Consider the following 55,305-nt stretch of genomic DNA (forward strand, 5'->3'; position numbering starts at 1 on the left):
CCGTCGAAGCGCACGCGCCGAAGGCGCAAGTCTCGACGGCTCGGAAGCGAGACCAAGGGGGCCGCGAACACGCAGCGCCGCAGGCGCTGCCAAAAAACACAGCAGATCAAGCACCATAAAACGGTTCGGCGTAATGGAATTCGCCGACTATCTGCGAGTCGTATGCGGTCAGTGGGCGGACCTGGAAGTGGGAGACCCAGGTGGGTTCGTCAGGGGTGATGCCGAGCCGGGCGGCGGGGACGAAGCCGAACTGGGGGGAGTAGTCGGCACTGCCGAGCAGGGCGACGAGGGGTTCGTCTAGGGCGTCCGCCGCGCCGAGGGCGGCGTGCACGAGGGCCGTGCCGACGCCGCTGCCCTGGTGTTCGGTGTCGACGCCGAGCGGGCCGAGGGCGAGGACCGGAAACGGGCCGACAGCCGCGCGGGTGAGGCACACATGCCCGATGACGATGCCGTGCTCGATGGCGACGAAGGACAGCGTGGGGATCCAGCCTTCGTCGCTGCGGAGGCGGGCGACGAGATCGACCTCGGGCGGGTCGGCGGCGCCGTCGCCGGTCATCTCCACGATGTCGGCGTCGGCGAGGGTGTATTGCGCATCGCCGTCGGCGTACTGCGGTCCGAAGGCGCTGCGATGCACCGCCGCGATGGCAGTGACATCGTCGGCGCGTTCGCGACGGATCAGCACGGTGTCGTCTCCTCCTGAACGAGTAGGGCCATCCGTACATGCTCCCTGCGCGTGCGGCGGCGTCGTGCACGCGCTCGTGTCCGATGCATTACCTGTCCTCCACCGACAATAACGAGTGTGCGGGAAGCACCAGAGGCACGCAATGGAATTCGCCGCCGGTATGCCAGACTCTCACCCCATGGCAAATTCCACGTCGCTGACCCGGGCCGAAGTGGCCGCCATGATCGATCACACCTTGCTCGCACCCGAGGCGAGGACCGCCGATGTCGACGCGCTCATCGCCGAAGCGCGTGCGCTCGGCGTGTACGCGATCTGCGTATCGCCGTCCATGCTGCCGTTGCGGGCCCCGGGCGTGGCGATCGCGACGGTCGCCGGATTCCCTTCCGGTAAACATCATTCGCTGGTGAAAGGCGCGGAGGCCCGCCTCGCCGTCGAGCAAGGCGCGGCCGAGGTGGACATGGTCATCGATGTCGGCGCTGCGCTTGCCGGTGACTACAACGCCGTCCTGGCCGACATCGTCACGGTCCGTGAGGCGATGGGCGAGCGGGCGGTGCTCAAAGTGATCATCGAATCTGCCGCGTTGCCCGACGCCGCGATCGTGGAGGTCTGCCGCGTCGCCGAACGCGCGGGTGCGAACTTTGTGAAGACCTCCACCGGATTTCATCCAGCGGGCGGTGCGAGCGTGCACGCGGTCGCGCTGATGGCCGATACGGTCGGCGGGCGGCTCGGAGTGAAAGCGAGTGGTGGGATCCGGACCGCCGAAGCCGCAGCGGAACTGATCGCCGCCGGCGCGACACGCCTCGGGCTGTCCAAATCCCGTGCGGTGCTTGACGGTTTCCCCGCCTGATTCGTTCAGGGTGCGAATTCTACCGGCGAGGACACGCTTTCGGCGGTGATCAGCAGCGAGCCCCGTTCGTGGCGGCCTCGAGCTCGGTGCGGCCGCCCTCCAGCTTCACCGCGATACCGTCGTCGGTCACCTTGATGTCGGTCGCCTTCAGGCCCATCGGATAGCTCTGCAGGCTCTGGGTGAAGACATCGACAATGCCCTGCACCAGATCAGTGGGCAGGCCCATGCCGAGCAGCTCCGCCGACATGGTGTCCACCTGCACTACGCCGTTCACCACCCGCGGCTGCACCTGCAGCTGGGCGAGCCCACCGAGCACGTCCAGGGTCAGCATGCCGCTGCTCGAAGAGGAGTGCACGTCGCTGACCAGGCCGCCGAGCGTCTGCCGGATACCGTCGTTGCTCCAGGTGACATCGGCCGACGAACTATCGATGGTGCCGCCGCCCTGTTCGGCGTTCTGGACATCGAGGCCCTTGAACCTGGCGTGCACCACCATGCCGACGGCCGGACCGAACTTGGAGTCGGCGCTGTCCACCGTCACCTGGGACACCTTGCCGTCGATCAGAGTGAGCAGCATCGGTCGCCTGCCGAAGCCGACGTCGATCTTCGAGCCCATGTCCTTCTCGAATTGCGTGCTGATGCACCGCGAGAACTTGTGCCTGGCGTACGCCTCGCCGGCGACCAGCGCACCGATGAGCAGCGTCACGACCACGACCAGGGCGATCACCAGGGTGCGCCGAGTGGAGGTCGCGGTGGCAGGAGGCTTCTGACTCATGAGCCCGATTCTTCCCGACATTTCTGTGTTCGCTCTGAGGGCGCGGTGAGGGGATCGATTGTGACATGTGACACAAGTTTCGAGCGTAGCCTGGTGGCCATGGCTGGCGATGCTGCGGCCCGCGCACTCTCCGCGGAGCAGGGATGGCGGGTGCTGCGGCGCCTGGCCGGGCGGCATGCCGGATTCTTCACCACCAGGCAGGTGCTGCGCACCGGTTGTGAGGTGCGGGTGCGGGTGGCGCTCGGAGACGGGTCGGTGACGCGGGCGGGAGTGGGTTTACTTCGGCTGGCCGGTTGGCCTGATGGACCGCTCGACGAGTACGCCATGTGGGCGGCCTGGTTCGACGGCGCCGCCGCGGTGTCGCATCAGAGCGCGGCCGAGCTGCACGGGCTGGGGCGACTACGGCCGCGATTCCTGCATCTGTCGGTCGGTGCCGGGCGTCCGCCGGTGACGCCGCGCCTGGTGGTGTTGCGCCGTCCCCTGATCCCCACCGATGTCGAGTCGGCGGGCTCGTTCCTGGTGACGACGCCGGTGCGGACGGTGCTCGATCTCGCGGAGGCGGACATCGGACAGACCGCCTTGGACGAGGTGGTCGGCGATGCGGTCGCCATCCACCGATGTGCGCGCGACGAAATCCGTTCGGCCAGTGTCCGGCTGCCCCCGCGTGCGGCCGCCCGGGTGTATCGGGCCCTCACCGGCGTATGAGCCGCTCGGTGCGCGGGTGCGAGGTGATTCGGTCCGGCTATGAAGTGCCTCGGCGTCCGGTTTTGCCGGGCGCGCGATCGTGGCAGGGTGACTGAACATGGGGACCGAAGGTCAGAGCAGGTGGGATCTCGTCTTCCCCTCCGGTGCGCCCGAGCGGATCGGCGATATGTTCGCCACCGCCGTGGTCGCCGACGCGGTCCGCGGATATGACGCGGATCTCGCCCAGACGGTAGAGACCTGCCGGGACTGGCGATGCTCCTATCGCACAGTGTTCCGTGGGCTGACCGCGTTGGCTGCCAGCTCGCCCGCCGCGTCGGTCGGCATCGCGACCGAAGGGCTGCGCTCCGCGCGCAATTTGCTTCGGCTGGTCACCGGAGCGACCGTCGCGCCGCTGCGCAGCGTCGACGTCGAAAAGGTCGCCGCACCGGGCACACTCGATACCGTCCGGGTCGAGGGCAGCGCGAAACCACTCGGGCGGCTGGAGGTTCCCTACCGCGACACGGTGTTGGCGGAGGAGTCGTTGCAGCGCAGGCTGACCGATTGGCGTCGCGCCGGCATCGTGGAACCGGGTTTCGCCGCCGCGGTGGAGCGGGTGATCGACCATCCGGAATGGTTGGCACTGCCTGGTTTCCGCGTCATCGTCACTGGGGCGGCGGCCGAGCTCGGCCCGCTTCGCCCGCTGTTGCGGTGGGGTGCGGACGTGCTCGGCATCGATCTGCCGGGGACACAACGCTGGCAGGAACTTTCGCGGCTCGCCGAGAGCGGCGCCGGGGTGCTGCGCTATCCGGTCACGGCCGATCCCGGCGTCGATATCACCAAGCAGTTCCCGGCGCTGGTGCATTGGATCCGCGCGCACCTCGATGCGGAGGTCCGGCCGGTGTTCGGCCTGTACGCGAATGATCAGGGTCCCGAGGGAGTTCGGCTCGCCACCGCGCAGGACGTCCTTGTCGAGGATCTGCTCGAGCACCGCCCGGACGCCGCGCTGGCGTTTCTCGGGTCGCCGATCGACTGTTATGCCGTGCCGGAAGAGGTTGTCGCGGAGGCACATGCGCGACTGCACGGGCGTGGACTGCGCGGCGCGGACCAGAATCTGCTGCGGCTGCTGTCGGTGTCGACGCTGTGTATGCCGAACTATCGCACCACGGTCGCCGATCACCTCGGGGCGATCTGGGGTGTCGCGGATGCGCTTGTTCCATCCATCGGCCCGAATCATGCTCTGGCGCATCGCATCCCGCGCTGGCGCGCGGTGCTCGCGCACACCGCGGATCGCACGGTGTCCTACACCGTCGCGCCACCGACCTCGACGCGAGCGGTGCGGGCCGAGCGTTCGCTTGCGGCGGCCTACCGTGGCGTGCACCGATTCGGCGTCGAGGTGTTCGAGCCCGCCACGGCGCGAGCACTTCTCGCCGCGAAACTGGTCGCCGACCTGATGGCGCCGCCTGCCGTGCCGGACGATGCGAATCCAGAGAGCCTGTTCGCGGTGGGCGCGGCGCACGGCGGGCTGTGGCGTCAGCCCTTCGAGCCGCATTCGATTCTGCCGGTCGCGGCGGCGACAGGCTCGGTCGCGGCGGCGCTGGGCTCGGTCGGGGCCGCGACGGACTACGTGCGATCGTTGTTCGGCGCGACGGCCGACCACGGCACCGAGAGCACACAGTCGCGCATGCGGCGGCGGTAGGTCCGCACCGGAAAACCTTCCTGCCGCAACGACTGCGCGGCGGCCCGCCAGCGGACCCGTGGCCCGAACGGCGCGTGCGGCGCGGCGCGGGCCCAGGCGCGGTCGGCGGCGGTGAGCAGGGCATGGATCGGTTCGCCGGGAATGTTGCGATGGATCAACGCCTTCGGAAGTCGCTCGGCGATGTCGGAGGGGCGTTCGACGGTGAACGGATCCCACGCCAGGGTGAGCGACAGCGGCCCGGAGCGATCCAGCAGCACCCAGGCGCAGCGGCGGCCGAGTTCATCGCAGGTTCCGTCGACCAGCAGGCCGTCGGGGGCGACGCCGGACAGGATGGTCGCCCACGCGTCGGGGACCGCCGACTCCGGATATTGCCGCAGCACATTGAACGCGCGTACCAAGACCGGCCGCAGCCCGGCCAATTCGAAGCCGCCGCGGGTGAACTCGACACCGTCGCGGCCGGGCACCACCCGTTCCGGATCGATCTCCAGACCTATCACACGCACGTCGGCGCGGACGGTCCGCAGCCGGGTCGCCAGCTCCAGCGTGGTCCACGGGCTCGCACCGTAACCGAGGTCGACGACCAGCGGATCCGGCGCGGCCCGCAAGCGCGCACAGACCAGCTCGTCGTTGATCAGCCAGCGGTCGCTGCGCCGCAGCCGGTTGACGCCGGTGGTGCCGCGGGTGATGGTGCCGACCGGTCTGGTCAGCTGGTCGGGTTTTGGTCTTCCAGCCACCGCACGGTCTCTTCGGCCTCGGCACGGAACAGGTCGACGAGGTTCACCAGCATCAGCTGCTCGAGCCGTGGACCAACCATGGGAATGAACACCTTCGCCTCCGAGGAGAAGCGCGCGGTGCAGCCGGTGTCGGTGGGGAACAGGCGGATGGTGCCGCCGAGGCTGCCGGGGCCCGCGGGGATGGACGCGGAGTATTTGCCGAGGACTTCGTCCTCGTTGAACGGGCCGTAGCTCTCCTTGCGGGTGATCACCAAGTCCTTCCGCATCACCGCCTGCGCGATCTCCGGAAGCATCTCTCGCGGCAGGATGTGGTGCAGCACGATCTCGATCCCCGAGTCACTCACCTCGTGGCTCACGACTTCGTTCTCCGAGTACTTCCGCATCTCCGTGACCCGCGCCTCCCAATAGTCGCGGTTCGACAGCGCTGCATACAGCTCTTTGGTGGTGTGCAACGGGTAGCGGGCTGAATAGTCGAGTCGGCGAGCCATGAGCGATTACGTTACCGGGACGGATTGCCGCGCCATCCCTCGGCGGTGACTGTGCATACCGTCCGCACGCCGCCGGACCAGGACATTGCCCAGTTCGCGCTGGTGGCCGCCCGCGCCAGGCCGAGACCGAAATCTTTCGGTCAGACTTGCGAAGTGAACGGGACGCCCCGGAACGAACGCACACCTCCTGACATGTCAGAAGGTGTGCGGCGTCGGGCACGGACTCAGCGCTGAGCGAGCCAGTTGTTGGTGAACTCCTCTTCGGAGGCGAACAGTTCGGTGAGGCGCTCGGCGATCGCGGCTTCGATCTTCCCGCCGAACAGCGGGATCTTCACCTCGATGCTGCCGGTGACCGTGGCGACCGAGCCGGAGCCGTCGGCGGCGAGGGCGATGGCGCCGCGGACCTCGGCGGGTGCGCCGTCGACGCGGGCCTCGAAGGTCGCGGTATCGCCGGACCAGTTCTCGACGCGCGGGATGATCAGATCGCCGGGGCGGACCGCGGTGATGGCGGCGGGCAGCAGTTCGGCGGCGATGGCCTGGACCATCTCGACGCGGACCTCATCGCCGTTGACGGCGACCGAATCGAGTCGGGCGTTGGGTCCACCCACCTCGGCGATGCGGTCCTTCCAATACTGCTCATCAGCGATCGCCGCGCGCACGGCCGCGACCGGATGCGAATAGCGGGCCGTGTACGCCAGGGGTGTAGCCATGTTCGAACACGCTACCGTCTGGCTGTGCGAACTTCACGGGTGGTGTCGTCGGATCAGCTGCGCGAACTGCTGGCCGGCACCGGTGCGCTGGTGCGCGAATCGGTGCGGCTTGCGGAACTGACCACGTTGCGGGTCGGCGGGCCCGCGACGGTGGCCGAGTGCGTGACGACCGAGTCGCTGGTCGCGACCGTGCGCGCGCTGGACGCGGCCGCGATCCCGGTGTTGCTGCTCGCCGGCGGCTCCAATCTGCTGATCGGTGACGAGGGCTTCGACGGTGTCGTCGTCCTGGTGCGGACCGAGGGCGTCGAGATCGGCGCGGACGGTGTGATCGCCGAGGCGGGCGCGAACTGGGACACGGTGGTCGAGGCGACCGTAGCGGCCGGTTTGGGCGGGCTGGAGTGCCTTTCCGGCATTCCGGGATCGGCGGGCGCGACCCCGGTGCAGAACGTCGGCGCGTACGGCGTCGAGGTGGAGCGCCTGCTGCGCCGGGCGCGATTGCTCGATCGCGCCACCGGCGAGATCCGCTGGGTCGAGCCGGGCGAGCTCGGTTTCGGATACCGGACCAGCGTGCTCAAACATCGTGACGACGCCGTGGTGCTCGCCGTCGACTACGCGCTCGATCCCAGCGGGTCCAGCGCGCCGCTGCGCTACGGCGAACTGGCGAGCGCGCTCGGCGCGACCAACGGCGAATCCAGACCGGCGGCGCAGGTACGGGCGGCGGTGCTCGGCTTGCGGGCGGGCAAGGGCATGGTGCTCGACCCGGCCGATCACGACACCTGGAGCGCGGGGTCCTTCTTCACCAACCCGGTCGTTGCGGAGGCCGGGGTGGGCGAGGTGCGGGCCGCGATCATCGCGCAGGTGGGCGATGTCACGATCCCGACCTATCCCGCGCCGGACGGGGTCAAATTCTCCGCGGGCTGGCTCATCGAGCGTGCCGGTTTCGCCAAGGGCTTTCCCGGGCAGGCGGCCCCGGCTCGGCTGTCCACGAAGCACACGCTGGCGCTGACCAACCGCGGCGACGCGACGGCCGCGGACCTGGTGGCGCTGGCCAGGACGGTCCGCGACGGTGTCGCCGAGCGATTCGGGATCCGGCTCGAGCCGGAGCCGGTCACGGTGGGGGTCACGCTCTAGCCGGATGAAACGGACGCCACATTCTTCGCTAGCCGATCTAACGATTTCTCGGGCGTAAATTCGAAGAAGTGAGCAAACGTCCAGTCATCCGAAGACCGGCCGCTGCCGTGTCGGCCGTGCTACTCGTCGTGGTCGCCCTGGCGGCAAGCTGCACGATCGACCGCGGCGGCGAGAGCGACTCCGGTCCGGTCGCGAAAGTGAGCATGGCCCCGGCCGCCGACGCCGAGAACGTCAACCCGACGGCGCCGATCTCGGTCACCGTCGCCGACGGCACCATCGACCAGATCGCGCTGACCAATGCCAGCGGCAAGCGGGTCACCGGGGAACTCGCACCCGACAAGCACAGCTACAAGATCACCGAGGCGCTCGGCTACGACGCCACCTACACCTGGTCGGGCACGGCGACCGGCATCGATCACAAACCGGTTCCCATCGACGGCGCCTTCCGCACGCTCGCGCCGAAGAACGCCGTCCCCGCGACCGTCAATATCGCCGACAACCAGGAAGTCGGCATCGCCGCGCCGATCATCCTGCAGTTCAAGGCTTCTGTGCAGAACAAGGCCGCGGTGGAGAAGGCGCTGACCGTCACGACCAACCCGCCCACCGAGGGCGCGTGGGCCTGGTTCCCCGACGAGAACGGTGGCTCGCGCCTGCATTGGCGGCCGAAGGATTACTGGGCGCCCGGCACCACTGTGCAGGTCACGGCCAAGCTCTACGGACTCGACCTCGGCGGCGGCAACTACGGATACACCGATCTCACTTCGGATTTCCGCATCGGCCGCAGTCAGATCGTGCAGGCCAACGCGCCGAGCCACCGCATGCAGGTGGTGCGCGACGGCCAGGTGGTCTTCGACTTCCCGGTCAGTTACGGCGAGGGCAATGAGCCACGCAATGTGACCCGCTCCGGTGTGCACGTGGTCACCGAGAAATACGAAGACTTCATGATGTCGAATCCGCCTTTCTACACCAACGTTCGTGAACGCTGGGCGGTACGCATTTCCAATAACGGCGAATTCATCCACGCGAATCCGGAATCGCTGTCGGCGCAGGGGGCGTCGAATGTCACCAATGGCTGCATCAATCTTTCGCCGAGTGACGCGCAGGCGTACTTCCCGACGGCGCTCTACGGCGATCCGGTCGAAGTGACCGGCACGTCGATCCAGATGTCGGCCGCCGACGGCGATCTCTACGACTGGACCATCGACTGGAGTACCTGGAAGGGCTTGTCCGTGTTGGACGACTCGCACGCTCCCGGCATCTCCGCGACACCGGTCGCGCCGGGGCCGCCGCGCTGATCCGCGACCAGTGCGCAGATCCGCCCCCGTTCGATGATCCGAACGGGGGGCGGATTGTCTTGTGCGCCAGGTGACTACCGGGTCGATGCGGCCTTCTCGGGCGCCACGTTCGCCTTCTCCAGCGCGATGGCCTCCTCGACGGTGCCCAGGTTGCGTCCGGCGAGCAGGTCGCGGATTTCGATGAGCAGTTCGGTCTCGGTCGGCTCGGCGGCCTTGGTGGTGCCGAAGCGGTTCTTGAGGGTCTTCATCGGCACCATCAGCACGAAGTACAGCACCGCGGCGACCATGACGAAATCGATGAGCCCGGTGATGATCGGGCCGACCGCGATGAAGGTGGCCGGCTTGTCCGCTACCAATTGGACGCCGAGTCCCAGCTCGTTGGTCTTGCCGAAAACGGCGAGCAAGGGATTGATGATGCCCTTGGTCACCGCCGTCACCACCGCGGTGAACGCGGTGCCCATGACCACCGCGACAGCGAGGTCGATAACGTTCCCGCGCATCAGGAAATCTTTGAAACCCTTGAGCATGAGCCGAGCAACTCCAATCTGGTGTATTCGAATTTCAAATCCCAGATGCTAACCGCTCGTGCACGCTGGAGCGAATCTTCAGCAACCGCTACGGGGCACTCGGCCAGCCCTGGCTCCGGGCCACGATAGACGGCGCGGCGCGGTGCTGCGACCCGAGCGCGGACCCGATGTCAGCCGCGGCGCGCGAAGCGACCCGGCACCGCCTGGTCACGCGGCGCGACGATGATCTGGTCCAGGTTGACGTGTGACGGTCGAGACGCGACAAAGCCGACAATCTCCGCGATGTCCTGCGCGACCAGCGGATCGATGCCTTCGTACACCTTGGCGGCGCGTTCGGCGTCACCGTCGAAGCGGACCAGGGAGAACTCGGTTTCGACGGCGCCGGGCGCGATCTCGGTAAGCCGGACCGGTTGGCCGAGCAGCTCGCCGCGCAGCGTGCGGTGCAGGACGGCCTGGGCGTGCTTGGCGGAGGTGTAGCCGGAGCCGTTGTCGTAGGCGTGGAAGGCGGCCACCGACGTGATGGTGACGATGAGGCCGTCGCCCGAGGCGATCAGCTTCGGCAGCAGCGACTTGGTGATGCGCAGCGTGCCGAGCACATTGGTCTCCCACATCCAGCGCCACTCGTCGAGATCCGCCTCAGCTACCGGGGCGAGGCCCTTCGCGCCGCCCGCATTGTTGACGAGCACATGCGCGCTGTCGATCGCGTCGGTGAAGGCCTGCACCGATTCGTCGGAGGTCACATCGAGTTCGAGCGCGGTGCCGCCGATTTCGTCGGCGAGGGTCTGCAGCCGATCGAGCCTGCGGGCGCCGACGTAGACGTGGTAACCCTGTTTGGCGAGCTCCCTGGCGGTGGCTTCCCCGATTCCCGAGCTGGCTCCGGTGACGACGGCGGTGCGGATACTCATGATCTCGATCCTAAGTGCAGGGAGTTTGCCGGCGGCCGGGGTTGTTGCCCGGATCACGGTCGGCACGCGCCGCACCGTTAGCCTCGCAGACATGGCTATTCGGGATGCGGTCAGTGCGGACGGAACCTCCATCGTCTATCGGGTCAGTGGGCCCGTCGACGGGCGACCGCTGCTGCTGCTGCACGGTTGGTCGGCGAATCTGCGGTGCTGGGGTGCGGCCGCCGACGAGTTGGCCGAGCGCTTCCGTGTCATCGCTGTCGATCTGCGCGGGCATGGCTACTCCGATGCGCCGGAGGCCGGATACGACGATCCCGAGAACTGGGCCGCCGATATCGCGGCGGTGCTTGCGAGGGAGGGCATCGAGTCCGGCGCGGTGCTGCTTGGCTGGTCCTACGGCGGCATTGTGCTCAGCGACTACCTGACCGCCTATGGCACCGGCGCGATCGCCGGCGTCGTCTACACCGGTTCGATGGCCAATATCGGCCGTGCACCGGGTGCGGAGACCGGTTCGGCCATGCAGGAAGCCATTCCCGGCGTCTTCGAGGAGAGCGCCGGGCGCGCGGTGCGCGCATTCGGCGTCTTCGGCAATGCCAACACCGGCCCGGGCCAGGACAAGGGCGTCGATGCCCAGCGACTGTTCGGCGCGAGCCTGGCGACACCGCCGCGAGTGCGCAAGGCGCTGTTCTATCGGACCGTCGACAACACCGAGACGCTGCGCGCCCTCGATGTCCCGGTGCTGGTGCTGCACGGCACCAGTGATCCGGTCGTCCCGATCGAGAACGGCCGCTACATCCTCGATTCGGTGCCGGGTGCGCGCGCCTCGTTCTGGGAGGGCGCGCAGCACGGTCTGTTCATCGAGGACCCCGCGCGGTTCGTGGCCGAGGTCGGCGCGTTCGTCGACAGCCTGGAGGTCGCGCCGAAGTAGCCGTCCGAAACCCGCCGGTACGGTCTGCGCTCCGCGTGCAGACTGGGCCTTGGTCGAGGAGCGTCCTCGGACGGCGCGAGATTCGTGAGTGTGCTCACGAACGACCTGTGATGGCCGTCACTTGCCCCGGTAGCGGCGTCTGAGTTCGTTGATCCAACGTGCACTATGGATGGTGTGAGTCAACGCCCGGACCTACGGCCCAATCGGATTGCCGTGCTATCGGTGCACACCTCACCACTTGCTCAACCGGGCACTGGCGACGCGGGCGGCATGAACGTGTACGTGCTGCAAACCGCCATTCAGCTGGCCCGTCGCGGTACCGAGGTGGAGATCTTCACCAGGGCCACCTCCTCGAATGTCCCGCCCGTGCAGGAGGCGGCGCCCGGGGTGCTTGTGCGCAATGTGGTGGCGGGTCCGTTCGAGGGGCTGGACAAACACGACCTGCCGACCCAGTTGTGCCCGTTCACCGCCGAGGTGCTGCGGCAGGAAGCCAGGCATCAGCCCGGCTATTACGACCTCGTGCACTCGCACTACTGGCTGTCCGGTCAGGTCGGGTGGCTGGCCAGAGACCGCTGGCGGGTGCCGCTCGTGCACACCGCGCACACCCTGGCCGCGGTGAAGAACGCCGCACTCGCCGACGGCGACTGTCCCGAACCCGTCACCCGTGAGATCGGTGAGAAGCAGGTGATCGCCGAAGCGGATCGGATGGTCGCCAACACCGCCGATGAGGCGCGCCAGCTCATCGAGCTCTACGGCGCCCAGCCCGAACGCATCGACGTGGTGCCGCCCGGCGCCGATCTGACCCGCTACCGCCCCGGCGACAAGGCCGCGGCCCGCGCGGAATTGGGGCTGGCCGCCGACGAGCAGATCGTCGCGTTCGTCGGCCGGATCCAGCCACTGAAGGCGCCCGACGTGCTGGTGCGCGCCGCGGCCGAGGTGCTGCGGGCCCAGCCCGCGCGCAAGCTGCGGGTGCTCATCGTCGGCGGCCCTTCCGGAACGGGACTCGAGCGCCCCGACGTGCTGATCGAGCTGGCGGCCGCCCTCGGCATCGCCGACCGCGTGACCTTCCTGCCGCCGCAGCCGCCCGACCGCCTCGTCCAGGTGTACCGCGCCGCCGATCTGGTCGCGGTGCCCAGCTACAACGAATCGTTCGGCCTGGTCGCCATCGAAGCGCAGGCCAGCGGCACGCCGGTGCTGGCAGCGGACGTGGGCGGGCTCGGCACCGCGGTCCGCCACGACGAGACCGGTCTGCTGCTTCCCGGCCATGCCACCACCGATTGGGCGAGCGCGCTCGGCGACCTGCTGGACGACCCGCAACGGCTGGCGCGCATGAGCGCCCGCGCCGTCGGACACGCCGCCAACTTCTCCTGGGAACACACCGCCGAAGGACTGCTCGTCAGCTACTCCGCGGCGCTGGCCGATTTCCGTGCGGTGCGCACCCGGCTCGGTGGCGGGCGCGACATGGTGTCCGACCACCCACAGCTGCTCAGCGGCGACGCCGAGTTCGCGGTACCCGGTGAGCGCGCTAGCCTCGCCATGGAACGCACTGCCGCTCTCCTCGGCGAGAGCAGCCAGGCCAGATCACGGGCGCTGTGGCGGCGCCGGACGGGAGCACACCGGTGAGTAGCGGGGCGCACGCGACCGCACAGCTGATCGATGCGACGCTACGTGACAGGGAGATCGAATACACCCGGCCGAGCGCGGATGTCTTCGTCGTCATCCTGCCCGGTGAGCGCAAGCTGAAGACCACCGTCATGCTCACCGTCGGCAAGCACGGCGTGCGGATCGAATCGTTCGTCTGCCGCAAGCCCGACGAAAACTTCGAGGGCGTCTATAAATTCCTGCTGCGGCGCAACCGCAGGCTCTACGGCGTGGCATACACCCTCGACCGCGTCGGCGATATCTACCTGGTCGGCCGCATCGCGACCCACGCCGTCACCGCCGATGAACTGGACCGGGTGTTCGGCCAGATCCTCGAGGCCGCCGACGCCGACTTCAACACCCTGCTCGAGCTCGGCTTCGCCGAATCCATTCGGAGAGAGTGGAAGTGGCGTGTCTCGCGCGGCGAATCGCTGAAGAATCTGCGCGCCTTCGAGCATTTGGTGGACGCGGCCGATAAGCCATGAGCGAGTCCGGCTGCCTTGCCGAATCCGCTCAGGAGGGCGGGTATCGAACGCTGATCGCGGGCGGGACCAGTGGCGCCGAATTCGCGGACGCGGTGCCGGCGTCGGTGCTCGGAAAGCCGCCTTCGACGCCGTAGGGTGCGGGATCTCTCCCGGGCGGGCCCGCGGTGCGCGACAATCGCGCGGGGACTCGGTGAGCGTGGAGGCGGCCCGGCTATGACAGTTCTTGCTCTTGATATCGGCGCGACAAAGTTCGCGGCCGGACGGGTGCACGGGGGCCGTGAGGTGCGTGACGTGCGGCAGGTCGACGTGCCGCACGAGGCGGTGTGGGAAGCGTGCCGCACGCTGTTGGCGGAGGTCGCGGGTGTGGACGTCATCACCGCCATCGGGATCGGCTCGGCCGGTCCTGTCGATACCCGATCCGGTGTCGCGAGCCCGCTGAACATCCCCGAGTGGAAGTCCGGATTCCCGATCGTCGCCGAGGTGCAGAAGCTCTTTCCCGACGCCACAATACGATTCGCCATCGACGGCGCCTGCTTGGCGCTGGCCGAACATCATGTCGGCGCATTGCGCGGCGTCGCGAACGGGCTGGCGATGACGGTGTCGTCGGGGATCGGCGGCGGGATCATCGCGGATGGCCGGGTGCTGCTCGGCCGCACCGGCAATGCGGGGCATATCGGTCACATTGTGGTGCCGGGCTGGGATGTGCCGTGTGAATGCGGCGGGGTCGGGTGCGTCGAGGCGATCGCCAGTGGCATGTCGTCGGTGCGCTGGGCCCGTGCGCAGGGGTGGTCCGGTGCGACCGGCGCCGCGCTGGCGAAAGCGGCGCACTCCGGCGACGACATCGCGCTCGCGGCGCTGCATCGATCCGGGACCGCGCTCGGGCAGGCCATCGCCTCGGCGGCCGCGCTGCAGGATATCGACCTGGTGGTGATCGGCGGTGGTTTCGCGCAGTCGGGTGCACCGCTCTGGGAGCCGTTGCGCGCGGCGGTCGCCCGGCACGCGCGATTGGACTTCCTCGGTGGACTCCACGTCGTGCAGTCACGAATCACCAACGGCGCCACCCTGGTCGGCGCAGGCGTGCTCGCCGCGGGTCACACGGCGGCCGACACTGTGGTCTGAAGGGCCGGGCTTGCTCTGCTCGGCCATCGGGAACGGATGCGAGGCAGGTTTGCGCACATGCCAGAATGGCCTGCATGACGTACACCCTCGTGCTGCTGCGCCACGGCGAGAGCGAATGGAATGCCCTGAATCTGTTCACCGGCTGGGTGGATGTGCACCTGACCGACAAGGGCATCGCCGAGGGCAAGCGGGCCGGCGAGCTGCTGGCCGAGCACGGCATCCTGCCGGACATCGTCTACACCTCGCTGCTGCGTCGCGCGATCAGCACCGCGAACATCGCGCTGGACGCGGCCGACCGGCACTGGATCCCGGTGGTCCGCGACTGGCGGCTCAACGAGCGGCACTACGGCGAGCTGCAGGGCAAGAACAAGGCGCAGATCCGTGACATGTACGGCGACGAGCAGTTCATGCTGTGGCGTCGCAGCTACGACACCCCGCCGCCGCCGATCGACCCGGCCAACGACTACAGCCAGGAGGGCGACCCGCGCTACGCGGGCATCGAGGTGCCGAAGACGGAGTGCCTGCTCGACGTGGTGAACCGGATGGTCCCCTACTGGGAGTCGACCATCTCCAAGGAGCTCGTCGCGGGCAAGACCGTGCTGGTCGCCGCGCACGGCAACTCGCTGCGCGCCCTGGTGAAGCACCTCGATCAGATCTCCGACGACGACATCTCGGAGCTGAACATCCCCACCGGCATCCCGCTGCGCTACGAGCTCGACGAAAACCTGCGCCCGGTCCGCCCGCGCGAGTACCTCGATCCGGAGGCTGCCGCCGCGGGCGCCGCCGCGGTGGCAAGCCAGGGCGGCAAGTAGCCCTGAGGCGGCAATCCCCGCACGCAGATGCGCTGCGGTCGAGCAATCGGCCGCAGCGCGTCGCTGTTTTGGTGAGTGGCAATTCTGATCTTCGAGCGCGGCTACAGCCGTGATATGCAGCCGATATGGCATGCTGTTCGCTGTATGTGAATCGATATTCGGCTCAAATTCGGTCGACCGGAAGTTCGAACTTACTCGTCGGTATGTAAACTTCCGCTCGTTCGATCAGTCCGAGAGGTGGATCACGTCCGATGAAGCACGCGTTGCGGGTCACGGTGGCGGCAGTTGCCACCGCGGTGCTCGTTCCATTCCTCACTTCCGGCGCGAGCGCGGCACCGGTCGCAGCTGGTCCTGACGGCGGCGCGGCCGGCGCGTCCTGGGCGGCGGCCCAGGACGGCCCCCAGCAGTTCCCGAACGTGAACATCCAATGGGATGTGCCGATCACCATGAGCGACGGCACTGTTCTCAAGGGCAACGTGTACCGCCCCGCGGACGCGGCGGGCAGGCCGATCGACACCCCGACGCCGACCGTCGTCAACATGACGCCCTATACCAAGCTGGTGTCGAACCTCGCCGACAGCGCGATGTCCATTCCCGGCCTCTCCGACGCACTGATCGAGCTGTTCCGTCAGATCGATATGAGCGGCACGCCGCTCTCCGGACTCACCGACCTCACCAAGGCATTCGGCGGCGGCGAGCTGCGCAACTTCGCTGTCGACCGCCAGCTCATCAAGAGCGGTTACACCCAGGTCGTCGTCGACGTGCGCGGCACCGGTTTCTCGCAGGGCGTGTGGGACATGCTGCGCCAGCGCGAGCAACAGGACACCGTCGAGGTGATCGACTGGGCCTCCCGTCAGCCCTGGTCGAACGGCAGTATCGGCATGAACGGCATCTCGTATTCCGGTATCAATCAGGTGCAGGTCGCCGCGAAGAATCCGCCCGCGCTGAAGGCGATCTTCCCGGTGGTGCCCGGCAGCGACCTCGTCAACGATGTGCTCGCGCCCGGCGGCGGCTTCGGCTTCAACTTCATTCCGCTGTGGCTCACCGCCATCAACGGCCTCAAGCTGCTTCCGGACCTGGCATCGGTGGTCAACGGCCAGTTCGACACGCAATGGCTCGCGGATCGGGCTAAGGACCCGTTGACCTTCATGGACGTGCTGCTCAACGTCTACACCACCACCCGCGTCGAGGATCTCGATCCGCGCGCGAAGGAACTGCTGACCGGCACCTCGACCTCGAGGGAAGCCTGGTTGAGCGATCCCGGCAAGATCCAGGTGCCGACCTTCGTGACCGGCGGCTGGCATGACCTGTTCACTTACTCGGAATCCAAGATCTACAACGAGATTCCGCTGCCCGCAGGCCAGAAGCAGCTGCTGATGGGCAACACCTATCACATCAATTCCGGCAATGAATACGGCAAGCCCGGCCTGCCGCCGCGGCTGGATGTGCTGCAGCGGGCCTGGTTCGACAAGTGGCTCAAGGGCATCGACAACGGTATCGATACCTATGGTCCGGTCACGCTGCGTCAGCAGGGCGGCGGCTGGATCACCACCGATTCGTTCGCCGATCCGGATGCCGCCGCGGCGTCGCAGGCGGCGGTGCACCGCAGGATGTATCTGTCCGCCGACCACAGCGGCACCGCGAACAGCCTGTACGACGGATCGCTGCTGCCGCAGGCAAGCCCCGACTCGGCGCGGCTGACGGTCGCGCCCGGCCTGACTACCCTGTGCTCCAACGACGCAGCGCAGGGTAGCGCGGGCGCGCTCTCGATCATCGACGGCTGCGCCAAGGACTCGCGGGTCGCCGAGACGAACGGGCTGACGTTCACCAGCGCCCCCGTCGCCGACACCACCACGATATCCGGCCGGATCGCGGTGCGGCTCAACACCGTTCAGGATGGCGCGGACGGCTACTGGGTGGCCACCGTGAACGATGTCGCGCCGGACGGGCAGTCGACCGTGCTCTCCTCCGGGCAGATCATGGCGTCGCTGCGCGAGGTCGATGCGGCCAACAGCAGCAGGTCCGCCAACGGCGACTACACCGACCCGCGCGCCTACACCTCGCTGGACCGCAGGCAGCCGACGGTGCCCGGCCAGGAGACCACCCTCGATATCGCGCTGCCCGCTACCGAGGCGATCCTGAAGCCGGGCCACCGCCTGCGCGTCGATGTCTTCGCGGGCAACTTCCCGAAGGGTCTGCCGGTGCTGCCGATGCTGCTCGACACGGGTTTGAAGCCGCAGCATGTGCAACTGGATCCGAACCGTCCGAGCTTCGTCAATATCCCGGTGCGCGGTAATTCCGGTTGGTGATAGGCGGGGCGGGCCGGTCGGCTCGTTTGTTGATGTCTCCCGATCTCACTGATCAGGAGACATGCTTCAGTCCTCGACGGCGAAGGCGGCACCCAGCGGCGGGAAGATCGCCCTGGCATCCTGCCCGCTGAACCAGAGGCCGACGGTGAATACCGATGTCGCCTCCAGGTATTTCGCACGGTGCAGGCCACCGGACGAAACCGGTTGCAGCTTCAGGTCTTCGGCCAGGGCGCAGACCTGCCGCACGGCGGCCGGGTCGTCACCACAGATCGGGACACCCAGCCTGCGGCCCTCGAATTCTCGCGCGTCCGAAGCCCATACCTCGGCGGCGCACACGTTGAACGCCTTCACCACGCGCGCCCCGGGTGCGGTCGCCGCAATGCGCTCGGCGACCGCGTCTTCGGAGAGCACGAATGCCGTCGCGCCCGCGGGCGCGGCCTCGTCCGGCATGAACGCATTGGTGCAATCGATCACCGTGCGGCCCAGCAGTTTTCCATCGACTTCGCCTAATACCTCGTCAAGGGCGCTGACCGGCAGCGCGAGCAGGACGGCCTCGCCGAACTCGGCGGCGTCCACAATGCTGCCTGCCCGTGCGCCGTGTCCGATCGTGGCGACCAGCTGGTCCGCCGACGCTTGCGAGCGCGCGCCGATGACGATGTCGTGCCCGGCCGCTGCCCAACCCCCGCCGAGCGCCTGTGCCATCTGCCCGGCGCCGATGATTCCGATTCGCATCTCAACTCCTGGATGTGTCTGGATGTCTTCGGCAATGACGTTAGGAAAGTCGATAGGCACCTTCGGGTGCGCAACGGCGATGGCAGGCTTGATTCATGACAGTCGAACCTGCCGAGCCGATCGTCGCGGAACCCGCGCAGTTCGCGCCGTACGGCGATTTCGAAGCCGACTGCCCGGCCAGGATGGCGGTGGACCTCTTCGGCAACTCGTGGCTACCGGTGATCGTGTACATGCTGCGCGAGGGCCCGATGCGGCCGGGCGACCTGCGTACCGCCATCGGCGGTATCAGCCAGAAGATGCTCACCCAGACGCTGCGTCGGATGGAGCAGATGATCCTCATCGAACGCCGCCGCTACGCCGAGGCGCCGCCGCGGGTCGAGTACGAGCTGACAGCGGCGGGACATGATCTGCTGAATCCGATCTACGCCCTCGGCGAGTGGGTGGACCGACACGGGAGCGCGGTCCGCGCCGCGATGTCGGGCGCCGACGACGAGGACTGAGCGCGGCACAGAGTTCGGCCGCCGCAGGAGGTATGTCTGCTGGGTATGACCGAATTCCGCTCGTCCCGCGCACCGCCCTCCGCAGGCCTAACAACGCGTAAACGCGCGGCTAACAGGGCAGGAAGTGCCCATGACCTGCGCGAAACTTCTCGTACCCAGAGTTGGGTTGCCGGTCGGCGACCGTACGATTCAAGGGTGAGTGTTCCGCAGGCCGTACTGTTGGCAGTCCTCGCGGCTGTCGTCGGACTGGCAGTCGGCGGGCTACTGATCCCGTTCATGAACGCCAGGCAAGCCGCGCGCAGGCAGGCCGACTCGGGGCTCACGATGTCGCAGGTGCTCGACCTCATCGTTCTTGCCTCCGAGAGCGGCATCGCGGTGGTCGACGAGTATCGCGACGTGGTGCTGGTGAACCCGCGCGCCGAGGAACTCGGCCTCGTCCGCAACCGGCTGCTCGACGAACGCGCGTGGGCCGCGGTGGAGAAAGTCCTGGCCACCGGTGAGTCCGCCGAATTCGACCTCACCGCGAAGAACCCGATGCCCGGCCGCAGCAGGATCGCGGTGCGCGGCGTGGCCAGGCAGCTCTCGCGCGAGGAGACCAGCTTCACCGTGCTGTTCGCCGACGACGACTCCGAGCAGGCCAGGATGGAAGCCACGCGCCGGGATTTCGTCGCCAATGTCAGCCACGAGCTCAAGACCCCGGTCGGCGCGATGAGCCTGCTCGCCGAGGCCATGCTGGAATCCGCCGACGACCCCGAGGCAGTGCGCCACTTCGGCCAGCGGGTGCTCGGCGAATCCCGGCGCCTCGGCAAAATGGTGACCGAATTGATCGCGCTGTCGCGACTGCAGGGCGCGGAAAAGCTGCCCGAGCTCGAAGTGGTCGATGTGGACACGGTGGTGATGCAGGCGGTGGACCGCTCGCGCACCGCGGCCGAGGCGGCGGGCATCACCGTCAGCACCGACCGGCCCAGCGGGCTCGAGGTGCTCGGTGACGAAACTCTGCTGGTCACGGCCCTGTCCAACCTGGTGGAGAACGCGATCGCGTATTCGCTGGCCGGCTCACACGTGTCAGTGAGCCGGTCGCTGCGCGGCGACCACGTCGCGATGGCCGTCACCGATCGTGGCATCGGTATCGCCAAGGAAGATCAGGAACGGGTTTTCGAACGCTTCTTCCGATCCGACAAGGCGCGCTCGCGCGCCACCGGCGGTACCGGGCTCGGGCTGGCTATCGTCAAGCACGTAGCCGCCAACCACAACGGTGAGATCACCCTGTGGAGCAAGCTGGGCACCGGTTCGACGTTCACCTTGCGAATACCCGCCCATCTCGAGGCCGACAGCGACGACGAGGTCGACGGCTCCGTGGTGAGCATGAGAGAAATCAGCCCGCGCCCCTCGGGGCCGAGCAGACCCAATGGTGTGGAGGCACGCAGATGACGAGTGTTCTGATCGTCGAGGATGAGGAGTCGCTGGCCGATCCGCTCGCGTTCCTGCTGCGCAAGGAGGGTTTCGAGGTCACCGTCGTCGGTGACGGGCCGTCCGCGCTCGCCGAATTCGACCGCTCCGGCGCCGATATCGTGCTGTTGGACCTCATGCTGCCCGGCATGAGCGGCACCGACGTGTGCAAGCAGCTGCGCACCCGCAGCGGGGTACCGGTCATCATGGTGACCGCGCGCGACAGCGAGATCGACAAGGTGGTCGGGCTCGAGCTCGGCGCCGACGACTACGTGACCAAGCCGTACTCGGCACGCGAACTCATCGCACGCATCCGGGCCGTGCTGCGCCGCGGCGCGGGCGACGAACTTGACGGCGGTAACGAGAGCGGCGTGCTGGAAGCCGGTCCCGTCCGGATGGATGTCGACCGGCACACCGTGCACGTGAACGGCAAGCAGGTCACCTTGCCGCTGAAGGAATTCGACCTGCTCGAATATCTGCTGCGCAATTCCGGCCGGGTGCTGACCCGTGGCCAGCTGATCGACCGGGTCTGGGGCGCCGATTATGTCGGTGACACCAAGACCCTCGATGTCCACGTGAAGCGCCTGCGCTCGAAGATCGAGGGCGATCCGGCCAAGCCGGAACATCTGGTGACGGTGCGCGGCCTCGGCTACAAGCTCGAGGCGTGACGGCCGATTTCTCCAGGCGAATCCGCCGAGGCCCCCGACAACCTCGGCGTCGCCGCGATCTCAGGGCAGGTAGAGCCAGGTGGGGCCGACGGGGGTGTCGGTCTTACGCAGGCTGATCCAGCCGAGGGCGTCTTCCTGCATGCAGTCGTAGACGTCCGCTGCGCTGGTGCCGCGGCAGGCGATGGTGTGGGTGACGCCGTACGGGCTCATGATCAGGTTCTTGCCCTCCTTCGCCGCATTGAGCGCCTCAGGGGTGTTGGCGGGCAGGAAGTCGGCGGTGAAATCGGCGTATTTGGCCGGGTCGCCATTGGGTTCCGCGTGCGCGGCGCCGCTCATGGCGAGCGCGGCTCCGACGGCGATGGTTGTCAGGGTGACGGCTTTCTTCAACATGACCGCACATCAAACCCCATATTGGTAAAGCTCGCATGGCGCGCAGGTGAACCACCCGCTATGAAAACCTCACGCCGATTGGTCGGAAACCGGTGCGTCCGCCTTCATTCGATCGGCATTCACGGTCGCCGGATGAATTGCAATCAGGCCGAGTCCTTCTCTGCGCTTGCAGTGCCTCGCCAGTGCCTCGTAGGCGGGTTCGCCGAGTAGTTCTTTGAGCTCGGCCGCAAGGGACTGCCACACCGGACGCGCGGCGACATGGGCGTCAGGGGAGCTGGTGCAGTACCAGCCCAGGTCCAAACCTCCGGAGCCCCAGCCGCGCCGATCGTATTCAGTGATGGTGGTGCGCAGGATCTGGACGCCGTCGGAACGGTCGACCCACTCCATGGTGCGCCGGATGGGCAACTGCCAGCACACATCCGGCTTCACCTCCAGCGGCTCGATACCTTTGCGCAGTGCCATCGAGTGCAGGGCGCAGCCGACGCCACCCTCGAAATCGGGACGGTTGAGGAAGATGCACGCACCGTCGAATCGGCGGGTGCGCAGCGCGGGCTCGTCTTCCAGCTCATCGACCTCGAGATAGCCCCGCTTGGTGACCTTGCCGTCCACATTCTTGGCTTTGTCCATCAGCTGCCAGTCCTCTGGTGTGAGCAGTTTCACAGAGGCTTCCAGCCGCTTGCGGTCTTCCTTACCGGACATGAAAGCGCCGTGCGAGCAGCAGCCGTCGTCGGGACGGTCGCTGAGAATTCCCTGGCACGCCGGCGTGCCGAAGACGCATGTCCAGCGTGACAGCAACCACGTCAGGTCGGCGGCGATCAGATGCTCGCTGTTTGCTGGATCGACGAACTCGATCCACTCCCGCGGGAAATCGAGCCCTACCTCGGGAGTCGGTTCGATCTTCTCGGCTGGTCGGGGCCGGGCCGGGCCGTTCGCGGATGCGCCTACCGTCACACCTCGAGACGCTAACAGTTCGGTCGCCTCGCCTAAAGTCCTGGTTCACCCAGTACCGTGTTCATGTGCGGCTTGGGGTACTCGATGTCGGAAGCAATACCGTCCATCTGCTCGTGGTGGACGCCCATCGTGGTGGCCACCCGATGCCGATGAGCTCGACAAAGGCGACATTACGGCTGTCGGAGAACATGGATGGCGCAGGTCGGATCACGGTCCAGGGGGCCGAACGACTGATCGCGACGGTAGCCGAATTCGCCAGCATCGCCGAGACCTCCAAGTGTGTCGAGCTGATGCCCTTCGCGACCTCGGCGCTGCGCGAGGCCACCAACGCCGAGGAGGTGCTCGCCAGCGTGCGGGCCGAGACCGGCGTCGAGCTGCGGGTGCTCTCCGGTGTCGACGAGGCCAGGTCCACTTTTCTCGCGGTGCGCCGCTGGTACGGCTGGAGCGCGGGCCGCATCCTCAATCTCGATATCGGTGGCGGCTCGTTGGAAATGACCAATGGCGGCGACGAGGAGCCCGATGTCGCACTGTCGCTGCAACTCGGCGCAGGCCGGCTGACCCGCGAGTGGCTACGCGAGGATCCGCCGGGCAAGCGCCGCGTCGCCGTGCTGCGCGACTGGCTCGACGCGGAGCTGGTGGTGCCCACGAAACAGCTGCTGGACGTGGGTAAGCCGGATCTCGCGGTCGGCACGTCGAAGACCTTCCGATCGCTGGCTCGGCTGACCGGAGCGGCACCCTCTTCTGCGGGACTGCGGGTGCGCCGTACACTCACCAGCTCAGGTCTGCGCCAACTGATTGCTTTCATCTCACGAATGACAGCGTCGGACCGTGCAGAATTGGAAGGCGTAAGTTCCGATCGGTCACAGCAATTGGTGGCTGGCGCATTGGTCGCGGAGGCGAGTATGCGGGCACTATCGCTGGATACCCTCGAGATTTGTCCGTGGGCACTGCGCGAGGGGCTGATCCTGCGCAAACTGGATACCGATATGAACGGCGGACCCCGGGCGACGAGCTCACCGGGACCGGCTGCCGGGACCGGCAGGCCGGCACCCGGTGGTGGCGTCGCGCTATCGGGCCCGATCGAAACGGTGTCGCCATGAGTGATGACTCCAAACAGCTATCGGTCGCCGAACTGTTGGCCCGCAACGGTCAACAGGGTTCGGCGTCCTCCGGTGGCGGTGGCAGGCGTAGGCGCAGCGGCCGTGGGATCTCGGTCGCGGAGCTGACGGGGGACCTTCCCGTCATCCCGGCCGGCGGCGGTCGCTCCTCGCACGCCGCGCCCGACGAACCGGCGTTCGACCCGCCGTCGTATGAGCCCGCCGCGTATGAACCGTCGGCCTATCAGCCATCGGTACGCGAGCCCGCCGCATACGAACCCGCGGCGTATCAGCCGTCTGCGTTCGAATCGCCTGCGCCGGAACCGGTTTCGTACACGCCCGAGCCGGAGCTGCCGAGCTATTCGCCGATGTCGGGGCCGATCACGCGATACGACCCGCTGTCGGATTACGCCGCGCCCGAGCCGGATCCGTTGCCCGGCCGCTCGAACCGGGTCATGCCGGGGCGGGATATGCCCGCTTCGCGACATTCCGCGCCCGCCGACCCGTTGTCGTCGCACGCCGCGCCCGACCCCTATGCCCCCGTCGATCCTTATGCGCCGGTCGATCCCTATGGGGCCGATCCGCTGTCTGGCGACAGCGTGCCGCCGCTCGGTTCCGGGCGCACCGGTCGCAGGCGCAGGCGCGATCCCGACGAGGAAACGACCGACGTGCGGCCGCTGCGCGAGGCGGGCCGAGCCGACCCGCTCGCGGACCGTGGATCGCTCAACGGCCATAGCGGCAACAGCGGAGCCAGGACCGGCAGAGCCGCCCGCCGCCGCGCGGAGGAGGCGCTCGAGGCCGCGCCGTCGACCGCGCCGTGGTCGCCGGAGCCCAACGGGTTCGCACCCGAATCGGCGCCGTCACCGCTTTCGCCGTTGCCGGAGGCCCCGCCGAGAGGCAAACGGGCCCCGAGTCCGGAGCCGCCTCCCGAGCCGCCGCGAAGATCATCCCGACGCCCTGCCGATGGCGCCTTGCCGGCGTGGTCGGCACGAAGACACCACGCGCCGACCCCGAACAACAACGATCTGGCGCCCGAATCCGGTGGGATTCCGAGCGCGGCGTGGTCGCTGGCCAGCCAGGATCAGCAGCTGGTCTCCGGTCAGACGGTCGCGGGTGACCTGCTGCGCGACGGGGTCGAGCGGGCCGAGCGCGAGGACGCCGAGCGCGCGGGCAGACGCGAGGGCGGTCGAGGCAAACGTGGCCGCGGGAAACGCGACGGGGGCCGTGCCCTCGACATCGTCGACCTGGACGGTATGCAGGGCCGCACCGATGTGCACGCGCCGTTCGAGGTGGATGCCGCCCAGCTGGAGGACGACGAGGACGACTTCGACGAGCATCCGGATTCGGAGCGGTCGGGGATCATGTCGCCGCGCCGTTCGCGGGTCGCGCGCAAGGCCGAGTTCGACGCCAATCGGCGGCAGTGGATGATCCTCGGCGGACAGAGCACCGGCGCCGCGGTCGCCGGCATGTTGCTGTTCAAGGGGTTCGAGCGGATGTGGGAGATGCTCCCCTGGGTGGCGCTGGCCCTGGCGATGATCGTGATTCTCGGCCTGGTGGCGCTGGTGCGGATCCTGCGCAGGACCGACGACATCCTCAGCACGGTGATTGCCGTCGTCGTCGGCATCTTTGTCACGCTCGGACCGCTAGCCTTTCTTCTCAGTACGAACTGAGTAGGAGCTGCTGTGGGGAACATCGGGCAGGCAGACGACACACGGGTGGGAAGTGTGGTCGGCGCGGACGTACTGGGTACGGGCGTGCGCACCGAACCCCGCTCACCCGGCGAACCCGCGTGCGTCGGCGGGCAGCGGCCGATATTGGTCGGCCTTTCGACGGCTTCGGTGTATCCACAGAACACCGAAGCGGCCTTCCGCTACGCGGCCGAACTCGGTTACGACGGCATCGAGTTGATGGTCTGGGCCGAGCCCGCCAGTCAGAGCATCGCGACTGTGCAGGCCTACGCTCGCAAGTACTCCGTGCCCGTGATCGCGGTGCACGCGCCGTGCCTGCTCATCTCGCAGCGAGTGTGGGGCTCGGATCCGGTCGCCAAGCTGGAGCGCAGTGTGCACACCGCCGAGGCGCTCGGTGCGAGCACCGTCGTCGTGCATCCGCCGTTCCGGTGGCAGCGCCGTTATGCGGAGGGTTTCGCCGACCAGGTCGGTGAGCTGGAGGAGCGCAGCACCGTCATCGTCGCGGTCGAGAATATGTTCCCGATGCGCGCGGACACCTTGTTCGGTCGTGGCGCCGGTTCGGTCAAGCGGCTGGAGCGGCGCGGCGGACCGGGGCTCGGCGTGACCGCGTTCAGTCAGTCCTACGATCCGACCGACGTCGGATACCGGCACTACACCCTCGACCTCTCGCACACCGCGACCGCGGGCGCCGATCCGCTGGCGCTGGCCGGGCGGATGGGGCATGGCCTCGCACACCTGCATCTCGCCGACGGCCGTGGCGCCGCGCACGATGAGCATCTGGTACCCGGCGAGGGCACCCAGCCCTGTGTTGAGCTGTGCGAGGCCCTGGTGCGCACCGGTTTCTCCGGGCACGCGGTCGCCGAGATCAATACCCAGAGCGCACGCACCACCCAGGACCGTGCGGCGATGCTGCACCGCACGCTCGCGTTCGCCAGACAGCATCTCAATGGCATGGCTCCTGCTCCCGCTCCCGCGCCGAGCCATGCAGGCCAGGTGTGACGAGGTCGTTCGCCCGCCGCTCGCCGGAGGGGAATGCGGACGTCGAATCCGGTCGTTCTACGCTGTACGAACGCCAGGTATCGGGAAAGTGTGGTGTCTCGGCGATCGCCGCGGACCGCCGATGCGGCACAGGAACGACAGGAGTGACGATGCCGGAGCTGACCGTGGACCTCGAGCGGGACACCGAGACCGACGCGCCGTTCAGCCGCGTGTGCGCGCTGACCGAACTGTCCACGACCACTCCCGACGCCGGTCGCTACCTCGGCGTCATCGACGAGATCTGGACGATCGGCAAAAAGGTGCACGGTGGCACCATGGTCGCGGCCAGCGCCGCGGCCGCCACCAACTGGCTGCGCGCCTCCGATCCGGCACTCGCCGCGATGGCGCCCATCGCGGCGAGCTCCGACTTCCTCGGCGCTCCGGAGCCCGGTGAAGTCGAGTACGAGGTGCGCATCCGCAAAGTGGGCCGTCAGATCTGCCTGGCGGACACGACCCTGATCCAGGATGGGCGCAGCCTGGTGCGAACCGCGTTCACCTTCGGACACCTCGACGACGCCGATCCGCTGTACGCACCGCAGCACGGCGATATGCCTGCCGCGCCGCCCGCCGACGCCGTCGGCTACGAATCCGGCTCACCGATGGGCAGCATCGTCCATGTGGGTCAGGGCGCGGAGCTGTACATCGACCGCGAGTGGGCCAGATTCCTGGACGGTGAGCAGGCCGAACCGCGGCTGCGGCTGTGGATGCGCCCACGCGCGGGCGATCAGCGCGATCCCGATGTCTCGATGTTCTTCGCGATGATGTCGGCCGACATGAGCCCGCCGGTTCCTATGAACCTCGGCCACTTCGGCTGGGCTCCGACCGTCCAGATGACCACCTACCTGCGCCGCAGGCCCACCCCCGGCTGGCTGCGGATCATCGCGACTACCCACGAGGTCGGTGGCCGCATGTTCGACGAGGATCAGCTGATCCTCGATTCCACCGGTGCGGTCGTCGCGCAAAGCCGCCAGCTGGCGCTGATTCCGCAGCGTTGAGCGCGGTCTAACCTTTACCTCCATGACGAGAATTGCGGTGATCGGTGGAGGTCGCATCGGGGAGGCGTTGGTCGCCGGGTTGCTCGAGTCGGGTCGAGCGGGCAAGGACCTGGTCATCGTCGAGACGCACGCTGATCGCGCCGCGCTGATCGCCGATCGGTTCGGCGTGCGGGTCACCGAGTCGGTGGCCGATGCGGTCATCGGCGCGGATCTGCTGGTGATCGCGGTCAAGCCGGGTGACGTCGACACCGTGCTGACACAGCTGGGCAAGGCCGAGCTCGATGCGGACCGGGATCAGGTGCTCGTCTCGCTCGCGGCCGGCGTGCCGACCGCGCGGCTCGAGGCGAAGCTGCCCGCGGGCTTCCCCGTGGTGCGGGTGATGCCGAATACCCCGATGCTGGTCGGTCAGGGCATGATCGTCCTCGCGCCGGGCCGCTATGCCAGGCCGGAGCAGCTGGTCGAGGTGACCGACCTGCTCTCCGCGGTCGGCAAGGTGGTGACCGTCGCCGAGTCGCAGATGGACGCGGTCACCGCGGTGTCGGGTTCCGGACCCGCGTATTTCTTCCTTGTCGTCGAGGCGATGGTGGACGCGGCCGTCGGCCTCGGCCTCACCAGGGACATCGCCACCCAGCTCGTGGTGCAGACCATGGTCGGGTCCGCCGCGCTGCTGGACGATGCCGAGCAGAGCGCCGTGGAACTGCGCGCCGCGGTGACCTCGCCCGCGGGCACCACGGCCGCGGCGCTGCGTGAGTTGGAGCGGGGCGGGGTCCGGTCGGCGATCCTGGAGGCACTGCACGCGGCCAAGCAACGGTCTGCGGAACAGGGCAGGTCTACCGAGTGACCGGTCGGTTCCCCGCAAGCAAAGCTTATTTCTCACACCCGTCGCAGTAATCCCACTGGTCCCGCTAAGCTTCAAGGAGCACGTGCGTGTCTGTTCCGCCGGTGGGGAAGCCGGCGGCGCGGACGTGCCGGAGGTCAATGGTGCAATGATGTCTAACAAGATGTCTGCAAATAGCTCAGGGACGTCGCCTGGCGGCTCCGGACCATCTACCAGCCGGGCAGGTTCCCGGTCGCAAGGCAGTTCGGTATCTCCAGCGCAACCCGTGCTCGGTGGCGGCACCCAGTTCCTCACCGTCGCCGAGGTGGCAAATTTGATGCGGGTATCCAAAATGACGGTCTATCGGCTCGTGCACTCGGGTGAGTTGCCCGCCGTGCGAGTCGGTCGGTCGTTCCGGGTGCATGCCAAGGCGGTCCACGACTATCTGGAGACGTCCTACTTCGACGCTGGATGAGGCGGTTTCGTTCGCCTCGGGGTGTCCCGGTAGGATGAACCCTCGGTTCGTGTTCGCCTGCCGGTGGCACCGTTTCGTGGTGTCCGGTGGCCGTCGGCGGCGCGGATGCCGAGTACGGCGTACGTGATTGACGTGCGCGCCGAGTAGAGAGAACGCGAGGAACAACCCTATGGGTTCTGTGATCAAGAAGCGTCGCAAGCGCATGTCGAAGAAGAAGCACCGCAAGCTGCTTCGCCGCACCCGCGTTCAGCGGCGCAAACTCGGCAAGTAAGCCACTGCGCGTTAGCTGAGGAGCCCGTCACCGATCCGGTGGCGGGCTTTTCGTTTTGAAACATTCAAGTTTGAAAACGGCTTGTGTATCAGGTGACTGAAATCATCGTTAGATCCTGGTTAATAATCTCGGCGCGTCGTATGGCAGCGGTTACGCTTGAACCGCATTAAATGAAATGGGGGGCTGTCGAGTTGGGATCCGGTGCTGTGGGATCTGAGATAAGAGACGGACACACACCCAAGGTTGCGCTGGTCACCGGCGCCAGCCGGTTCTTCGGCGGCAATGTGGTGGCCAGACTCGCCCAGGACCCCGGCATCGAGCGCATCATCGCTGTCGACACCATGACCCCCAGCCGTGAGCTCTCCCGCCGCATGGGCCGCGCCGAATTCATTCGCGCCGACATTCGAAATCCGTTGATCCGCAAGGTAATCGATGGCAGCCAGGTGGATACCGTCGTGCATGCCGCACTGCTGGCGCGCCCACCAGCCGGTTTCAGCAGGGCGGTGATGAAGGACCTCAACGTCCTTGGCGCCATGCAGCTGCTCGCGGTCTGCCAGAAGTCGCCGTCGGTGCGGCGAGTGGTGGTGCGTTCGACGTCGGCGGTGTACGGAGGCAGCGCGAAGGACCCCGCGAAATTTACCGAAGAAATGAGTGCGCGCATCCCGCCGAGCGGCGGATTCGCGCGCGACATGATCGAAATCGAAGGATTCGTCCGCGGGCTTGCCCGGCGCCGCCCCGATATGGCCACCGCGGTTCTGCGTTTTGCGCCGATCGTCGGTCCACGGCTGGCGGGTCGCGGTGTGCAATATTTGCGTTCGCCGGTCGCGCCGACCGTGTTCGGCCGCGATGCCAGGATGCAGCTGGTGCACGAGCAGGACGCGATCGCCGCTTTGGCGCATGCTGCCAAAGTTTCGGCCGTCGGCGCATACAATATTGCGGGTGACGGCGCCCTTGCTCTATCGCAGGCGGTGCGGCGGGCAGGCCGCATCGAGCTTCCGATCCCGTTCCTGGTGTTCCGCACGGCGGGACGCGCGCTGATGGGCACGCTGATGCGTGAATTCAGCAGCGAACAACTCGATTATTTTCATTTCGGCTGTGGCCTGGACACCACGCGCATGCGCACCGAACTGGGGTTTGTGCCGCGCTGGACGACGGTGCAGGCGTTCGACGACTTTATCGGGGGCGCAGCGTTGCGGCCCGTCATCGATCCCGCATGGATTGATGCCGCAGAAAAGAAACTGCTCGGCCTGCTCGGGGCCGGTACGGGAGCGCAACCATGAACGATGTCGCGAAAGTCATCCAGCTCCACGACGTGAATATCGAGGCGCGCCCGCGCCCGACCGCGCGTCGCTGGCCGGAACCCACGGTCGGTGAGTCGTCGCCGAGCCAGGTGACCTCGCTGACCGAACGGCTTGCTGCTACCGAACCGCCAGTGCCGCAATCACTGTCGGACATGGTGCGCGGCGCCCTCGGCAAGCAGATCGGCAAGACCGCGGATTTCGCGCGGCGCAGGCTCACCGGCGATTACCAGGTCGACGAGTTCGGCTTCGACGAGCACCTGCTCGAATCGCTGATCCTGCCGATGCTGCGTCCCATGTCCGATTTCTGGTTCCGGGTGCAGGTCAGCGGGATGGAGAACATTCCGGAGGTGGGTGGCGCGCTGGTCGTCGCCAACCACGCGGGCACCGTGCCGCTGGACGGACTGATGCTGCAGCTGGCGGTGCACGACAAGCATCCGAAGCAGCGGGCGCTGCGCCTGCTGGCCGCCGACCTCATTTTCGAGACGCCGGTGCTCGGTTCGCTGGCCCGCAAGGCGGGCCACACCCTGGCCTGCCGTCCGGACGCCGAACGACTACTGCGCGCGGGTGAGCTGACCGGCGTATTCCCCGAGGGCTTCAAGGGCGTCGGCAAGCAGTACACCGATCGCTACAAGCTGCAGCGCTTCGGCCGCGGTGGATTCGTCGCCGCCGCGGTACGCACCGGCACCCCGATCATCCCGTGCTCGATCGTCGGTTCCGAGGAGATCTACCCGAAGCTGGCCGATATCAAGCCACTGGCCAGGCTGCTCAACCTGCCGTACTTCCCGGTGACCCCGCTGTTCCCGCACTTCGGTCCGCTCGGCGCGGTCCCGCTGCCGTCCAAGTGGTACATCGAGTTCGGCGCGCCGATCCCGACCAACGGCTACGAGGCCGAGGCCGCGGACGACCCGATGACCATGTTCGAGGTCACCGACCAGGTCCGCGAAACCATCCAGCAGACCCTCTACAAACTGCTGACCAAGCGCCGCAACGCTTTCAGCGGATAGTCAGTGCTCGCGGCGGCGGGTGACCGCCGCAGCCACCGCACCACCGGCGGCGCCCAGCGCCAGTGCCGTCGGCACGCCGATCTTGGCCGCCTTGCGGCCGGTCCGGAAGTCCCGGATTTCCCAGCCGCGATTCTTGGCGACCTCCCGCAGATCCGAATCCGGGTTGATCGCCACCGCCGTGCCGACCAGCGACAGCATCGGCACGTCGTTGTGGCTGTCGGAGTAGGCGGTGCACCGCTTGAGGTTCAAGCCCTCTCGGACGGCGAGGGTGCGCACCGCGTGCGCCTTGCCCAGGCCGTGCAGGATGTCCCCGACCAGCCGGCCGGTGAACTTTCCGTCCACGCTTTCGGCGACGGTGCCGAGGGCGCCGGTCAGCCCGAGCCGTTTGGCGATCACCTGGGCCAACTCGACCGGCGTCGCGGTGACCAGCCAGACCTGCTGGCCCGCGTCGAGGTGCATCTGCGCGAGAGCCCTTGTCCCCGGCCAGATTTTGTCGGCGATGATCTCGTCGTAGATCTCCTCGCCGAGTGCGGCGAGCTCCGCGGTCGGGCGGCCGGCGATGAATGCCAGCGCCTTTTCCCGGCCGCTTGCCATATCGGTGCTGTTCTCTTTGCCGGTGACGCGGAATTTGACCTGTTTCCAGGCGACATCGACCAGGTCGGAGGTTTTGAAGTATTTGCGCGCGGCGAGACCACGGGCGAAATGCACGATCGACGCGCCCTGCACCATGGTGTTGTCGACATCGAAGAACGCGGCCGCGGTGAGATCGCGCGGCACCTCCGGTCCGGTCGTCTCCTGCTCGGCGGCCGCCAGGTCGGCGTCGTGCAGCGTCAGCGCGGCATCCGCGCTCGCCTCACCTGCCAGGTTGGCCCGCAGCTCTTCCTCGCTCGGCCCGAAGGGGCTGCGGGAGATCCGCGCGAGCTGGTCCTGGAGGCTCTGGCCGAGCCTGCCCTGGTTCCATCGCACCGGAAACTCGCCGAATCGTCCGGCGATGAATCCGGCCTTCGTCCCTGAACTGTGGGCCACCTTCGATTGTTCCGGCACCAGTACCTCCGCCCGTCGCGCGAACCACGTCCACAGTAGCCGGAAGCGGTGACAGTCACGGGCTTACCGCGCGCACCGAACCGGGCGTGGCGAGGCGATTTAATATCCGTCATGACCAATCCCACACATTCGGTGACTTTGCTGACACGATCCGGCTGCGGGCTGTGTGTCACCGCACTGGAACAGCTGCGGGCGATCTGCGCCGACTTCGGGATCGAGCCCGCGACGGTGGATGTCGACGTGGCCGCCGTTACCGACCCTGGCCTGCGCGCGGAGTACGGCGACCGGCTGCCCGTCGTGCTGCTCGACGGCCGTGAGCACAGCTATTTCGATGTCGACGAGCCCCGTTTACGGTCCGATTTGACCCGCTGAGGGAAAGCTGATCCTGTCCGTTTCCGCCGCGCTGCTGGTCGCGGCGGAAAATGAGGCCAAATTCACCGACTTTGTGCAGGGCTTCACAAGCGGTTACGGTGGTGGCACGCGACCCGCATGCCGAGGCTGCGGACCCACCGCGAATGACACCCAGCATTCCGATACTTCGATCATGGCACCGGACCGCCCCGGGCAAGAGGTCGAACAGCGAACCGGACCTGAGCAGTCCGGAACGAGGAGCCGACGACGTGACAGAGCAGCATGAGACGCCAGGCGGCGTCTCCGGCAGGGCTCTGCAGAAGGACATCCCGCAGGCCACTGTTGCGCGGCTTGCCACCTATCTCCGGGTCCTCGCCATGTTGGCCGACGACAGTGTTGCCATCGTATCGAGTGAGGAACTGGCTGTCGCGGCGGGTGTCAATTCCGCCAAGTTGCGCAAGGACCTTTCCTTCCTCGGGCCCAATGGCGTTCGGGGTGTCGGCTATGACGTGGCGAAGCTGCGCAGCAGGATCGAGGACGTGCTCGGGCTGTCGCAGGGTCATCGGGTGGTGCTGGTCGGCGCCGGAAATCTGGGCCGGGCTCTGGTCGGCTATGGCGGTTTCCAGCGCCGCGGGTTCACCGTCGTCGGCATGTTCGACAGTCATCCCGAGGTGATCGGCCTGCAGGTCGCCGGTCTGGTGGTGCGTGACGTCGCCGGACTCGCCGAGGCCGTCACCATGCTGCAGCCGACCATCGCGGTGATCACCGTTCCCGACGACGCGGCGCAGGCGGTGTGCGATTGCGTTGTCGGCGCGGGCCTGCAGTCGATTCTGAGCTTCGCTCCGTGCGAGCTGACCGTGCCGGACGGCGTCGAGGTCCGCCGGGTGGATCTGGCCGTCGAGATGCAGATGCTTTCTTTCGACGCTTCGCGCAACGCACCGGCGTTACCCGAAGTGGCACGTGCCGTGTCGGGCCGCATCACCCATCGCGCGCATCCGGCGCTCAAGCATTCGACCTCGCATTCGGCAACGGAGCCAAGCAGCAAGGGATCGGTGGTTACCCCATGAGTGTTCTTTTGGTCGGGATTTCGCATCGGAGCGCTCCCGTCTCGGTGTTGGAGAAGGTTGCCATCACCGATGCCGACCGCCCGAAGCTGGTCGACCGAATGCTCACTTCCAGCCACGTTTCCGAAGCGATGATCGTCTCCACCTGCAACCGGGTCGAGGTTTACGCGGTGGTCGACGCCTTCCACGGCGGTCTCGCCGAGATCGGCGATCTGCTGACCAAGCATTCCGGACTGCCGCTGCCGGATCTGACCAAGCACGCCTACGTCCGCTACAGCGAGGCCGCGGCCGAGCATCTGTTCGCGGTGGCGAGCGGCCTCGATTCGATGGTGATCGGCGAGCAGCAGGTGCTCAGCCAGATCCGCAGCGCCTACGCCTCCGCCGATTCGCAGCAGGCCGTCGGCCGGACCATGCACGAACTGGCCCAGCACGCATTGCGGGTCGGCAAGCGGGTGCATTCGGAGACCGGCATCGACAGAGCGGGCGCTTCGGTGGTTTCGGTGGCGCTGGATCGGGCCCAGCAGGTACTGCGGGCGGCGGCGAACGGCCCGCAGGCGTCGGCCCGGGTTACCACCGACGGCCCCGCTGCCGCCTCATCCGATTCCGCGCTGGCGGGCCGGACCGCCGTTGTCGTCGGCGCCGGTGCGATGGGCGGCCTTGCCGTGGCGCATCTTTCGCGTGCGGGCATCGGTCGCATCATCGTGGTGAACCGCACCATCGAGCGCGCCAGCAGGCTCGCGGAGACCGCGGCGTCCTACGGGGTCGAGTCGGCGGCGATGGAGCTGTCGCGGCTGACCGAGGCCATGGCCGCCGCCGATGTCGTGATCACCTGTACCGGCGCGGTCGGCGCCGTGGTGACGTTGGCCGACACCCACCGCGCCCTCGCCGACCGCGAACGCGGCGCCGAATCCGCTTCGGCCGAACGGCCATTGATCTTCTGCGACCTCGGCCTGCCCCGTGATGTCGAGCACGCGGTCGCCGGGCTGCCCGGCATCACGGTGATCGACATCGAGACGCTGCAGCGTGACCCCGCGGCCGGAGCCGCTGCCGACGACACCGCCGCCGCCCGCGCGATCGTCGCCGAAGAACTCGCGAAATACCTTGCCGGCCAGCGGATGGCCGAGGTGACGCCGACTGTGGCCGCACTGCGGCAGCGCGCGGCCGAGGTGGTCGAGGCCGAACTGCTTCGCCTCGATTCCCGGCTGCCGAGTCTTGCCGACCCGGAGCGCGACGAGGTGGCGCGCACGGTGCGCCGCGTGGTCGACAAGCTGCTGCACGCGCCGACGGTGCGGGTCAAGCAGCTGGCCTCGACGCCGGGCGGCGACAGCTACGCCGAGGCACTGCGGGAATTGTTCGAGCTCAAACCTGGTGCGGCGCAAGCAGTCGCCGCGCCGATGGAGATCAACGCGATCGGCGGCGAGCACGGGTCCTTCCGGTTCGCGGGCGACGGCGACATTGTGCTGGCCGACGACTTCACGGCAGGCCACCTCGGCGAAGAACGGGGGCAGTCCGCATGACCATCGTGCAGGAAGAGGACAACGTGACCGCAGGCAGCATTCATGCGCCGTGGCGGATCGGCACGCGCGGCAGTTTGCTCGCGCTCACCCAGTCGGGCACAATTCGCGACGCGCTGATCGCGGCTGGGCACGCGGCAGAGCTGGTCGTGATCAAGACCGCGGGCGACAACAACGCGACAGACCCGGTCGCGACGATCGGCGTCGGGGTGTTCACCTCCGCGCTGCGTGACGAATTGGCCGCCGGATCCATCGATATCGCGGTGCACTCGTACAAGGATCTGCCGACCGCGCTCGACCCCCGTTTCACCATCGCCGCCATTCCGGTGCGCGAGGATCCGCGTGACGCTCTGGTCGCCCGCGACGGACTCGTGCTCGGTGAGCTGCCCGCCGGTTCCAGGGTCGGCACCTCCGCGCCGCGGCGCGCGGCGCAGTTGCGTGCGCTCGGACTCGGTCTCGACATCGTGCCGCTGCGCGGCAACCTGGACACCAGACTGCGCAAGGTCGCCGAGGGCGAGCTCGACGCGGTCGTCGTCGCTAGAGCGGGGCTCGCCAGAATCGGCCGTCTCGACGTCGTCACCGAGGCGCTGGAGCCGGTCCAGATGCTGCCCGCTCCTGCGCAGGGTGCGCTCGCCGTCGAATGCCGCAGCGACGACACCGCATTGCACGCGGTGCTGGCCGGACTCGACGACGCCGCCACCCGGGCCGCCATCATCGCGGAGCGGGCCCTGCTCGCCGAGCTGGAGGCGGGCTGCACCGCGCCGATCGGCGCGCTCGCCGAGGTCGTGGAATCGCTCGACGACGACGGCCGGGTTGTCGACGAACTCTCGCTACGCGGATGCGCGGCGGCCATCGACGGTTCCGAGGTGCTGCGGGCTTCCGTGGTCGGCGCCCCGGAGCGGGCGGCCGAATTGGGTCGAGCACTTGCCCGTGAGCTGTTGGAGCTCGGCGCGCGTGAGCTGCTCACCAGCGTGGAACCGGAGGTGCCCGGTTCCCCCACACAGGCGGTGAATCCGCCCGCCACAGACTTTGTCGATCCCAGCCCAATGGAGAACAGCCGATGAGCAGCCGAGCTACCAAGAAGCATCCCGGTCGAATCCTTTTCGTCGGGTCGGGTCCCGGCGACCCGGCATTGCTGACAGTGCGCGCCCGTGAGGTGCTCGGCCGGGCGACGCTGGCGTTCACCGATCCCGATGTGGACAAGGGCGTGCTCGCCCTCATCGGGACCGCCGTTGCGGCGGATCAGGACGGCGAGCGTCCCGTCGATGTGCGTCCGGCGCTCGGCGAACCCGCCGAGGTGGCCAAGACGCTGATCGCCGAGGCCCGCAACGGTCATGACGTGGTCCGCGTCGTCTCCGGCGATCCGCTGACCACCGATGCCGTAATCGCCGAGGTCACCGCGGTGACCAGGTCGCACATGGTCTTCGAGGTGCTGCCCGGTCTGCCCGGCGGCTCGGCGGTGCCGAGCTACGCGGGCATCGCGCTCGGGTCCGGGCACACTGAGGCCGACGTGCGCGGCGAGGTCGACTGGGCCGCACTCGCGGCCGCGCCCGGCCCGCTGGTGCTGCACGCGTCCTCGGGGCACCTGGCCGAAACCGCCAGCGCCCTCGTCGAACACGGCATGGCGCCGCAGACCCCGGTCGCGGTGACCGTGCGCGGCACCACGCGCCAGCAGCGCACCATCGAGGCGACCCTCGCCACGCTCAACAGCGCCGCCTCCGAGCTGGTCGGCCCGCTGGTGGTGACCATCGGCAAGGTGGTCGCGCATCGTTCGAAGATGTCGTGGTGGGAGTCGCGCGCGCTGTACGGCTGGACCGTGCTCGTGCCGCGCACCAAGGACCAGGCAGGCGAGATGAGCGAGCGGCTGGTGACGCACGGCGCCATCCCGATGGAGGTGCCGACCATCGCGGTCGAGCCGCCGCGCAGTCCCGCCCAGATGGAGCGGGCGGTCAAGGGTCTCGTCGACGGCCGCTACCAGTGGGTGGTGTTCACCTCCACCAACGCGGTGCGCGCGGTGTGGGAGAAGTTCGCCGAATTCGGCTTGGACGCGCGGGCGTTCTCCGGTGTGAAGATCGCCTGTGTCGGCGAGGCCACCGCGGAAAAGGTGCGCTCGTTCGGCATCAACCCGGAGCTGGTCCCGAGCGGTGAGCAGTCCTCGGAGGGCCTGCTCGCAGACTTCCCGCCCTACGACGACGTTTTCGATCCGGTGAACCGAGTGCTGTTGCCGCGCGCGGACATTGCCACCGAAACTCTCGCCGAGGGTCTGCGCGACCGCGGCTGGGAGATCGACGATGTCACCGCCTACCGGACCGTGCGCGCGTCGCCGCCGCCCGCCGAGACCCGCGAGATGATCAAGACCGGCGGTTTCGACGCGGTCCTGTTCACCTCGTCCTCGACGGTGCGCAACCTGGTCGGCATCGCGGGTAAGCCGCATGCCCGCACCATCGTCGCCTGCATCGGCCCGAAGACGGCCGAGACCGCCATCGAATTCGGTCTGCGCGTCGACGTGCAGCCGGAGGTCGCTCAGGTCGGCCCGCTGGTCGAGGCGCTCGCCGAGCACGCCGCACGGCTGCGCGCCGAGGGTCTGCTGCCGCCGCCGCGTAAGAAGAGCCGCCGCAGCCGGTAACCGGATTGCCGGACGAAACGCCCACCACGCTGTGGGCGTTTCGTTTTTCCACCGGCCGCCGGGTCGAACGCCGGGCAGCTCGGCGGGATCAGCGGCTGTAGCGCATCAGGGTGCGCACCAGCCTGCAGGTGGTGTCCGACGGTGGGCGGATATCGATGAGTTCCGCGGTGCGCCGAATACGCTCGTTGCTCGCTTGGCTCGGGAGGTAGATCCCCGAGTCCAGCAGCGCGATGGTCAGTCGCATGGCCTTGAGCCTGCGGTTGTGGCTGACGTACCACTTGCGTGGGCGGCCTGTGGGCAGCGGCCGCTTCTGCAGCGGAACATAGGGCCGGTCGATGATGACGGTCTTCGACTTGGGTGCGGTAGCGGGCATCGCCAGTCCTCCCGTAGTGGTGCGTTTTCGAGTGCGAATCTCTCGAACACTTCTTCGATTCTACCTCTGGGCACCGACAAAAACCGCTGGCCACAAGGACTTTCGTGGTCGGCGCGGTAGTGGGAAGAGCGCCGCTGAAACACCCTGGAGACGGCAGGCGTATCGTGCGGTTCATGACCGGAATGGACCGCCCGCGGCGGTTACGCCGTACTCCCGCTCTGCGCCGCCTCGTGGCCGAAACGACTCTGCAGCCACGGCAATTGGTGCTGCCGATGTTCGTGGCCGATGGCCTGGAAGAACCGCGGGAAATCAGTTCGATGCCGGGGGTGATGCAGCATTCGATGGATTCGCTGCGCAAGGCCGCCGTCGAGGCGGTGACCGCGGGTGTCGGCGGGCTCATGCTGTTCGGGGTGCCGCGTTCGGAGGACAAGGACGCCACCGGCAGCAAGGCCAGCGATCCGGACGGCATCCTCAACCGGGGCCTGCGCGCGCTGGCCGATGAGGTGGGCGGCTCGACGGTGGTCATGGCCGACACCTGTCTCGACGAGTTCACCGATCACGGCCACTGCGGCGTGCTCGCCCCGAACGGCGCCGTCGACAACGACGCGACTCTGCATCGCTATGTGGAGATGGCGCTCGCGCAAGCGGACTCCGGCGCCGACCTGCTCGGCACCAGCGGGATGATGGACGGCCAGGTCGGCGCGATCCGGCGCGGGCTGGACGCGGTCGGGCACACCGACACCGGCATCCTCGCCTACGCCGCCAAGTACGCCTCGGCCTTCTACGGCCCGTTCCGCGAGGCCGTCGGCTCCTCGCTGGAGGGCGACCGGCGCACCTACCAACAGGATCCGGCCAACCGCAAGGAGGCGATCCGGGAGCTCGAGCTGGATCTGGCGGAGGGCGCCGACATCGTGATGGTGAAGCCAGCGATGTCCTACCTGGACATCCTGCGCGATGTCGCCGACCGCTCGTCGGTTCCGGTCGCCGCGTACCAGATCTCCGGCGAGTACGCGATGATCACCGCCGCTGCCCAGCGCGGCTGGATCGACCGCAGGGGCGCGATCATGGAGTCGTTGCTCGGCATCCGGCGGGCGGGTGCGGACATCGTGCTCACCTACTGGGCAACCGAGGCCGCACACTGGCTGTCGTGACGAACCCGATAGGCCCGATGGGCGTTGTGCCGCAGCCGCCCGCACCGCCGGAGGATATCCGGACCGCACGTCAATTATGGTGGGGCGTTATCGGTTTCGGCATTGTGCAACTGGCGGGCTCGATGCTGGCCGCGATGCGGAATCGGCACGAATTCGCCAAGCAGATGCTCGACCAGATGCAGGAGAGCGATCCGAAATTCACCATGGCCACCGCCGACCTGATGGTGTCTTTGGCGTACGTGGTCGCGGTGCTACTCGGCCTCACCATCGCGGCGGTCGCACTGGTGCTCGCGCACCAACTGTTCCTCGGCAAGCTGTGGGCGCGAACGCTGCTGACCTTCGTCGGCGTCTGGCTGGCGCTCACGGCGGTCGGCACCATGTTCGCGCTCGGTTCGGGGACCGCGGGCGCGGCCTCGCTGGTGGCGGGCGGCGCGGGCATCGTGCAGGGCGTGCTCGCGGCGGGCGCGATCTACCTGAGTCACCGTCCGGACTCGACCGCGTACTTCCAGCTGAAGCGCAGGTGAACGGGCGGTCGAGCAGGCGCCGAATTGGTCGGGGAAACGCCAGCATGTATCGTGAGGGTTGTCACAGTGGACTTGGGAACCGGTAGTTGCTTGTCAGGCGTTCATTCGCGTTTCGTGAGTGCGTTGATCAGATGGCTCCGGGGGATCGGAGGCATAGATGCGTGTGGTTATCCAACAGCCGCAGAGCATTCGGCGAGAATTGCTCGTCCTCAGCCTGCTGATTCTGTTCGGTGTGCTCACCGTCGCAGTACTGCTGATTCCCGGCTTCGTCGGCTGATTCGCCCGCGTTCGATGGTCTTCCCCGTCGGCGTGATCGGGGCGACCGGGAGCGGGACGTGAGCGATGTGGCGGATGGTTCCGGCATCCTGTTCGCCGAACCCGGCGCGCGCTGGCGCGCAGTGTCCTACGGGCCTGGTCTGTGCCTGATCATTCTTTTCATCGAAGTGGTGACCGCCAGTGCGGTGCACTGGTTCGCCTTGATTTTCTGCGCGGCGCTGATCGTGGGTTTCGTTGTGCTGCAGGTGATCGCGGGTCGACGTCATGTGAGCGTCGAACTCACCGACGGCCTCCTGCGCGAGGGCACCGAGACGCTCCCGCTGAGTGCCGTCGCCGCGGTGCTCCCCGAGCGCGACGAGGACTCCTGGGACGAGGAGGATTGGGAGTCGGCGCGGGCGCTCGGCGAGCTGAGCGGGGTGCCGCGCCGCCGTAGCGGGATCGGACTGCGGCTGGTCGACGGTAGCTTCGTGCAGGCCTGGGCCAAAGATCACCGTGGATTGCGGGCCGCGCTCACCGAGGCGCTCGACCGGCGGCGCGGCACCGCAGGCATCGACGCCACCGAAGGCATTGCCGAGAGCGTCGATGGAGCCGATAGCGTCGATGGAGCCGATGGCGCCGAAGACCCCGGCGGCACCGATGACCGGCACAGCGAGAACGGAGCGGATCGTTGAGGCGAGAAATCGTAGTGTTCGGTGAGGTCGTCGTCGTGGTGCTGTGCCTGGTCGTTGCGGTGCTCAGTTGGCGAAACGGGTTGGTCACCACGTCATTCGCGGCCACAGGCGACATCCCGGCCCACACCGCGACCCGCTATGTCGGTCCATGGTTGCTCCTGGCGGCTTTCCTGGTCGCGACAGCCGGTGTCGTAGGCATCGACGCGGGCGCACGGGCGTTGCGCGTCGGCGCCGAGCGTCCCTCGGCCCGGGTCTGACCGAGCCCGAGCAACCACCGGCGATCACCGCCGCCGCCACTGTTTCACCGCGCCGATCGCGGGACATCGAAGCAATGAAGCCGACAAGCCACGCTAGGAAGATCGTCCTGGAGGTCGTGGCAGGCGGCACGGTCGGTGTCGCCACCACGGCTCCCGCCGCTGCCGACTCCGCCGAGGTCGCGCCGGTTCCGCCCGCTCTGGTGGCGCCGGCGTTCGTCGCCACCCCGCGGGCATTGCTGCTGCCCGCGCCGTTGGCCTCTCCGCCGAGCACCGGCTCGGCTGGGTTCTGTGCCGGATCACCTGATGCGGCACGCTCTGGCGCGCAACCGCCGACTCGGTTACCGTGCACGTGCAGCCACGGCTGCAGTGAGCGGCAGGGCGGCGCACTACGCTGGATATGGCGAATCTTTGTGTGGCCGTTAAGATTTCGCTGTAATTCAGAGTGCGTCGATAAAGGAATGCTTGTGATCGGATTTGCTGGAAAGCTGGGTGCCGGGGTGGCCATCGCCGCCGCGATCGGGATCGGCGCCGCGCCTGCGGGCGCCACCACATTGCCGCTGGAGCCCACCGCGGTCGAGACCGCCGAGGTCGAGCCGGTCTTCGCCCCTGAGACCGGCTCCGCGGGCATCTACAACGGGATCATGTGCCAGCTGCACACCATCTCGGCCTCGGTGCCGTGCATGTACACCTGAGCCGGAAACCCGGCTCGAGTGCGTGACCGGCGCGCGCTCAGTTCCACTGCTGATAGATGTCCAGCACGCGACCGTCGCGGGTGCCGGGGGCGTTGAGGTACACGGTGATGGTGCCGTCAGGGTGACTTGCGGCCTCCACCATGACCTGGCGCAGCGAGGCATGGACGTTGCCGCTGTCGTCGTGATAGATCCGAGTATCGCTCTTCAGGCCCGCGCCGATCCGGTTCGGCGGCACGAGCATGGAGACCAGTGCGGGCAGCGGCCCGTCGGCGATGGCCGTGGTCTCCTGGTGGCTCAGACGCACGCCGACTCGGTCCGGCTGTCCGATCGGTTCCACGGCGGCGGCGGTTCCCGCGCCGAGCAGTGCGGCGGCGGTGGTGCAGGCGGCGAGAACCGCGGCGGTGAAGACGGCAAACCGCATAGACAGACCCTTCTTACTGGTAGATGGTGCCCGAATGTGGTGTGAGACGCACCGAGATTACGCATCAGCAATCATTTGGCGACCGATATTCGAAGAAACCTGCTCGGCGTGTTGCGCAGAAGCGCCGCGTCGCCGCGCGGCACGCGCTGCGGTGTGGATCACTCCACTACACCCTGTCGTCGACTCGATCGGATCGGGCTGAGAGACTGGACGTCGTGAGTTCTTCTCCGCGCGCGACCAGGTCATCGGTGCCGGTTTCCGCTCAGCTCTTCCAACGGGCGAGTTCGGTGATCCCCGGTGGTGTGAACTCCCCGGTGCGGGCGTTCAAGTCCGTTGGTGGCACACCGCGATTCATCGCTTCCGCCAACGGCTACACCCTCGTCGACGCCGACGGCAACGAGTACGTCGACCTGGTGTGTTCGTGGGGGCCGATGATTCTCGGCCACGCGCACCCCGCGGTGGTCGACGCCGTGCAGCGCGCCGCGACCGGCGGGCTGTCCTTCGGCGCGCCGACCGAGGCCGAGATCGAACTCGCCGAACTGATCGCCGAACGGGTCGCGCCGGTGCAGCGGGTCCGGTTGGTGAACTCCGGCACCGAGGCCACCATGAGCGCGGTGCGGCTGGCCCGCGGCTACACCGGTCGCGCGAAGATCATCAAATTCTCCGGCTGCTACCACGGGCACGTGGACGCGCTGCTCGCCGACGCCGGGTCCGGTGTCGCCACGCTCGGCCTGCCGACCTCGCCGGGTGTCACCGGCGCGCAGGCCGGCGACACCATCGTGCTGCCCTACAACGACATCGACGCCGTCACCGCCGCGTTCGCGGCGAATCCCGGCGAGATCGCCTGTGTGATCACCGAGGCGGCCGCGGGCAATATGGGTGCGGTCGCGCCATTGCCCGGGTTCAACGCGGGCCTGCGCGCCTTGACCGAACAGCACGGCGCGCTGCTGATCATGGACGAGGTGATGACCGGATTCCGGATCAGCCGCGCAGGCTGGTTCGGCCGCGAGGGCGTCGCCGGTGACCTCTACACCTTCGGCAAGGTGATGAGCGGCGGCCTGCCCGCAGCCGCGTTCGGCGGTCGCGCCGAGATCATGAATCATCTGGCCCCGCTCGGCCCGGTGTACCAGGCGGGCACGCTCTCCGGTAACCCCGTCGCCGTCGCGGCGGGCCTGGCCACGCTGCGCGCCGCCGACGATGCGGTGTACGCCGCGCTCGACCGCAATGCCGAACGGCTCGGCGGCCTGTTCACCGAGGCCCTCACTGCCGCGGGGGTCGAGCATCAGGTGCAGTTCGCGGGCAATATGGTGAGCGTGTTCTTCGCCGACCGTCCGGTCATCGACTACGCCGCCGCCAAGGCCAGCCAGACCTGGCGTTTCCCCGCCTTCTTCCACGCCTTGCTCGACGGCGGCGTGTACGCGCCGCCGAGCGCGTTCGAGGCCTGGTTCGTTTCCGCGGCGCTCGACGAGGACGCGTTCGACCGTATTGCCGCTGCCCTGCCCGCCGCCGCACATGCGGCCGCGGCCGCCACACCCGAAGGATCCCGCGCGTGAGTTCCGACCCCGATCAGCCAGATTCCGAAGAGCGCGAAACACCAGCCGCCGCCGATAGCGATCCCGGCGTCGAGACCATCGTGCACGTGCTGCGCCACGGCGAGGTGCACAACCCGAAGGGCATCCTCTACGGCAGGCTGCCCGGCTTCCAGCTTTCGGTGACCGGACGCGCGCAGGCCGGCGCGGTCGCGCGGGCGCTGTCCGATCACGACATCTCGCTGGTGATCGCCTCGCCGCTGCAGCGCGCGCAGGAGACCGCCGAGCCGATCGCCGCGCAGCACGACCTGATCGTGCGGACCGACGAGAACCTCATCGAAGCGGGCAACACCTTCGAGGGCCTCCGGGTGTCGGTCGGTGACGGCGCACTGCGCAAGCCGCGGCACTGGTGGAAGCTGCGCGATCCGTTCACGCCGTCTTGGGGCGAGCCGTACCTGCAGATCGCGCACCGGATGCTGGCGGCGGTGAACAAGGCGCGGGTCGAGGCGGCCGGACACGAGGCCGTGCTGGTCTCCCATCAGCTACCGGTGTGGACGCTGCGCCGATTCCTGCAGGGGCAGCGGCTCTGGCACGATCCCCGGCACCGGCAGTGCTCGCTCGCTTCACTGACTTCCCTTGTGTACCAGGGCGATACGCTCGTCGATATCGTCTACTCCGAGCCCGCGGGCGGTTCGGACCCCACGGTGCACGGCGCATGAGATCGGCCGCCGCGTTCTCCCGGCCCGTGGCTCGGCGCCTCGCGCCGGTCCTGGTCGCCTGCGTGTGCCTCGTCGCCGCGCTGGCAGGCTGCTCGACCGGGACAGACGCGGTGGCCTCCGGCGGCACCTTCGAGTTCGTCTCGCCCGGTGGCAAAACCGACATCTTCTACGACCCGCCGAGCGCGCGGGGCACCATCGGCACGCTGGCAGGCCCCGACCTGATGACCGCAGGCAAAACCACCTCGGTCGAGGATTTCGCAGGCAAGGTGGTCGTGCTCAATCTCTGGGGGCAGTGGTGCGGGCCGTGCCGCGCCGAGGCTCCCGCCCTGGAAAAGGCCTTCGAGGCGACCAAGGACAAGGGTGTCGTTTTCCTCGGCATCAACGTTCGTGATCCGCAGCAGGACAAGGCTCAGGATTTCGTGGTGGACAACAAGATCGGCTATCGGTCGATCTACGACCCGTCCATGCGCACGCTGCTCGCCCTCGGCGGCGACTTCCCGACCAGCGTCATCCCGACGACGCTCGTTCTGGATCGTCAGCATCGTGTCGCCGCCGTTTTCCTCCGGTCGCTCCTGGCCGAGGATCTCCAGCCCGTACTCGAACGTATCGCCACAGAGGACTCTCAGTGAATCGCACCCGCAGCCCGCGCGCCTGTCGCCCGCGGCAGGCCGCCCGACTCATCCGTGGAACATGGACCGTCGACGATCGCTGGGCGGGTGTGGCCTCGGTGCCGCGCAGCGCCGCCGCGGCATCGATGATGGATGTCAGCTGGGGCGAGCTCGACCCGGCGCCCTCGGACACCGAACGGCAGGTGCCGGTGCGCGGCGACACGGAGCAGGCCGAGGAGGGGCAGTCGTGAACGGCGATCGCCGGATGCGCGGGCGTCGCGCCTGTCGTCCGCGGCAGGCCGCCCGGCTTGTTCGCGGCACCTGGCGGGTGGATGACCGCTGGGCCGGTGTCGCGATGGTGCCGCGCAGTGCCGCGGCGGAATCGTTGCGGGATGTCGCGCGCGACGATGCGCCGACGGTCTCCGCTGTGCCCGCTTCCGAGCAGGCGACCGCAGGCGATCCGCGAGGAGCGGAGTCGGCGTGATCGTGCTTGCCGGAGTGGGGGAGTCGTTCCAGCAGACGGCGGCGACCGGACCGCTGCTGCTCGCGCTCGGCGCCTGCATGCTGGCGGGACTCGTGTCGTTCGCTTCACCGTGTGTGGTGCCGCTGGTGCCCGGGTATTTGTCGTATCTGGCTGGGCTGGTCGGTGCCGAGGCGCCGCCGGTCACCGCCGCCGAAGCCAAAGGTCGCGGTGGTAAGGCCGGTTCGGTGGCGGTTGCCGATCGGGCCGTCGTGTCGTCACCGCAGGTGGCGCGCGGTGGCCGGATGCGGGTCGCGGGCGCGGCCGGTTTGTTCGTCGCCGGATTCACTGTGGTGTTCGTGCTCGCCACCGCGACGGTCTTCGGCGTGATCCAGACGCTGAACGTGAATCGTGAACTGCTGCAACGCATCGGCGGTGTGGTCACCATCCTGATGGGCCTGGTGTTCATCGGCCTGGTGCCCGCATTGCAGCGCGACACCAGGATGGAGCCGCGCAGGCTGACGAGCATCGCGGGCGCGCCGCTGCTCGGCGCGGTGTTCGCGCTGGGGTGGACGCCGTGCCTCGGGCCGACCCTGTCCGGGGTGATGGCGGTGTCCGCGGGCACCGACGGGGCGACCGCGGTGCGCGGGGTGACGCTGATCGTCGCCTACTGCCTCGGCCTCGGCCTGCCGTTCGTGATCCTCGCCTTCGGTTCGGCGAGCGCGCTGCGCGGCGTCGGGTGGCTGCGCCGCAATTCCCGCACCATCCAGATCATCGGGGGCATCCTGCTCGTCGCGGTCGGCGTCGCGCTGGTCACCGGCGCGTGGGACCAGTTCGTCGCCTGGGTTCGCGACGCGTTCGTCTCCGAGGTGACGCTACCGATATGACCGTGATCGACAGACCGGAGGCTCCGCACACTCCGCCGCGCCAGCCGCTGCCCGGCCGGGCGTTGGCGCTGGTGCGCAACACCTGGCGCGGGCTCACCAGCATGCGCACCGCGCTGGTGCTGCTGTTCCTGCTCGCGTTGGCCGCGATCCCCGGCGCGCTGCTGCCGCAGCGCAGCCTCAACGAGCAGAAGGTCGCCCAGTACATCGCCGACCGGCCGACACTCGGGCCGTGGATGGACCGGTTCGAGCTGTTCGACGTGTTCTCCAGCTTCTGGTTCACGGCCGTCTATGTGCTGCTGTTCATTTCGCTGGTCGGCTGCATCCTGCCGCGCGTGTTCGACCACTACCGGGCGCTGCGCACACCGCCGGTGCGCGCACCGCGCAATCTGGCCAGGCTGCCGCACCACTACGCCGATACCGTCGAGCGATCTGCCGACGAGGTGATCGCGCATGCCCGTCGGCAGTTGCGCGGCTGGCGCACCGAGGTGCGCGAGGGTGGGAGCGTCAGGCCCGCAGGCGGTAGCCTGCCCGACCACGCGGGGCCCGGCGAGCGAAGCATCGAGCGGGACGGGGAGATCACGCTTTCGGCCGAGAAGGGGTACACCCGCGAGCTGGGCAATCTCGTCTTCCATCTGGCTCTGGTCGGGCTGCTGGTCGCCATCGCGGTCGGCAAGCTGTTCGGTTACGAGGGCAGCGTCATCGTCATCGCGAACAACGGTCCCGGCTTCTGCACTACCTCGCCCGCGGTGTTCGACTCGTTCCGCGCGGGCAATGTGAACGACGGCACCGGCATGGCCCCGATCTGCGTGCGGGTCAAGGACTTCGAGGCCGAATACCTGCAGAACGGCCAGGCCGAGATGTTCACCTCGAACATCGAGTACCAGGCCGGCGCCGACCTCCAGACCGACACCTGGCGCACCAGCACGATCCAGGTGAACCACCCGCTGCGCGTCGCCGGTGACCGGCTGTACCTGCAAGGGCACGGGTTCGCGCCGACGTTCACCGTCACCTTCCCGAACGGGCAGACCAGGACCGAGACCGTCCAGTGGCGTCCCGACGACGCACGGACCTTCCTGTCCAGCGGCGTGCTGCGGATCGATCCGCCCGGCGGCATGTACGCCACCGAGGCCGAGCGCCGCAAGAATCAGATCGCCGTAGAGGGCCTGTTCGCGCCGACCGCTCTGCTCCACGGAAACCTGCTGACCTCGTCGTTTCCCGTCATGAACGATCCAGCTGTCGCGGTGGACGTCTATCGCGGCGACACCGGCCTCGACACCGGTAAGCCGCAGTCGCTGTTCTCCCTCGACGCCGAGCAGATCAAACAGGGCAGGCTGACCAAGGAGGCCAGGGTGAACTTGCGCCCCGGCGAATCCACCACCCTGTCCAATGGCGCCAAGGTGACCTTCGACGGCGCACAGGAATTCGTGAACCTGCAGGTGTCGCACGATCCCGCGCAGCAGTGGGTGCTGGTGAGCGCGCTGGCCATGATGGCGGGGCTGCTCGTTTCGCTGCTGGTGAAGCGGCGGCGCATCTGGATCCGTGTCTACCCCGCCGATGCCGAAGCCGGTACCGTTGACCAACGACGCACCGTAGTAGAGATGGGCGGGCTCGCACGGACCGATCAGGCCGGCTGGGGTAGCGAGTTCGACACACTGCGTGCGCGCCTGCTGGATCAGCAGTCCGGCACCGAGAACACGGGAGAGTGACCATGCCGATCGACGAGAACATCGCGCACTACAGCGATCTCGCCTTCAAGTCGGCGATCGTGGTGTACGCGCTGGTACTGGTGCTGCTCATCGTGCAGTACGCCTCGGCGCGGACGCTGAAGGTCGTCGAGCGCGAGCTCGTCACCGCAGGCGGTTCCGGCTCGGACCGCCCCGCCGTCCCCGGCCGCATCGAGACGCCACAAGCCAAGCCGCTCTCGGAGCGCGCGGGCAATATGGCGTTCTCGGTGCTCGTCGTCGCGATCGCACTGCACGTGGCCTCGATCGTGTTGCGCGGTTTCGCGACCCACCGCTTCCCGCTCGGCAACATGTACGAGTTCGTTACCATGGCGACCGCGGCGGCCGCCGTCGTCGGCATCCTCTTCCTGCGTGAACAGCGCTACCGGGCCATGTGGGTCTTCCTGCTCGTCCCGATCCTGATCCTGATGTTCCTCGCAGGCACCATGCTCTACGCCGACGCCGCCCCGGTCGTCCCCGCCCTCAAATCGTTCTGGCTGCCCATCCACGTCACCATCGTCAGCATCGGCAGCGGCGTCTTCCTTGTCTCCGGCATAGCCAGCCTGCTGTTCCTGTTCCGCCTGCGCCAGCCCGACGGCCAAGAATCCGCCACTTTCCTCGGCACCATCGCCCGCCGCCTCCCCGACGCCCGCACCCTCGACCGCCTCGCCTACAAAACCACCATCATCGGCTTCCCGCTCTTCGGCGCAGGAGTCATCCTCGGCGCGATCTGGGCTGAAGCTGCGTGGGGGCGGTTCTGGGGCTGGGATCCGAAGGAGACTTGCTCCTTCATCGCTTGGGTCCTCTACGCGGCGTATCTGCACGCGCGAGCGACATCGGGTTGGCGTGATACCAAGGCCGCTTGGATCAATATCGCGGGGTTCGTGGCGATGCTGTTCAACCTGTTCATCATCAACATCGTGATCAGCGGTCTGCACTCGTACGCGGGACTGAACTAGGGCCCGCTACCTGCTGAAATGCTGATCCCTCCGGTACCGACGTCACGAACTTCCAGGCTCGGTACGCAGTGGGTACGCAGTAGCTTCGAATCGGGCTCGGAGTACACCGCCGACAGCGTGCGCGTGGACTGGTCGGCATGGGGCCATAGATGGGCGTAGTACCGCAGCGTGGTGACCGCGTCCACAGTCGGGCACGACGAACACACGGCACTGCGCGATTGGCAAATGAACTCCCTGGCACAGCAACTGGTCTCAGCAATGACGGCTCTACCAGGAGTTCACTCAAATCTCGAGCTTCACACACCCAGCACCGGAGTTCTCAGACGTTCACTCAGATGCACCAGACGACACTGCCGAGGGGGAAACACCACGTCGCTGATCCGAATGATCCGTCGACCGGAGCGGTGTAGGACGACAGCGGCGCCGCGGTAGTCGAATCGGCAGTGGCTGCGGGCGCCGCGAGGACGAGCAGGGGTGCGGCGATAACAGTCGCGGCTAGGGTTTTGACGATCTTCTTGCCAGACATTTTGCTTCCTTACAACGAGCTTTATGACGTCCGCGTAGTAGGCCGCGCTGCCGAGCTACCGGACTGGGGCTGCGAGTGCGTTACGGGCCGAATCGACTTTGCGACACGGGATTCGCTACTTGGTGAAATACATGATGCGTCCCGATTGGAACGCGCATTCCGGCTGGCCGACAGCTGCAGCATCGACCGGACCGAACAAGACGTCATGTGGTACCGCGGAAGGCGTCAATAACAGCTTACCGCTGGCTACCAGACGATCGGCCGGAACGAGAACATTTAGAAGATAACTTTCCTGTTTAAGTGAGCGTCTGAAAACTGTGTCAGGTGTACGCAGCAGGTCAGGGCCGCCCCGACGCCGCCAACTGAACATCACTCAAACCGGCTGGTAGCTAGCATTGCCGTACACAGCGTCAATCGCGAACGCCAAGAACGCTTTTCATTATCAATATCGTGATCAGTGGGTCGCACTCGTATGCGGGGTTGAACTGACCCGATTAGGAAGTGCTTTGACCTGCTGTTTTGTGCAGGTGGCGCGGTAGCCGGTCGAGATGGGTCACAGCTTCGGTACACAGAGTACGAAGTCGATGCCAGCTGATCGGCGCAGACTCCGGTCGGCCCGGACGAAACCTATGTGACATTCGACTTCGAGCCATTCGGGTTGGATCTGTGTACATCGATCCTCGTCGAGGGCGGGTTGCGAGGTACGGGCGGACCAGTGCAACCGCATGAAACCGTGAGGCAACCGCGGTGAATCCGGGGGGTCGCATTCTTTATCTCGACAGCGACCACGGGGTCGCGGATTCGAGGAGACAGACATGATGACCAGCCCCCGCCCACCGGCGATCACGGTCACCGGGTTGCGCAAGGCATACGGAGATCACTCGGTGCTCGACGGCATCGATCTGAATGTGCCTGCCGGGACCATCTTTTCGCTGCTCGGCCCGAACGGGGCCGGGAAAACCACCACGGTGCAGATTCTTTCGACACTGATCGGAGCCGACGACGGCGAACTGCGGGTCGCGGGCCACGACGTCACGCACGAACCCGATGCGGTCCGCGCCGCCATCGGCGTCACCGGTCAGTTCGCCGCAGTGGACAACCTCCTCACCGGCGAGGAGAACCTGGCCATGATGGCGACACTGCACCATCTCGGCCGGGCCGAGCGCAAACGCCGAATTGCCACGCTGATCGAGCAATTCGACCTGGTCGACGCCGCGAAGAAACCCGCATCGACCTACTCCGGCGGCATGCGCCGCCGACTCGACATCGCGATGGGCCTGGTCGGAGACCCGCAGGTGCTCTTCCTCGACGAGCCGACCACGGGGCTCGACCCGCGCAGCCGTCGCGCGGTCTGGCGGTTGGTCCGCGAGTTGGTCGCGGGCGGCACCACCGTCTTCCTCACCACGCAGTACCTGGAGGAGGCCGACCAGTTGGCCGACCGGATCGCGCTGATCGACGGCGGCAAGGTGGTCGCCGAAGGCACCCCGGAGGAGCTCAAGCGCCTGGTCCCGGGCGGCCACATCAACCTGCGGTTCACCGAGCCGCGTGCCCTTGCCGTCGCCGCGCAGATGTTCGGTGAGGTCGCCCGCGACGAAGACGAGCTGACGCTGCAGGTGCCGAGCGATGGTGGCGTCGATTCGCTGCACGCCCTGCTGGACAAGCTGAAAGCCGCGTCGATCCACGCGGCCGAACTCTCTGTACACACCCCCGATCTCGATGATGTTTTCCTCGCCCTCACCGGCAAGCCGAAGGAGTCCGTGCGATGAGCACCACCATGAAGTACGCCGTGACCGACTCGATGATGATGGTGCGCCGCAGCCTGCTGCACATCGTGCGCTATCCGTCGATGACCTTGCCGCTGATCATCTCTCCGGTCGTGTTCCTACTGCTGTTCGTCTACGTCTTCGGCGGCACCCTCGGCGCCGGACTCGGCAGCTCGGGAGGTCGCGGCGACTACGTCAACTACGTGACCCCTGGCATCTTGCTGTTGACCGTGGCGGGTGCGGCGACGGCCACGGCCGTGTCGGTCTGCACCGATATGACGCAAGGCATCGTGGCGAGGTTCCGCACCATGGCCATCTTCCGGCCGTCCCTGCTGACCGGGCATGTCGTCGGCAGCGTGGTGCAGTCCCTGCTCAGCGTCGCGACGGTCGTCGCGGTCGCCGTGGTCATCGGTTTCCGTCCCACCGCGAACCCGGCCGAATGGCTTGCCGCAGTGGGCATCCTGTCCCTGCTGATCATGGCGATCACCTGGGTCGCTGTCCTTATGGGCCTGGTCAGCGACAGCGTGGAGACCGCGAGCAACCTGCCGATGCTGCTCATGCTGCTGCCCTTCTTCGGCAGCGGGTTCGTCCCCACCGACTCGATGCCGACCTGGCTGGGCTGGATCGCGGAGCATCAGCCCTTCACCCCCGTCATGGAGTCGCTGCGCGGACTGCTGATGGGCACGGCGATCGGCAACAGCGCGTGGATCGCTATCGCCTGGTGCCTGGCCATCACCGCCGCGAGCTTCTTCGGCGCGAAGCGGCTGCTGAACCGCGAGCCCGGCCGCTAAGCGGCGGTGCCCATCAGGCCACCCGTTTCCGCAGTGCGGCAAGGGCGGCGGAACGCAAACCGGGTACGTCCAAGGCGGCGTATGTCGAGACACCCTCGGCATACGCCGCCTCATTCGCGTTTTCGGCGCACTCCCTGGCTCGCTTACTCGACATTGTCGGGTGGATCTGCCGCGGCGGATCGAACCGTTCGGCCAGCGCGATCAGGCGGGCGCCATCCGCACCCAGGCCGCGGTTGATATCCACCATGGCCAATGCCAGAAGAACTGCGCCACAGGCCGTCAGCTCCGCCAGGTAGCCGCCTGGCTGGGTCGCTGGATGCTCCAGTAGCGCGGTCACCTGCCAGGGCAGGTCCTCGCCGAGATCGGCGATCAGATCCAGCCTGCCGTGGTAGGCGTGTGCTAGGACCATCGCCGACCGAGCCTCCAATGCCCACACCTGTACACCACGGGGATCGGGACGGTAGAAGGGATGCGAGGTGCTCGTCACGAGCTCGGCAATCGCCCGCCAGCGCCGCAGACCATCGTCGATATCGCCACGGGCGAGCCGAATCTCGGCATCGGCGATCACCTTGTACGGCTGGGCGAACGGGTCGGCATGGTCCGCGACCTGCGCCAACCATTGCTCGGCGCCCTCGATATCCCCTAGCTGCAGTGACGCCATGACCAATCCGACGATCAGATCGACGCGATCGGGCCTCGGCCCATGGTCCACGAGCTGCCGCAGCGCTCGTTCCACCTGCTGCCGCGCCAGCTCGCCCTGCTCCGACAGCAGCGCGAGTTTGCCGATCCGGCAACGCGCCTGGAACTGCATCCAGGTGTTCGACGTGCGTTCGAAGGCTGCGAGCATTCGCCGGGTCGCCACCAGTGCCTCGTCGCGGTCACCTGTCTGCTCCGCGCGGAAGCTCGCGACAAGGTGGGCAACGCCGGCGAGCAGCGGTTGATCACTAGCGCACAACCGATCCAGTGCGGCGGAGTCCGGACCGAGCAACTCGGGTCCCGCGCGGAAAATCACCGCGACGGCGCGCACCAGGGTGTCCGGCGGCGCCGCGGGCAGACGGCGCAACACCAGCATCGATCGCAGCTCGAAGCCACTCTGAGTGACGGCACTCAGTGCGCAGACGGTCGCCGCCGTTCGGGTCACCTCCACATAGTCGGGTTCGGGCCGGTAGTGCGAGAGCACCCAGGCACATTCACCCACCAGCTCCGCGATCCGCGCGTAGTGGGCTCCGACGTACCACCAGGCACCCAACGCCGCCCAGGTGGCGGCGACCGTCGGCCCGTCCGACCGATCCAGCCCGAGCCGCAGTGCCCGCACCAGGTTGTCCTGCTCGGCGCGCACGGGGTTCTTCTCGCCCTGGTCGGTGAAGGCGGTCTCATTGACGCCGACACCGAATTCGCGTGCCCAGGCCAGGAACCCGGCCGACGCGCGCTCGTCCTCAGCGGCTTCGGACCGCTGCGCCGCGCCGAAATCCCGCACGGTCTCCAGCATCCGGAACCGGGTGCCCGAGCCGACCTCGGTGATCTGGATCAACGAATGGTCGACCAGATGCTCGAGCACCTCCAATGTCTCATCCAGGCCGCCGGTTCCGCCCGAGTCGCCGCTGAGCAGTCGGTTCGCCGCTGTAGCGGTGAATCCGTTGGGAAAGACGGACAACAACCGCATCGCCGCCTGCGCGTGCTGGTCGAGCAGGTTCCAGCTCCAATCGACCACCGCGTGCAACGTCCGATGACGTTGTGGCGCATCGCGGGAGCCGCTGCGCAGCAGCGCGAACCGGTCAACCAATCGGCCCGAGATCTCGGCGACCGACATCACCCGCACCCGCGCCGCCGCCAGCTCGATGGCCAATGGCAGCCCGTCCAGCTGGGCGCATAGCGCCGCCACCTCGGCCGACGGCAGCGCGATGTCCGGCCGCACCGCACGGGCGCGCTGCCCGAACAACTCGGCCGCCGTCGCGGGCGCCAGTTCAGGAAGCAGATGAACGGCCTCCGAGGTCAATCCCAGCGGCGCCCGGCTGGTGACGAGGACGCGCAGGTCTGCTACCAGTGACACCAGCGGACCGACCAGTGCGCTGACTCCCTCGAGGACCTGCTCGCAGTTGTCCAGGATCAGCAGGGTGGGACCAGACCCCAACGATTTGGCGATGGCGGAGATGACACTGTTGCCAGTCCATGGCCCGGCCTGCGCCGCATCACCCGCCCCCAGCGCACCGGCCACCTCGGTGGCGACCATGCCGTCGTCCTCGACACCGGCGAGCGGGACCAGGTGCACTACCCGCTGCTCGGCCAGCCTGCCGACGGCATGAGCCATGCGAGTCTTGCCGAGGCCGCCGGGGCCGACGAGGGAAACGACTCGCGCGGACCGCAGCAGCGCTGTCACCGCCGCGATGTCTGTCTCGCGGCCCAGTAACGGGTTCGGGTCGTGCAGGATGCCGTGGCGCACTACAGGTTCGTTCGCCCGCAGCAGTTGTTTATGGATCGTCTGGAGCGCGGCGCCCGGATCCGCGCCGAGCTCGTCGCGCAACGTCCGCCGGTAATTGTCGTATCGGGCGAGTGCGGCAGCGGGACCCGCGGTGTCGGCCTCGGCGCGCAACAGCTCGGCCAGCACCTCTTCGTTGCGTGGCTCGCCCGCCGCGGCCTCGGTCAGCGGCCCGACGGCCTCGGCGTACCTGCCCAACCTGGACAACGCCAGCGCGAACACGATCAACAAGGTCCGATACGCGGGCTGCTTGGCAATGCGCAACTCGGACAACGGATCCGCGCCCGAGGTGTCCTCGACGACCCCGTTCCACAGCGCGAGTCCCGCCTCTGCCTGATCAAGGGCCGCCACGTGGTCACTTGCCCTGGCATGGCGTTCTGCTGCCGCCGCGTGCACTTCCAGCGCCGTCGCGTCGATCTGCTCCGGACTCAGCGTCAGCCGGTAGCCGGTAGGCGTGCTCGCGATGAGGTCGGCGCCCAGCTGCGATCGCGTCCGCGATACCAGCACCTGCAACGCCTTGGCTGGATTCTCGGGCGCGTCCTCCGGCCACACCCCGGCGATCAGCCGCGCGGCACTGGACCCGCTGCGTAAATCCATTGCCAGCAGAGCGAGCAAACCTCGCGTCCGCGCGCCGCTGATCTCCTGATCACGCAGCGCAACTCCCGACAGCAAGGTCATCTCGATACCCACCGGCATACCCTAATCCTCGGTGCGATGGGTGGCCCGTCGAGCAAATCCGGACCCGCTACCAGGACGAACTGGTC

General features: G+C 67.7%; 59 protein-coding genes. 44 read left to right on the plus strand and 15 right to left on the minus strand.

Annotated features, from left to right (window positions below; all coding sequences use genetic code 11):
* Positions 1–106 precede the first annotated feature (106 nt).
* Complete coding sequence (locus tag ACFU4Z_RS23685) at positions 107–682, minus strand: GNAT family N-acetyltransferase (RefSeq protein WP_379066550.1); 576 nt, start codon at positions 680–682, stop codon at positions 107–109.
* 178 nt (positions 683–860) lie between these two features.
* Here ACFU4Z_RS23685 and deoC point away from each other — a divergent pair, with 178 nt between their 5' ends.
* Positions 861–1,529 (plus strand): deoxyribose-phosphate aldolase, encoded by a 669-nt coding sequence (gene deoC, locus ACFU4Z_RS23690; protein ID WP_379066552.1) that lies wholly within the window; start codon positions 861–863, stop codon positions 1,527–1,529.
* A 49-nt stretch (positions 1,530–1,578) separates the two neighbouring features.
* On the opposite strand, the gene ACFU4Z_RS23695 is transcribed toward deoC, so the two are convergent.
* On the minus strand, positions 1,579–2,301 hold the full coding sequence (locus ACFU4Z_RS23695; protein ID WP_379066554.1) for a DUF2993 domain-containing protein: 723 nt from the start codon (positions 2,299–2,301) through the stop codon (positions 1,579–1,581).
* Positions 2,302–2,400: 99 nt separating this feature from the next.
* On the opposite strand from ACFU4Z_RS23695, the gene ACFU4Z_RS23700 reads away from it, so the two are divergent.
* Positions 2,401–3,006 (plus strand): hypothetical protein, encoded by a 606-nt coding sequence (locus ACFU4Z_RS23700; RefSeq protein ID WP_379066556.1) that lies wholly within the window; start codon positions 2,401–2,403, stop codon positions 3,004–3,006.
* Positions 3,007–3,103: 97 nt separating this feature from the next.
* Positions 3,104–4,681: a hypothetical protein gene (locus ACFU4Z_RS23705; RefSeq protein ID WP_379066558.1), complete on the plus strand. Its 1,578-nt coding sequence runs from the start codon at positions 3,104–3,106 to the stop codon at positions 4,679–4,681.
* On the opposite strand, the gene ACFU4Z_RS23710 is transcribed toward ACFU4Z_RS23705, so the two are convergent.
* The 3 genes from ACFU4Z_RS23710 to ACFU4Z_RS23720 form a co-directional block, all read right to left on the minus strand.
* A complete protein-coding gene (locus ACFU4Z_RS23710) occupies positions 4,606–5,415 on the minus strand; it encodes a class I SAM-dependent methyltransferase (protein WP_379066560.1) in 810 nt (269 codons plus the stop codon). The genes ACFU4Z_RS23705 and ACFU4Z_RS23710 overlap by 76 nt on opposite strands.
* Positions 5,385–5,903: a DUF2505 domain-containing protein gene (locus ACFU4Z_RS23715; RefSeq protein ID WP_379066562.1), complete on the minus strand. Its 519-nt coding sequence runs from the start codon at positions 5,901–5,903 to the stop codon at positions 5,385–5,387. The genes ACFU4Z_RS23710 and ACFU4Z_RS23715 overlap by 31 nt, the downstream gene beginning before the upstream one ends.
* Positions 5,904–6,127: 224 nt before the next feature.
* Positions 6,128–6,613 (minus strand): DUF2505 domain-containing protein, encoded by a 486-nt coding sequence (locus ACFU4Z_RS23720; RefSeq protein WP_379066564.1) that lies wholly within the window; start codon positions 6,611–6,613, stop codon positions 6,128–6,130.
* Positions 6,614–6,655: 42 nt separating this feature from the next.
* Between ACFU4Z_RS23720 and ACFU4Z_RS23725 the strand changes: the two genes are divergently transcribed.
* Together ACFU4Z_RS23725 and ACFU4Z_RS23730 are read left to right on the plus strand one after the other, a co-directional pair.
* A complete protein-coding gene (locus ACFU4Z_RS23725) occupies positions 6,656–7,744 on the plus strand; it encodes a UDP-N-acetylmuramate dehydrogenase (RefSeq protein ID WP_379066889.1) in 1,089 nt (362 codons plus the stop codon).
* A gap of 68 nt (positions 7,745–7,812) precedes the next feature.
* Positions 7,813–9,039 carry an Ig-like domain-containing protein gene (locus tag ACFU4Z_RS23730; RefSeq protein ID WP_379066566.1) on the plus strand — a complete coding sequence of 409 codons (1,227 nt, stop codon included), beginning with the start codon at positions 7,813–7,815 and terminating at the stop codon, positions 9,037–9,039.
* A 74-nt stretch (positions 9,040–9,113) separates the two neighbouring features.
* Here ACFU4Z_RS23730 and mscL read toward each other — a convergent pair whose 3' ends face one another.
* Both mscL and ACFU4Z_RS23740 read right to left on the minus strand, forming a co-directional pair.
* On the minus strand, positions 9,114–9,566 hold the full coding sequence (gene mscL, locus ACFU4Z_RS23735) for a large conductance mechanosensitive channel protein MscL (protein ID WP_379066568.1): 453 nt from the start codon (positions 9,564–9,566) through the stop codon (positions 9,114–9,116).
* Positions 9,567–9,736: 170 nt separating this feature from the next.
* Complete coding sequence (locus ACFU4Z_RS23740) at positions 9,737–10,471, minus strand: SDR family NAD(P)-dependent oxidoreductase (RefSeq protein WP_379066570.1); 735 nt, start codon at positions 10,469–10,471, stop codon at positions 9,737–9,739.
* Positions 10,472–10,562: 91 nt separating this feature from the next.
* Between ACFU4Z_RS23740 and ACFU4Z_RS23745 the strand changes: the two genes are divergently transcribed.
* The 7 genes from ACFU4Z_RS23745 (at position 10,563) to ACFU4Z_RS23775 (ending at position 17,762) form a co-directional block, all read left to right on the plus strand.
* Positions 10,563–11,396 (plus strand): alpha/beta fold hydrolase, encoded by an 834-nt coding sequence (locus tag ACFU4Z_RS23745; RefSeq protein WP_379066572.1) that lies wholly within the window; start codon positions 10,563–10,565, stop codon positions 11,394–11,396.
* 165 nt (positions 11,397–11,561) lie between these two features.
* Positions 11,562–13,019 (plus strand): D-inositol-3-phosphate glycosyltransferase, encoded by a 1,458-nt coding sequence (gene mshA, locus ACFU4Z_RS23750; RefSeq protein ID WP_379066574.1) that lies wholly within the window; start codon positions 11,562–11,564, stop codon positions 13,017–13,019.
* On the plus strand, positions 13,016–13,522 hold the full coding sequence (locus ACFU4Z_RS23755) for a YbjN domain-containing protein (RefSeq protein WP_379066576.1): 507 nt from the start codon (positions 13,016–13,018) through the stop codon (positions 13,520–13,522). The genes mshA and ACFU4Z_RS23755 overlap by 4 nt, the downstream gene beginning before the upstream one ends.
* A complete protein-coding gene (locus ACFU4Z_RS23760; RefSeq protein ID WP_379066578.1) occupies positions 13,519–13,656 on the plus strand; it encodes a hypothetical protein in 138 nt (45 codons plus the stop codon). Before ACFU4Z_RS23755 ends, ACFU4Z_RS23760 begins: the two co-directional genes overlap by 4 nt.
* 79 nt (positions 13,657–13,735) lie before the next feature.
* Entirely contained in the window at positions 13,736–14,641 is a 906-nt protein-coding gene (locus ACFU4Z_RS23765; RefSeq protein WP_379066580.1) for an ROK family protein, read from the plus strand.
* A gap of 74 nt (positions 14,642–14,715) precedes the next feature.
* Positions 14,716–15,453 (plus strand): phosphoglyceromutase, encoded by a 738-nt coding sequence (locus ACFU4Z_RS23770; RefSeq protein WP_379066582.1) that lies wholly within the window; start codon positions 14,716–14,718, stop codon positions 15,451–15,453.
* 251 nt (positions 15,454–15,704) lie between these two features.
* Positions 15,705–17,762, plus strand: a complete 2,058-nt coding sequence (locus tag ACFU4Z_RS23775) for a CocE/NonD family hydrolase (RefSeq protein WP_379066584.1) — start codon at positions 15,705–15,707, stop codon at positions 17,760–17,762.
* A gap of 66 nt (positions 17,763–17,828) precedes the next feature.
* Here ACFU4Z_RS23775 and ACFU4Z_RS23780 read toward each other — a convergent pair whose 3' ends face one another.
* Positions 17,829–18,494, minus strand: coding sequence for an NADPH-dependent F420 reductase (locus tag ACFU4Z_RS23780; protein ID WP_379066586.1), 666 nt, complete (start codon positions 18,492–18,494; stop codon positions 17,829–17,831).
* A 95-nt stretch (positions 18,495–18,589) separates the two neighbouring features.
* On the opposite strand from ACFU4Z_RS23780, the gene ACFU4Z_RS23785 reads away from it, so the two are divergent.
* From ACFU4Z_RS23785 to ACFU4Z_RS23795, 3 genes are all read left to right on the plus strand, one after another.
* Complete coding sequence (locus tag ACFU4Z_RS23785) at positions 18,590–18,994, plus strand: winged helix-turn-helix transcriptional regulator (protein WP_379066588.1); 405 nt, start codon at positions 18,590–18,592, stop codon at positions 18,992–18,994.
* A gap of 195 nt (positions 18,995–19,189) precedes the next feature.
* Positions 19,190–20,425: an ATP-binding protein gene (locus ACFU4Z_RS23790; protein ID WP_328406644.1), complete on the plus strand. Its 1,236-nt coding sequence runs from the start codon at positions 19,190–19,192 to the stop codon at positions 20,423–20,425.
* Complete coding sequence (locus tag ACFU4Z_RS23795; RefSeq protein ID WP_328406643.1) at positions 20,422–21,111, plus strand: response regulator transcription factor; 690 nt, start codon at positions 20,422–20,424, stop codon at positions 21,109–21,111. The genes ACFU4Z_RS23790 and ACFU4Z_RS23795 overlap by 4 nt, the downstream gene beginning before the upstream one ends.
* A 60-nt stretch (positions 21,112–21,171) precedes the next feature.
* Here ACFU4Z_RS23795 and ACFU4Z_RS23800 read toward each other — a convergent pair whose 3' ends face one another.
* Together ACFU4Z_RS23800 and ACFU4Z_RS23805 are read right to left on the minus strand one after the other, a co-directional pair.
* A complete protein-coding gene (locus ACFU4Z_RS23800; RefSeq protein WP_379066591.1) occupies positions 21,172–21,501 on the minus strand; it encodes a hypothetical protein in 330 nt (109 codons plus the stop codon).
* A gap of 69 nt (positions 21,502–21,570) precedes the next feature.
* The gene (locus ACFU4Z_RS23805) at positions 21,571–22,452 is read right to left on the minus strand and encodes a hypothetical protein (protein WP_379066592.1); all 882 of its coding nucleotides are present in this window, start codon (positions 22,450–22,452) and stop codon (positions 21,571–21,573) included.
* A 65-nt stretch (positions 22,453–22,517) separates the two neighbouring features.
* Between ACFU4Z_RS23805 and ACFU4Z_RS23810 the strand changes: the two genes are divergently transcribed.
* From ACFU4Z_RS23810 to ACFU4Z_RS23850, 9 genes are all read left to right on the plus strand, one after another.
* Positions 22,518–23,552 carry a hypothetical protein gene (locus ACFU4Z_RS23810; protein WP_379066594.1) on the plus strand — a complete coding sequence of 345 codons (1,035 nt, stop codon included), beginning with the start codon at positions 22,518–22,520 and terminating at the stop codon, positions 23,550–23,552.
* Positions 23,549–25,219, plus strand: a complete 1,671-nt coding sequence (locus tag ACFU4Z_RS23815) for a hypothetical protein (RefSeq protein WP_379066596.1) — start codon at positions 23,549–23,551, stop codon at positions 25,217–25,219. Before ACFU4Z_RS23810 ends, ACFU4Z_RS23815 begins: the two co-directional genes overlap by 4 nt.
* Positions 25,220–25,360: 141 nt before the next feature.
* Positions 25,361–26,236 (plus strand): sugar phosphate isomerase/epimerase family protein, encoded by an 876-nt coding sequence (locus ACFU4Z_RS23820; protein WP_379066891.1) that lies wholly within the window; start codon positions 25,361–25,363, stop codon positions 26,234–26,236.
* Between the two features lie 149 nt (positions 26,237–26,385).
* Positions 26,386–27,270: a thioesterase family protein gene (locus ACFU4Z_RS23825; protein WP_379066598.1), complete on the plus strand. Its 885-nt coding sequence runs from the start codon at positions 26,386–26,388 to the stop codon at positions 27,268–27,270.
* 22 nt (positions 27,271–27,292) lie between these two features.
* Positions 27,293–28,111, plus strand: a complete 819-nt coding sequence (gene proC / locus ACFU4Z_RS23830) for a pyrroline-5-carboxylate reductase (RefSeq protein ID WP_379066600.1) — start codon at positions 27,293–27,295, stop codon at positions 28,109–28,111.
* Between the two features lie 160 nt (positions 28,112–28,271).
* Entirely contained in the window at positions 28,272–28,562 is a 291-nt protein-coding gene (locus ACFU4Z_RS23835; RefSeq protein WP_364905513.1) for a helix-turn-helix domain-containing protein, read from the plus strand.
* Between the two features lie 169 nt (positions 28,563–28,731).
* Positions 28,732–28,833 carry a 30S ribosomal protein bS22 gene (locus ACFU4Z_RS23840; protein ID WP_003402602.1) on the plus strand — a complete coding sequence of 34 codons (102 nt, stop codon included), beginning with the start codon at positions 28,732–28,734 and terminating at the stop codon, positions 28,831–28,833.
* A 206-nt stretch (positions 28,834–29,039) separates the two neighbouring features.
* On the plus strand, positions 29,040–30,113 hold the full coding sequence (locus tag ACFU4Z_RS23845) for an NAD-dependent epimerase/dehydratase family protein (RefSeq protein WP_379066603.1): 1,074 nt from the start codon (positions 29,040–29,042) through the stop codon (positions 30,111–30,113).
* Positions 30,110–31,138 (plus strand): lysophospholipid acyltransferase family protein, encoded by a 1,029-nt coding sequence (locus tag ACFU4Z_RS23850; RefSeq protein WP_379066605.1) that lies wholly within the window; start codon positions 30,110–30,112, stop codon positions 31,136–31,138. The genes ACFU4Z_RS23845 and ACFU4Z_RS23850 overlap by 4 nt, the downstream gene beginning before the upstream one ends.
* Here the strand turns inward: ACFU4Z_RS23850 and ACFU4Z_RS23855 are convergent, their stop codons facing one another.
* Entirely contained in the window at positions 31,139–32,104 is a 966-nt protein-coding gene (locus ACFU4Z_RS23855) for an HAD-IB family hydrolase (protein ID WP_328412441.1), read from the minus strand.
* Positions 32,105–32,293: 189 nt separating this feature from the next.
* Between ACFU4Z_RS23855 and ACFU4Z_RS23860 the strand changes: the two genes are divergently transcribed.
* The 5 genes from ACFU4Z_RS23860 to ACFU4Z_RS23880 all read left to right on the plus strand — a co-directional run bounded on the left by ACFU4Z_RS23860 (position 32,294) and on the right by ACFU4Z_RS23880 (position 37,737).
* Positions 32,294–32,554, plus strand: a complete 261-nt coding sequence (locus ACFU4Z_RS23860) for a glutaredoxin family protein (protein WP_379066607.1) — start codon at positions 32,294–32,296, stop codon at positions 32,552–32,554.
* A gap of 248 nt (positions 32,555–32,802) precedes the next feature.
* Positions 32,803–33,600 (plus strand): redox-sensing transcriptional repressor Rex, encoded by a 798-nt coding sequence (locus ACFU4Z_RS23865; protein WP_379066609.1) that lies wholly within the window; start codon positions 32,803–32,805, stop codon positions 33,598–33,600.
* Positions 33,597–35,114, plus strand: coding sequence for a glutamyl-tRNA reductase (locus ACFU4Z_RS23870; RefSeq protein ID WP_379066611.1), 1,518 nt, complete (start codon positions 33,597–33,599; stop codon positions 35,112–35,114). The genes ACFU4Z_RS23865 and ACFU4Z_RS23870 overlap by 4 nt, the downstream gene beginning before the upstream one ends.
* Positions 35,111–36,175, plus strand: a complete 1,065-nt coding sequence (gene hemC / locus ACFU4Z_RS23875) for a hydroxymethylbilane synthase (protein ID WP_379066613.1) — start codon at positions 35,111–35,113, stop codon at positions 36,173–36,175. The genes ACFU4Z_RS23870 and hemC overlap by 4 nt, the downstream gene beginning before the upstream one ends.
* Positions 36,172–37,737: a uroporphyrinogen-III synthase gene (locus tag ACFU4Z_RS23880; protein ID WP_379066615.1), complete on the plus strand. Its 1,566-nt coding sequence runs from the start codon at positions 36,172–36,174 to the stop codon at positions 37,735–37,737. The genes hemC and ACFU4Z_RS23880 overlap by 4 nt, the downstream gene beginning before the upstream one ends.
* A gap of 88 nt (positions 37,738–37,825) precedes the next feature.
* Here ACFU4Z_RS23880 and ACFU4Z_RS23885 read toward each other — a convergent pair whose 3' ends face one another.
* Positions 37,826–38,110, minus strand: a complete 285-nt coding sequence (locus tag ACFU4Z_RS23885; RefSeq protein ID WP_379066617.1) for a hypothetical protein — start codon at positions 38,108–38,110, stop codon at positions 37,826–37,828.
* Between the two features lie 173 nt (positions 38,111–38,283).
* Between ACFU4Z_RS23885 and hemB the strand changes: the two genes are divergently transcribed.
* The 5 genes from hemB (at position 38,284) to ACFU4Z_RS23910 (ending at position 41,681) form a co-directional block, all read left to right on the plus strand.
* The gene (gene hemB, locus ACFU4Z_RS23890; RefSeq protein WP_379066619.1) at positions 38,284–39,261 is read left to right on the plus strand and encodes a porphobilinogen synthase; all 978 of its coding nucleotides are present in this window, start codon (positions 38,284–38,286) and stop codon (positions 39,259–39,261) included.
* Positions 39,258–39,785: a hypothetical protein gene (locus ACFU4Z_RS23895; protein ID WP_379066621.1), complete on the plus strand. Its 528-nt coding sequence runs from the start codon at positions 39,258–39,260 to the stop codon at positions 39,783–39,785. Before hemB ends, ACFU4Z_RS23895 begins: the two co-directional genes overlap by 4 nt.
* A 335-nt stretch (positions 39,786–40,120) precedes the next feature.
* A complete protein-coding gene (locus ACFU4Z_RS23900; RefSeq protein ID WP_379066623.1) occupies positions 40,121–40,732 on the plus strand; it encodes a hypothetical protein in 612 nt (203 codons plus the stop codon).
* Positions 40,729–40,989, plus strand: a complete 261-nt coding sequence (locus ACFU4Z_RS23905) for a hypothetical protein (protein ID WP_379066625.1) — start codon at positions 40,729–40,731, stop codon at positions 40,987–40,989. Before ACFU4Z_RS23900 ends, ACFU4Z_RS23905 begins: the two co-directional genes overlap by 4 nt.
* Positions 40,990–41,453: 464 nt before the next feature.
* The gene (locus ACFU4Z_RS23910) at positions 41,454–41,681 is read left to right on the plus strand and encodes a hypothetical protein (RefSeq protein WP_379066627.1); all 228 of its coding nucleotides are present in this window, start codon (positions 41,454–41,456) and stop codon (positions 41,679–41,681) included.
* Between the two features lie 37 nt (positions 41,682–41,718).
* On the opposite strand, the gene ACFU4Z_RS23915 is transcribed toward ACFU4Z_RS23910, so the two are convergent.
* A complete protein-coding gene (locus tag ACFU4Z_RS23915; protein WP_379066629.1) occupies positions 41,719–42,102 on the minus strand; it encodes a hypothetical protein in 384 nt (127 codons plus the stop codon).
* 215 nt (positions 42,103–42,317) lie between these two features.
* On the opposite strand from ACFU4Z_RS23915, the gene hemL reads away from it, so the two are divergent.
* The 8 genes from hemL to ccsB all read left to right on the plus strand — a co-directional run bounded on the left by hemL (position 42,318) and on the right by ccsB (position 48,985).
* Positions 42,318–43,655: a glutamate-1-semialdehyde 2,1-aminomutase gene (gene hemL, locus ACFU4Z_RS23920; RefSeq protein WP_379066631.1), complete on the plus strand. Its 1,338-nt coding sequence runs from the start codon at positions 42,318–42,320 to the stop codon at positions 43,653–43,655.
* Positions 43,656–43,732: 77 nt separating this feature from the next.
* A complete protein-coding gene (locus ACFU4Z_RS23925) occupies positions 43,733–44,350 on the plus strand; it encodes a histidine phosphatase family protein (RefSeq protein WP_328412439.1) in 618 nt (205 codons plus the stop codon).
* Positions 44,347–44,979, plus strand: a complete 633-nt coding sequence (locus ACFU4Z_RS23930; RefSeq protein WP_379066633.1) for a TlpA disulfide reductase family protein — start codon at positions 44,347–44,349, stop codon at positions 44,977–44,979. The genes ACFU4Z_RS23925 and ACFU4Z_RS23930 overlap by 4 nt, the downstream gene beginning before the upstream one ends.
* Positions 44,976–45,209, plus strand: coding sequence for a hypothetical protein (locus tag ACFU4Z_RS23935; protein ID WP_379066635.1), 234 nt, complete (start codon positions 44,976–44,978; stop codon positions 45,207–45,209). The genes ACFU4Z_RS23930 and ACFU4Z_RS23935 overlap by 4 nt, the downstream gene beginning before the upstream one ends.
* Positions 45,206–45,442, plus strand: coding sequence for a hypothetical protein (locus tag ACFU4Z_RS23940; protein WP_379066637.1), 237 nt, complete (start codon positions 45,206–45,208; stop codon positions 45,440–45,442). Before ACFU4Z_RS23935 ends, ACFU4Z_RS23940 begins: the two co-directional genes overlap by 4 nt.
* Entirely contained in the window at positions 45,439–46,305 is an 867-nt protein-coding gene (locus ACFU4Z_RS23945) for a cytochrome c biogenesis CcdA family protein (protein WP_379066639.1), read from the plus strand. The genes ACFU4Z_RS23940 and ACFU4Z_RS23945 overlap by 4 nt, the downstream gene beginning before the upstream one ends.
* Positions 46,302–48,011 (plus strand): cytochrome c biogenesis protein ResB, encoded by a 1,710-nt coding sequence (locus ACFU4Z_RS23950; protein WP_379066641.1) that lies wholly within the window; start codon positions 46,302–46,304, stop codon positions 48,009–48,011. Before ACFU4Z_RS23945 ends, ACFU4Z_RS23950 begins: the two co-directional genes overlap by 4 nt.
* A 2-nt stretch (positions 48,012–48,013) precedes the next feature.
* A complete protein-coding gene (ccsB, locus tag ACFU4Z_RS23955) occupies positions 48,014–48,985 on the plus strand; it encodes a c-type cytochrome biogenesis protein CcsB (protein ID WP_379066643.1) in 972 nt (323 codons plus the stop codon).
* Positions 48,986–49,316: 331 nt separating this feature from the next.
* On the opposite strand, the gene ACFU4Z_RS23960 is transcribed toward ccsB, so the two are convergent.
* The gene (locus tag ACFU4Z_RS23960) at positions 49,317–49,511 is read right to left on the minus strand and encodes a hypothetical protein (RefSeq protein ID WP_379066645.1); all 195 of its coding nucleotides are present in this window, start codon (positions 49,509–49,511) and stop codon (positions 49,317–49,319) included.
* A gap of 815 nt (positions 49,512–50,326) precedes the next feature.
* Here ACFU4Z_RS23960 and ACFU4Z_RS23965 point away from each other — a divergent pair.
* Both ACFU4Z_RS23965 and ACFU4Z_RS23970 read left to right on the plus strand, forming a co-directional pair.
* The gene (locus ACFU4Z_RS23965) at positions 50,327–51,277 is read left to right on the plus strand and encodes an ATP-binding cassette domain-containing protein (RefSeq protein WP_379066647.1); all 951 of its coding nucleotides are present in this window, start codon (positions 50,327–50,329) and stop codon (positions 51,275–51,277) included.
* Positions 51,274–52,065: an ABC transporter permease gene (locus tag ACFU4Z_RS23970; protein ID WP_379066649.1), complete on the plus strand. Its 792-nt coding sequence runs from the start codon at positions 51,274–51,276 to the stop codon at positions 52,063–52,065. The genes ACFU4Z_RS23965 and ACFU4Z_RS23970 overlap by 4 nt, the downstream gene beginning before the upstream one ends.
* Positions 52,066–52,078: 13 nt before the next feature.
* Here the strand turns inward: ACFU4Z_RS23970 and ACFU4Z_RS23975 are convergent, their stop codons facing one another.
* Positions 52,079–55,237, minus strand: coding sequence for an ATP-binding protein (locus ACFU4Z_RS23975; protein ID WP_379066651.1), 3,159 nt, complete (start codon positions 55,235–55,237; stop codon positions 52,079–52,081).
* Positions 55,238–55,305: the final 68 nt, after the last annotated feature.

This window comes from Nocardia sp. NPDC057440 (assembly GCF_042802915.1).
Taxonomy (GTDB): Bacteria; Actinomycetota; Actinomycetes; order Mycobacteriales; family Mycobacteriaceae; genus Nocardia.

Coding starts and splice junctions, on each gene's coding strand:
- deoC (WP_379066552.1), top strand. CDS start 861: ATGGCAAATTCCACGTCGCTGACCCGGGCCGAAGTGGCCGCCATGATC.
- ACFU4Z_RS23695 (WP_379066554.1), bottom strand. CDS start 2,301: ATGAGTCAGAAGCCTCCTGCCACCGCGACCTCCACTCGGCGCACCCTG.
- ACFU4Z_RS23700 (WP_379066556.1), top strand. CDS start 2,401: ATGGCTGGCGATGCTGCGGCCCGCGCACTCTCCGCGGAGCAGGGATGG.
- ACFU4Z_RS23705 (WP_379066558.1), top strand. CDS start 3,104: ATGGGGACCGAAGGTCAGAGCAGGTGGGATCTCGTCTTCCCCTCCGGT.
- ACFU4Z_RS23715 (WP_379066562.1), bottom strand. CDS start 5,903: ATGGCTCGCCGACTCGACTATTCAGCCCGCTACCCGTTGCACACCACC.
- ACFU4Z_RS23720 (WP_379066564.1), bottom strand. CDS start 6,613: ATGGCTACACCCCTGGCGTACACGGCCCGCTATTCGCATCCGGTCGCG.
- mscL (WP_379066568.1), bottom strand. CDS start 9,566: ATGCTCAAGGGTTTCAAAGATTTCCTGATGCGCGGGAACGTTATCGAC.
- ACFU4Z_RS23740 (WP_379066570.1), bottom strand. CDS start 10,471: ATGAGTATCCGCACCGCCGTCGTCACCGGAGCCAGCTCGGGAATCGGG.
- ACFU4Z_RS23745 (WP_379066572.1), top strand. CDS start 10,563: ATGGCTATTCGGGATGCGGTCAGTGCGGACGGAACCTCCATCGTCTAT.
- mshA (WP_379066574.1), top strand. CDS start 11,562: ATGGATGGTGTGAGTCAACGCCCGGACCTACGGCCCAATCGGATTGCC.
- ACFU4Z_RS23760 (WP_379066578.1), top strand. CDS start 13,519: ATGAGCGAGTCCGGCTGCCTTGCCGAATCCGCTCAGGAGGGCGGGTAT.
- ACFU4Z_RS23765 (WP_379066580.1), top strand. CDS start 13,736: ATGACAGTTCTTGCTCTTGATATCGGCGCGACAAAGTTCGCGGCCGGA.
- ACFU4Z_RS23770 (WP_379066582.1), top strand. CDS start 14,716: ATGACGTACACCCTCGTGCTGCTGCGCCACGGCGAGAGCGAATGGAAT.
- ACFU4Z_RS23775 (WP_379066584.1), top strand. CDS start 15,705: ATGAAGCACGCGTTGCGGGTCACGGTGGCGGCAGTTGCCACCGCGGTG.
- ACFU4Z_RS23780 (WP_379066586.1), bottom strand. CDS start 18,494: ATGCGAATCGGAATCATCGGCGCCGGGCAGATGGCACAGGCGCTCGGC.
- ACFU4Z_RS23785 (WP_379066588.1), top strand. CDS start 18,590: ATGACAGTCGAACCTGCCGAGCCGATCGTCGCGGAACCCGCGCAGTTC.
- ACFU4Z_RS23795 (WP_328406643.1), top strand. CDS start 20,422: ATGACGAGTGTTCTGATCGTCGAGGATGAGGAGTCGCTGGCCGATCCG.
- ACFU4Z_RS23800 (WP_379066591.1), bottom strand. CDS start 21,501: ATGTTGAAGAAAGCCGTCACCCTGACAACCATCGCCGTCGGAGCCGCG.
- ACFU4Z_RS23815 (WP_379066596.1), top strand. CDS start 23,549: ATGAGTGATGACTCCAAACAGCTATCGGTCGCCGAACTGTTGGCCCGC.
- ACFU4Z_RS23825 (WP_379066598.1), top strand. CDS start 26,386: ATGCCGGAGCTGACCGTGGACCTCGAGCGGGACACCGAGACCGACGCG.
- proC (WP_379066600.1), top strand. CDS start 27,293: ATGACGAGAATTGCGGTGATCGGTGGAGGTCGCATCGGGGAGGCGTTG.
- ACFU4Z_RS23835 (WP_364905513.1), top strand. CDS start 28,272: ATGTCTGCAAATAGCTCAGGGACGTCGCCTGGCGGCTCCGGACCATCT.
- ACFU4Z_RS23840 (WP_003402602.1), top strand. CDS start 28,732: ATGGGTTCTGTGATCAAGAAGCGTCGCAAGCGCATGTCGAAGAAGAAG.
- ACFU4Z_RS23850 (WP_379066605.1), top strand. CDS start 30,110: ATGAACGATGTCGCGAAAGTCATCCAGCTCCACGACGTGAATATCGAG.
- ACFU4Z_RS23860 (WP_379066607.1), top strand. CDS start 32,294: ATGACCAATCCCACACATTCGGTGACTTTGCTGACACGATCCGGCTGC.
- ACFU4Z_RS23870 (WP_379066611.1), top strand. CDS start 33,597: ATGAGTGTTCTTTTGGTCGGGATTTCGCATCGGAGCGCTCCCGTCTCG.
- hemC (WP_379066613.1), top strand. CDS start 35,111: ATGACCATCGTGCAGGAAGAGGACAACGTGACCGCAGGCAGCATTCAT.
- ACFU4Z_RS23880 (WP_379066615.1), top strand. CDS start 36,172: ATGAGCAGCCGAGCTACCAAGAAGCATCCCGGTCGAATCCTTTTCGTC.
- ACFU4Z_RS23885 (WP_379066617.1), bottom strand. CDS start 38,110: ATGCCCGCTACCGCACCCAAGTCGAAGACCGTCATCATCGACCGGCCC.
- hemB (WP_379066619.1), top strand. CDS start 38,284: ATGACCGGAATGGACCGCCCGCGGCGGTTACGCCGTACTCCCGCTCTG.
- ACFU4Z_RS23915 (WP_379066629.1), bottom strand. CDS start 42,102: ATGCGGTTTGCCGTCTTCACCGCCGCGGTTCTCGCCGCCTGCACCACC.
- ACFU4Z_RS23930 (WP_379066633.1), top strand. CDS start 44,347: ATGAGATCGGCCGCCGCGTTCTCCCGGCCCGTGGCTCGGCGCCTCGCG.
- ACFU4Z_RS23950 (WP_379066641.1), top strand. CDS start 46,302: ATGACCGTGATCGACAGACCGGAGGCTCCGCACACTCCGCCGCGCCAG.
- ccsB (WP_379066643.1), top strand. CDS start 48,014: ATGCCGATCGACGAGAACATCGCGCACTACAGCGATCTCGCCTTCAAG.
- ACFU4Z_RS23960 (WP_379066645.1), bottom strand. CDS start 49,511: ATGTCTGGCAAGAAGATCGTCAAAACCCTAGCCGCGACTGTTATCGCC.
- ACFU4Z_RS23965 (WP_379066647.1), top strand. CDS start 50,327: ATGATGACCAGCCCCCGCCCACCGGCGATCACGGTCACCGGGTTGCGC.
- ACFU4Z_RS23970 (WP_379066649.1), top strand. CDS start 51,274: ATGAGCACCACCATGAAGTACGCCGTGACCGACTCGATGATGATGGTG.
- ACFU4Z_RS23975 (WP_379066651.1), bottom strand. CDS start 55,237: ATGCCGGTGGGTATCGAGATGACCTTGCTGTCGGGAGTTGCGCTGCGT.